This is a genomic window from Acidaminobacter hydrogenoformans DSM 2784, assembly GCF_900103005.1.
Taxonomy (GTDB): domain Bacteria; phylum Bacillota; class Clostridia; order Peptostreptococcales; family Acidaminobacteraceae; genus Acidaminobacter; species Acidaminobacter hydrogenoformans.
Window position 1 is genome coordinate 2951 of record NZ_FMWL01000021.1, and the last position, 45342, is coordinate 48292.

A 45342-nucleotide genomic window follows, 5' to 3' on the forward strand; every position below is an offset into this window, starting at 1 on the left:
GAGAAAGGGCCACACCTGTTCCCATCTCGAACACAGAAGTTAAGCCTTTCATCGCTGATGGTACTTGGGGGGCAGCCCCCTGGGAGAGTAAGTCGTCGCCGGGTACAATGGATACTCTGGTTGAAGGTTAAGGCCTTCAGCCAGAAGCTCCATGAATTAATTGCCGAGTTGTTGAAGCTGGCAAGTAACGTTCCAAGGTAGCTCAATGGTGGAGCAACCGGCTGTTAACCGGTAGGTTGTGGGTTCGAGCCCCACCCTTGGAGCCATTTTGTTATTTCGGCCCCTTGGTCAAGCGGTCAAGACACCGCCCTTTCACGGCGGTAACAGGGGTTCGATTCCCCTAGGGGTCACCAAAATTTCTAATAATATGGGAGCTTAGCTCAGCTGGTAGAGCACCTGCTTGACGTGCAGGTGGCCACAGGTTCGAGTCCTGTAGCCCCCACCACGGTAGCTATTTTAGAAAGCGGGGCACCAACCGCTTTCTAAAATAGCGGTTTTTCACCAAAGGTGAAAAAACCTTCCATAAGCACCAAATTGCCACCTCTCTCACCGAGAGAAAAACACCTTGCGGGTGTGGCGGAATTGGCAGACGCGCTAGACTTAGGATCTAGTGTCCAGTACGTGGGGGTTCAAGTCCCTCCACCCGCACCATTACTATTTTATGCGGAAGTGGCTCAGAGGTAGAGCATCGCCTTGCCAAGGCGAGGGTCGCGAGTTCGAATCTCGTCTTCCGCTCCATAATTCGCGTCCGTAGCTCAGTTGGATAGAGCAACGGCCTTCTAAGCCGTGGGTCAGGGGTTCGAATCCCTTCGGACGCGCCATTTTATATCTTGATGTATTTCTTCGTGAGATGCATAGATTGTGGGCCATTAGCTCAATTGGTTAGAGCATCCGGCTCATAACCGGCAGGTCCGGGGTTCGAGTCCCTGATGGCCCACCATACGCCCAGATAGCTCAGTCGGTAGAGCAGAGGACTGAAAATCCTCGTGTCGCTGGTTCGATTCCGGCTCTGGGCACCACAATTTTTTAAGACTGGGAATTTCCCAGTTTTTTTTATTTTCAAAGAAAGTCGGAGCCAACAGGTCATAAACTGTAATCGACTTTCTTTTTTTTAGTTCAATTTCGAAAAGAAAATTAAACGAGTTTCGAAGTGCATGGTGATTTGGTGCAAAACTATTGTATACTAAAAGTGATGCAAATTAAGCGAGGTGACTTTGAATATGGATTCAATTATAAATGTATTTAGCAGTATGCGTATTATGGATGTTATAGATATTGCCATAGTAGCCTATGTATTTTATAAAATATTCATGCTCATAAGAGAAACCAGAGCTGAACAATTAATCAAAGGATTGGTTGTGCTGCTTGTTATGATGAAGCTTTCTGAATGGGCTAAATTGTATGTTGTCCATTTCATATTGTTGAACACTATGACCCTTGGATTAATTGCATTGATTATTGTTTTTCAGCCTGAATTAAGGCGTGCACTTGAATATATTGGAAGGAACAAGATATTCTTTGCGAAAATGGCTGAAGAGCAGGAAGAAGCATTTAACCATACGGTTCATGAACTCGTCAGCTCGGTCGTCAGTTTGTCCAGGGAACAGATTGGGGCCTTGATTGTCATGGAGCGGCAAACAGGTCTTAATGAGATTGTGTCTACAGGGATAAAAATTGATGCTGAAATTTCCAGTGGACTTTTAATAAATATTTTCATACCGAATACGCCTTTGCATGATGGGTCTGTAATCATCAGAAAGGACAGGATTTTAGCCGCAGGGTGCTTCTTGCCTTTGTCTTCAAACCAGATGATCAGTAAGGAGCTGGGGACTCGCCACAGGGCGGCTTTGGGAATTGCGGAACAATCGGATGCGTTGGTTATTATTGTTTCGGAAGAGACGGGAACAATATCAGTCGCTTTGAATGGAAAGCTTTCAAGATATTTGGATGCCAACACTTTAACAAGTGTCATTAAAAAAGCTTATTCCGAAGAAGAACAGCCAGCTATTATGAAGCGGCGCTGGAGGTTGAATCATGAACTTATTAAAAAGAATTAATTCTTGGAAGCAAAGCCCAAAGTACGCAAAATTTCAAAGGAACATAGCCCCCAAAATACTTTCCATTCTGTTTGCTGTCGTATTTTGGCTATATGTCATGGATCAGGTTAATCCCGAAATGGTGAAAACTATACCGGATGTCAAGGTTGAAATGTTGAACTTAGAAAGCGTTCAAAATGAAGGTATGGTCATCATGGGGGATAAGGAATTTTACGTGGATGTCAAATTGAAAGGCAGGCGCAGTGAAGTCATAAAAGTGACGGCGAATGACCTGTTGATTACAGCTGATCTCGAAGGTTTTCAAAAAGGCACAAACAACATCATGCTGAATTCAAAAATATTTGTATCCAATGTTGCTATAGAAAGCTTATCAATGAATTCAATAAAGATATCTTTGGACCGAATTGTTGAGGTCGCAAAATCTGTCAAAATCGAATATGTGGGGACACTCGCTGAGAATTACACCACAGGCGACTTATCCGTGACACCGCAAGAAATAACTGTGAAAGGGCCTGAAAGTCTCGTCAATAACATATCGTCAATCCGTGGTCAGCTGGATCTAACAGAGGTTTCCAATCAGCTGGCTAAAGAGATCCCGGTTACGCCGGTCGATTTGGATGGCAATGTTGTGAATGGTGTCGAGCTTGGAAAGAATTATGTTACTGTACAGATAGGTATTTATAAATTGTCGAACATTCCAGTTGGAATTTTGACTTCTAACGAGGTTGCGGAAGGTTATAAGCTGGTCAAAATGGAAGTGCTCCCTGCCGTGATAACGATTCGTGGTAATGAAGAAATTGTTTCGAATGTCGAGAGTATTATGACTGAAGAGATTAATTTGATGGATTTGACAGAAACCACCGAGCTGGAGGTTGCGTTGTCGCTGCCGGAAGGTATTTCTGTGCCATTCGCTGAGCAAACAGCAACAGTTAAAATATATGTTGAACCTCTGATGATGGGGACGCTTGAGTATAATTCAGCAGAAATTGCTATTGAAAATATGAATCCAGAGCTTAATTATGAAGTGTTGACGCCTGAAAGCACTTTGTTTATCGCTTACGTACAGGATAGCCAGAGTGTCGTCAGCGAATTGGAAAAGGGCGATATGAAGCTGTCTGTGGATGTGGGGACGCTTGAGGAAGGTGACCGGCGGCTGGAACTTAAATATTTTTCTGAGACACCGTACACTTCAGTGCGGCTATCGCCGGAAACACTTTTAATCAGAATCACCCGGAGGTGATTGGGCAAGCATGGAGCGGGAAATCGAAATGATCTTGGACTCAACCCATGATGCTATGATTGCGGTTGACATTGAGGGCAGAATTACAATTTTCAACAAAGCTGCGGGCATTCTGACTCAAAAAAATCCTGTCAGCGCAATTGGACAGCCTGTTGACAGCGTCATTGAAAATACGCGTTTGCCATGGGTCCTCAAAACGGGGATTAGCGAATTAAACCAAAAGCAGCCTCTTGGAGACATCACCATTATAACCAACCGTATGCCGGTGCTGAACGAATTGGGAGATGTCGTTGGAGCTATCGCGGTATTCAGAGATATTACCGAGGTGCAAGAGCTGGCTGAAGAGATCACAAACCTAAAAGAAATCAGAGGAATGCTCGAAGCAATCTTCAATTCTACGCAAGACGCGATTTCAGTCGTTGATCAAAATGGGATTGGCGTCATGATCAATCCAGCTTATACACACATTACAGGCTATACAAGCAAAGATGTCATAGGTAAAATGTGTACCGTTGATTTCAGCGAAGGGGAAAGTGTTCATTTAAAGGTACTGGCAACAGGGCATCCAGTAAAAGGCGCGCGTTTAAAAGTGGGTGTAAATCGAAAAGAAGTCTTGGTCGAGGCAGCGCCAATCATGGTCGGGGATATCCTGCGCGGAAGTGTCGCTGTCATTCATGACTTATCTGAAATCAATAGACTCATATCTGAACTCGATCAGGCAAAGCAGCTGATTCGAAACTTGGAAGCGAAGTACACTTTTTCTGATATAAAAGGTCAACACAGTGTCATTTTAAACGCAATCGAAAAGGCAAAACTGGCCGCGGCAACGCCTGCGACGGTTGTGCTAAGAGGTGAAAGTGGCACGGGCAAGGAGTTGTTTGCCCATGCGATCCATAATGCAAGTGAGCGAAAATATTCGCAGTTCGTCCGAGTGAATTGTGCTGCAATCAGTGAAACTATTCTCGAAAGCGAGCTTTTTGGTTATGAAGAAGGGGCGTTTACCGGGGCAAGCAAAGGCGGCAAAAAGGGTCTTTTTGAACGGGCGCATGGTGGCACGCTCTTTCTGGATGAAATTGGTGAAATTAGCCTGAATATGCAAACCAAGCTGCTGCGCGTTCTACAGGAAAAAGAGATTGTCAGAGTTGGGGGAACCAAAGCCATTCCAATAGATGTACGCGTGATCTCGGCAACAAATTTGGATTTGGAGAAAGCTGTTGAGCAAGGTCGTTTCAGAAAGGATTTGTACTACAGAATTCACGTTTTTCCAATAGCCATCCCACCGCTCAGAGAACACAAAGAGGATGTGCGGGCGCTTGCCGAATTCTTCATCGTAAAATACAACCAAGAGTTTGGGAGAAATGTCAGTGACCTTTCAGAAGAGGCTCTTGAAGAAATGCTCGCCTATGACTGGCCTGGAAATGTGCGGGAGCTCGAAAACTTTATTGGGCGATCACTAATAAACATGAAAATCACAGACACAATAATTCTCAAAAAACATCTTCCGAATTTGGAGTTAGTCTCTGTCCACATGGAGCGCCAATTTAATGAGCGGGACGAAAAAGATGTTAATAAACCGGTTAAGCTTTTGTCAACTTATATTGAAGATGCAGAGAAGCGTGCGATTTCACATGCCTTGTCAGCATCTGCCGGCAACAGGGAAATCACTGCGAAGGCACTGGGAATTTCTTTAAGAACGCTGTATTATAAGATTCAGAAGTATGAAATTCAGGAAAAATAGAGTTTGTTGCATGCAAAAATTTGCAGAAAAAACACAGTAGTGCAAAATTTTGCATGCAATGGAATGCAAAAAAATATGTTTAAGGTACTATGACACAGGATTTTTTTGTTACGGTTTATTAATGCGCAATGCCAGGTGTTCCAATGCCTTTAATGGGGCTGGACCACCTGGTTTTTTCATTTTTTTGGCACGTGAATTGCATATATTATTGTTGATGAAACTAAAGGAGGTACATGTTTGGATAAACTGCTGGTTCTTGTTATAAATCCAGGCTCGACATCTACGAAGGTTGCCATTTTTGAAGGGGAATCCTTGATAATTCAGGAGAATTTAACTCATTCAGCAGAAGACTTGTCAAAATATGATCATATTACAGATCAGTTTGATTTCAGGTCAGAGATGATTTTATCCTGGTACCACGACTTAGGTTACAGCCTTGAGTCGCTCAGGGCTGTCATAGGGCGGGGAGGGTTGCTTAAGCCTATGCCCAGCGGTATTTATGAAGTATCTGAAGGTATGATGGAGGATTTGAGAATTGGAGTTCAAGGTCAGCACGCGTCAAATCTCGGTGGTCTGATCGCGGACATGATTTCCCGAAAAGCAGGGGTCAAGGCGTATATCGCTGATCCTGTCGCTGTAGATGAATTTGATGAAGTTGCTAGAATTTCAGGTATTCCAGAGATCAAGAGAAGATCTCTTGTCCATGCATTAAATATAAAAGCGATCGCGCACCGGTTTGCTGATGAACATAAGAAATCACTCCATGATATGAATTTAATTGTTGCCCATCTTGGCGGAGGAATTTCTATCGCGCCTATGGTTAAGGGAAAAATCAAGGATGTCAATAACGCCAATGAAATGGGGCCTTTTTCTCCTGAGCGGGCGGGCAGCTTGCCGGTTGGGGATATTGTGAAAATGTGTTTTTCTGGTCAATACACGCAGAAGGACATGAAAACTAAAATTAACAACAGAGGCGGATTAGTTGCGTATTTGGGAACAAATGACGCCCGTGATGTTCTTAAAATGATTGATGCGGGTGATGTCCGGGCAAAGTTGATTTTTGATGCCATGGGTTATCAGATTGCTAAAGAAATTGGTGCTATGGCAACCGTCATGGAGGGACAAGTGGATGCGGTGTTGCTGACTGGCGGAGTCGCATATTCTCAGTATCTGACCGACCTGATCAGTGATCATGTGAAATTTATTGCTCCGGTGACAGTCATGCCGGGTGAAGATGAAATGACGGCGCTGAACGAAAGTGCGTTAAGGGTATTGAATAAGGTCGAGGCGGCAAAAATATATGAGAATGAGGTGAATTAAATGATTAAAAACTTTGATGAGGTCATCCAGGCAGCTAAGCTGCGTGGTCCCAAGACTTTAGCCGTTGCCTGTGCTCAGGACGAGGATGTGCTCGTGGCAGTTGAGAACGCGAGAAAAGCGGGCATAGCGGAAGCGATTCTCGTTGGAAACAAGTCAGAAATTGCTGAAATTGCAAGGCGCCAAAACATTGATTTAGGCAATTATGAAATTGAGGATATCGCGGATTTGGCCGAAGCGTCCCTTCGTGCGGTAGAGCTTGTTTCGAGCGGGAGAGCACAGCTGGTCATGAAAGGCTTGGTCGATACGGCGATCATTCTCAAGGCGGTGCTGAACAAGGAAGTTGGGCTCAGAACCGGAAATGCTTTGAGTCATGTAGCTGTGTTTGATGTCCCGAATTATCCAAGACTGCTTTTCGTGACGGATGCAGCAATGAACATAGCGCCGGACGTTGAAACAAAGCGGATGATCATAGAAAACTCCCTGAACGTTGCAAAAGCTTTGGACAATGACATGCCAAATGTGGGTGTGATCTGCGCTAAAGAAAAAGTAAACGACAAGATGCCAGCGACAGTGGATGCCGCAGAGCTTGTTAAGATGAATGAAGATGGCCGTATCAAGGGTTGTAAGGTCGGAGGACCGTTTGCGCTTGACAATGCGGTTTCAGAAGAGGCTGCTAAAATTAAGGGTATCAAGGACCCCATGGGTGGAAAAGTGGATATCTTACTTTGTCCTACAATTGAAGCCGGCAACGTATTGTATAAGGCACTGACATTTTTGGCAGGCGCAAGAAGCGCGGGGATTATTGTAGGCGCAAAGGCACCAGTGGTCCTGACGTCCCGTGCGGATGACGACGATTCAAAGCTGAATTCCATTGCACTCGGCGTGCTGATGGCAGCTTTAAAGTAGAGGTGGTTTAATGTCTTCACAAAGAATTTTGGCGATTAATCCTGGATCGACATCTACAAAAATTGCAATTTATGAAAATGAAAAATGTTTGTTTGAAACGACACTTCGACATTCCACTGAGGAGATTTCAAAGTATAAACATATCTTTGACCAATATGAGTTCAGAAAAAATGTCATCCTGAATGTGCTGAATGAGAAGGAAATCAATTTGACGAAGCTGAGTGCCGTCGTCGGCCGTGGCGGCCTTTTAAAGCCCATAGAAGGCGGCACTTACCTTGTTTCAGAATTGATGCTTGAAGATCTCAAGCGTGGCGTTTTGGGCGAACACGCCTCCAATCTGGGCGGTGTACTGGCATTTGAAATTGCGTCCAAGCTGAACATCCCATCTTATATAGTGGATCCGGTTGTGGTTGACGAGCTTGAGGATATTGCCCGTATTTCCGGAATCCCGGAGATTGAAAGAATTTCAATTTTTCACGCGCTCAATCAGAAGGCGGTTGCACGCAGGGCAGCAAAAGAAATGGGACGCGATTACACAGAGTTGAATTTGATAGTGGCGCACTTAGGTGGCGGTATTTCAGTGGGTGCCCATAAAAAAGGCCGTGTTGTCGACGTCAATAACGCACTTGACGGCGAGGGGCCATTTTCGCCTGAGAGATCTGGCGGTCTCCCGGTTGGGGATTTGATCAAATTGTGCTTTTCCGGAACCATGACGCAAGGTGAAATTAAAAAAAGAATAACCGGAAACGGTGGACTGGTCGCGTATCTTGGAACGAATAATGCAAAAGAGGTATCAGAACGCATCGCTTCTGGCGACAGTGAAGCGGCGCTGGTTTATAAGGCTATGGCTTATCAGGTGGCAAAGGAAATTGGCAGCTGCGCGGCAGTGTTAAAAGGTGAGGTAGACGCCATACTGCTCACGGGCGGTATTGCTTATGACAAACAGTTTATAGAGTGGATTGAAAAACGAGTCCAGTTTATTGCGCCCGTCAAAAAATACCCGGGTGAAGATGAAATGACAGCGCTGGCTGAAGGCGCTCAGAGGATTTTGAATGGAGAAGAAGAAGCCAGGCAATACATTTAGTGAGAAGGATGTGACCCTATTGCATGAAGCGCTTAAATCAGACCGACACATCCGGATCATTATTGGTCATTACGGCAGTGGCAAGACGGAATTCTCGGTAAATTACGCGTTGGCAATGGCAAATGCCGGACTACAGACCGCCCTTGCGGATTTGGATGTAGTGAATCCATATTTCAGGTCCAGAGAAAAGGCGGTTATGCTGGAGCAGCACGGTGTTCATGTCATCAGCAGCTCGAGGGGCCATAATGCCAATATTGATATTCCCATGATTTCCGCAGAAATTTTCTCGCCCCTTCAAGAGGAGAAAACACAAGTCGTTCTGGATGTGGGTGGGGATGCAATTGGTGCTAAGGCAGCCGCGCAGTTCAGACATTATTTTATCCCAGGGCATTACGACATGTTCTGTGTTGTGAATCGCTACAGGGAACAGACGCAGAGTCTTGAGGGTGTTATGGAACACATACGTTCCATAGAGGCGACCATCGGCACAAAAGTCACTGGGTTGATCAATAATACGCACCTTCTGAGGGAAACAACTGTGGAGGACGTCTTATACGGTCAGGCACTGGTGCGGGAGGTCTCGGCGTTTACGGGGCTGCCCATCCGCTACGTCAGCGCGATTAAAGAAGTGGCGGCGCAATTGCCAAAATCTGTTGAAGGGACAGTCTTGCCCCTGGAATTATATATGCGGGAAGCATGGATGTAGTCAAATAAATTGATTGGAATTATGAGGAGGAATAAGCGTGGCAAAAGCCAAAGGACACGTGGCGTTCAACGAAGATATCTGCAAAGGCTGTGGATTGTGTGTTGAGGTCTGTCCCGTAAAAATCATTGCACTGGATCGAAGCAGAATTAATGTCAAAGGCTATTATCCAGCGTCTGTGTCGGAAATGGACAAATGTATAGGGTGTGCCAACTGCGCCACAATTTGTCCGGACTTGGTCATCACCGTTCATAGGGATATGGTCTAAACTACCGAGGAGGTATCTTCCATGGCAAAGAAATTGATGAAGGGCAACGAAGCAATTGGCGCTGCCGCTATTAACGCAGGCTGTAAGTTTTTCTTTGGGTATCCAATTACTCCACAAAATGAGATTCCGGAATATATGTCGAGGGAATTGCCAAAGGCTGGCGGCTCTTTTGTTCAAGCTGAAAGCGAAGTGGCTGCAATCAATATGGTCTATGGTGCCGCAGGTGCTGGGGCCAGGGTTATGACGTCTTCTTCCTCTCCGGGAATCGCGCTGAAGCAGGAAGGGATTACATATATTGCCGGCGCTGAGCTCCCTTGTGTTATTGTCAACATTTCTCGCGGTGGCCCAGGTCTGGGAGGCATACAGCCAGCCCAGTCGGACTATAACCAATCTACGAGAGGCGGCGGTAACGGGGATTACAAGCTTCTGGTTTATGCGCCGGCCAACCTTCAGGAAATGGTGGATATGGTTCAAGAGGCCTTTGACGCGGCGGATTATTATAGGAATCCGGTATTGGTTGTAGGTGATGGTATGATTGGACAGATGATGGAGCCTGTTGAATTCAAGCCGTTTGTTTCAAAACGTCAGCTGTCGGAGAAAACTTGGGCGACGGATGGTACAAAAGGAAAACGGAAGCCCAACATCATCAATTCGCTGTTCCTCGATCCAGCTAAGCTGGAGGAACATAATGTCCATCTGCAGAAAAAGTATAGAACCATTAAGGAAAACGAAGCTCGGGCAGAGCTCTATAATTTGGAAAAGGCCCAGGTTGTCATTGTGGCTTATGGGACGACTTCCCGGATCGCGAAAAATGCTATTGAGTCTCTCAAACAGGAAGGTATTGAAGTGGGCCTGATTCGTCTTCAAACGCTTTGGCCGTTCCCTGATGAAGCCTTCAAGGCCCTGCCTGAAACGTGCAAGAGTATGCTTGTTGTAGAAATGTCCATGGGTCAAATGATCGAGGATGTTAAGCTCGCGGTGGCATGCCGGCTGCCAGTTGAATTTTATGGCAGAGCGGGCGGCATGATTCCTGAACCAGACGCTATTGCAGCTAAAATCAAGGAAATGCTTGGAGGTGTCAAGTAATGGCGGTTGTATTTCAGAAGACGCGTGGACTTACGGATGTTCAGACGCATTACTGTCCAGGCTGTACCCATGGGATTATTCACAGGCTCGTCGCTGAGGCGCTGGAGGAGCTTGGTGTTCTGGATGATTCTATAGGCGTTTGCCCGGTTGGGTGCTCGGCGCTTGCTTATGATTATTTCAATTGTGATATGCACCAGGCTTCCCATGGCAGGGCGCCAGCGGTTGCGACCGGTGTTAAGCGTGTCCATCCCAACAATGTCGTATGGACTTATCAAGGGGATGGGGATCTGGCTTCCATAGGTACGGCAGAAATTATTCATGCGGCGCATCGCGGCGAAAAGATCACGACCATTTTTGTAAATAACGCCATCTATGGCATGACAGGTGGCCAAATGGCGCCAACGACACTCGTTGGGCAAAAAACCACGACTTCTCCTTATGGCAGGGACCCAGAGACCTGCGGGTTCCCGCTCAAGATCGCTGAAATGATGGCTACTATCCCTGGCGCCGCTTTTGTGGAGCGGGTTTCAGTGGATACGCCAGCAAACGTCAGAAAAGCAAAAAAAGCAATTCTTGAAGCCTTCAAATGTCAGATTGAAGGTAAAGGTTTTGCTATTGTGGAAGTCCTTTCGACCTGTCCTACGAACTGGGGCATGACGCCAGTGGATGCCCTCGAATGGCTCAGGGTGAATATGATTCCGTATTATCCGCTTGGCAACTTCAGAAAACCAGGGGAGGCAGAGTAGGATGGTCAATGAAAAAGTAATCTGTGCAGGTTTCGGCGGTCAGGGCGTCATGTCTATGGGCCAGCTCATGACTTACGCAGGTATGATTGAAAATAAAGAGGTTTCCTGGCTTCCGTCCTATGGACCGGAAATGCGGGGCGGGACGGCAAACTGCAATGTCATTGTTTCTGACCATTTGATTGGTTCCCCAGTCATCACCAACGACGCCACGGCGGCAATTGTCATGAATTTGCCGTCTTTGGACAAGTTTGAAAACCATGTTAAGGCTGGCGGGATGATTTTGGTCAACAGCTCGTTGATCGTAAAAAAAGTTGCGAGAGATGATGTGAACGCTTACTATATCCCTGCGAATGAAATCGCCAATGAGCTGGGGAATCCAAGAATCGCGAATATGGTTATGCTGGGCGCTTATTTGGAGCTGGCTCATCCGGTGAAGACAGACAGCGTTCTTGAGGCTTTTAAGAAAGTCTTCGGTGAAAGCAAAGCGCACTTGCTGCCGCTTAATGAAGCAGCGCTGAGAGCTGGGTCTGAATTCATTCAAAAACAGAGGGCTTAGGCGCCAGTTGAACTTGTTGGAGTATTGAAAACTCAGGATTTTTGAGCAAAGCCCGGGCAAACCCCGGGCTTTGCTTTTGCGCTGCGTATCACAGAATATTTCGCTGATCTCATAAGGAATGGAAACCTTCAACTGGTATCTTCTTCCTAAGATGCTTTTGTGGTATAATCTATTGGATATACCCTTAGTCGCCTCAACCAGGTGAAGAGATGAGTGTTTCTTCGTTTCTTAACTGTCGTTTGGCGAAGAAAAGTTGGAGGCGTTTTACTTGTTCGCAGAGTATTTTCAGGCACTGGCGCTGATTTTCATAGCAGAAATGGGCGACAAAACGCAGATCTTGTCTATGGCGTTCGCGACAAAATTCAAAATCCGTCAGATTTTAATTGGCGTCGCCCTTGGCGCTGCGCTTAACCACGGGCTGGCCATAGCTTTTGGAACTCTTCTGAGCCGTTATGTGCCACTCGAGCTGCTTCAGCTGGTCGCCGGAGTGCTTTTCCTCTTTTTTGCTTTTTGGTCCCTGCAGGCACAGGAGGCTGAGGAAGAGGATGTCAAGTCAGCTTATGGGCCTGTGCTGACCGTTGCGCTGGCGTTTTTTCTGGGCGAGCTGGGTGATAAGACTCAGTTGACGGCGCTGACACTATCGGCAGGAGCGAAGAGCCCGGTGATGGTACTGGCAGGGACGGTTTCCGGCATGGTCTTGACCAGCCTGATTGGGATCCTCGTAGGGATTAAGCTTGGAGATAAAATCAAGGAGCTTCACCTGAAGCTCGGCGCTTTTTCGGTATTTATGTTTTTTGGTCTTCAGAAAATTTTTACAAGCCCTTTGACCGGGTCGTGGTCGTGGCTTGTTTGGATTCCCCTGCTGGCAGCGCTCGCAGTGCTATCTTATTTCAGGATCACGGGCTTCAGGCGAGCGCTCTCCATGATCGAGAAGACTCAATTTCAAGCGCGTCTTGAGGATCTCAGGGCTTTCGCGGGAACGCTCAGAAACGAGGTCGAAATGCTTTGCAAAGGTGAGGTGTCCTGCAGTACCTGCATTGGTGAAGCGTGCCTGGTAGGGTACATGAAAAAGATCCTGGATCAGGCTGCCCATCATGTCGAAATTGATAAGTCTGGTCTCCGTAATGTCGAGCAGCTTCTTGACCGTTCCTATGACAAACAAAAAGCTCGTGGCATTTTGAATATGATCAACAGATTTTACGCGGAGTATCCGGAGTCATTCGGAGGTCATGGACACGACGCTTTCGAAAGTGTGCGGCTAAGCATTGAGCGGATTGTCTTTGGAGCGCCGCTTGGAGAATTTGATAAATATCAGGATTATAAGCATGCTATAGAAGCAAAGGACAGCAGCTTTGGACTAAAAAAATTGTAAGGAGCGACATATGGGAAAACTATTTGGTACAGACGGGGTCAGGGGCATAGCAAACGTGGAGCTGACCAACGAATTGGCTTACAAGCTGGGAAGAGTGGGCGCTTTTGTGCTGACCAAGCAAGATCATCACACGAAGTCAAGGCTGATCATAGGCAAAGACCCCCGTGTTTCTGGGGATATGCTTGAGTCCGCCTTAATCGCTGGCATTTTGTCTGCAGGCTGCGACGTTATCAAGGTGGGGGTCGTTCCAACGCCGGCGATCGCATATCTGGTCAGGCATTTGAAGCTCGATGCCGGGGTCATGATTTCAGCCTCTCACAATCCCGCTGAGTATAATGGCATCAAATTCTTCAATGCTGAGGGATTCAAGCTTTCGGACGAAATTGAGGAAGAGATTGAGCGCTATATTCTTGGAGACCTTGATATTGAGATTGAGCCAAGCGGTATAAAAATTGGCAGAAAGACAGAGGTCTACAAGGCTAATGACTTATATGCGGAGTTTGTGGCGTCCACGATTGATACAGACCTGGAAGGACTTCATGTCGCGATAGACTGTGCCAATGGCGCGTCGTCAGAGGTCGCGGTCACGACTTTAAGGGCTTTGGGCGCAAAGGTAGACGCCTTCCATCACATTCCTGACGGCATCAACATCAATTTGAATTGTGGATCAACCCATACGGAAGTCATTGGGGAAATTGTCACAAAAGGCGGGTATGATATAGGCCTGGCATTTGATGGCGACGCGGACCGGTGCCTGGCTGTGGACGAGAATGGCAGCCTGGTAGATGGGGATAAGATTATGGCGATTTGCGCCATTGAGCTTCAGAAAGCCAATATGCTCAAGGATCAAACTGTGGTCAGTACGGTAATGAGCAATATTGGCTTTGAGGAAGCGCTGGAAAAGCGCGGGATGAAGGCGCTGCGCACTAAGGTTGGTGACCGCTATGTGCTCGAGGCAATGCGTGAAAACGGTTATGTGCTGGGTGGTGAACAGTCGGGCCATATTATTTTTTTGAATCACAACACGACCGGAGATGGTCTGATGACAGCGGTGAAGCTGCTGGCGGCGCTTAAGAAAAGTGGTCAGCGGATGTCTGAACTGGCTGGCGTCATGCAAGTCTATCCTCAGATCCTAAAAAACGCCAGGATTAAAAATGAATTCAAGCATACTTATATGTTGGATGAGGTCATTGCGGCGCGCATTAAAGCTGTTGAGGCAGCATTTCAAGGCAAAGGCCGCGTATTAATCCGGCCGTCCGGGACTGAGCCTTTGGTACGGGTCATGATTGAAGGGGACGATCAGTCGCTGCTCGAGTCCTATGCTGCTGAGCTGGTTGAGCTCATTGAAGCTCGGCTGGGCAAGGTGTAGGTCACGAGACCATCGGCAAAAACATAGCTTGGCATTTGGGGGCGCTCTGGTGACGGAGCGCCCTGCTTTGCATTTGCAGGGAAAATTTGCTATTTTTCTAAAATGTTACACATCCTTAAGGTCAATAATGGTATAATGGAAAAGGTATTCGTCACAAAGAGAGCAACTGGAAGGAGGAACAGGGTTTAGGAAGGACAAAAGCTGCGACGCGGCAATTATAGCGCCTGAGCTGCCATGATTCAGGAATGGCAGTTGACGAGGACGGGGTTTATCGAATTTTCGGCGGATGCCCCGCGGTCAGCCGTGACCGTAGACATACTCAAAGCTCTGGAGCGATCCGGAGGACAAATGGTATGGGACGGCATAAATAAATGATTAAAAGACTCTGTCGCGGTGTCCTGTTTCTTTTTGTGCGATGCCAAAACATAAAAAAGGAGACTGTCTATTATGTGTGGTATCGTAGGTTATATTGGAAGTCAAGAGGCTGTGCCTTTTTTGCTGGACGGATTGGAGCGCCTGGAATACAGGGGTTATGACTCTGCGGGCCTCTCTGTCATTGACGGGGAAGGACTCAAGGTCAGGAAGATCAAAGGACGACTTGAGGGTTTAAAGAATTTAATGCTGGAAGAGCCCATTTCAGCCCATGTTGGCATTGGACATACACGCTGGGCGACTCATGGGGCCCCAACAGTTCCAAATGCCCATCCGCATTTGAATCAAAATGGGACAATCTCAGTTATACACAATGGAATTATTGAAAATTACATGAAAATAAAAGAGTGGCTGATACAAGAAAAAGGTTATGAGTTCAAGTCTGAAACGGACACTGAGGTCATAGCGCATTTGATCGACTTTTATTATGATGGGGATATTCTGAAGGCCGTGAATCGTGCCGTAGAGATTATGGAAGGCACTTATGCCTTGGGCGTAATCTGTCAGTTTGAGCCGGATAAAATTGTTGCGGTTCGAAAGGACAGCCCTTTGATTGTGGGCCTGGGTGAGGACGCAAACTTTATCGCCTCTGATATACCGGCGCTTTTGAAATACACGAGAAATATTTATCTGATTGAAAACGGAGAGACCGTGCTGCTTACAAAAGACAAAGTGACCATATGGGATGAGAAGGGTGCGGAAGTTAAGCGCGACGTCTATCAGGTCACTTGGGACATTGATTCTGCTGAAAAAGAGGGCTTTGAGCATTTTACGCTCAAGGAAATCTTTGAACAGCCCAAAGCGATTCGAAATACATTATTTCCAAGGTTGGATAAGAACAATGACATTATCCTTGACGGCATCAAACTGACAAAAGAGGATATTGAAGTCTTTGACCGTGTCTATATTGTGGCATGCGGTACGGCTTATCACGCAGGTTTGGTGGGCAGGTTCGCCATTGAACGCTTCGCGGGGATCCCAGTCAGTGTAGAGGTCGCCTCAGAGTTCAGATACAGAGACCCTTTCATTGATGACAAAACTTTATTCATCGCGGTTTCGCAGTCCGGTGAGACGCTGGATACCCTTGCCGCTCTGAGGGAAGCAAAGAGAAAAGGCGCCAGGATTCTCAGCATTGTCAACGTCGTTGGCAGCTCTGTGACCCGGGAAAGTCATGATGTGCTCTATACCTGGGCAGGCCCGGAGATAGGCGTTGCGTCAACAAAGGCTTATACGACCCAGTTGATCGCGTTTTATCTGATTGCCCTCTATATGGCAAGGCTGACGGGCAAAATGCCGGAGAACCAGTACCATCAGATCTTGGACGAACTGAAGGGCATAGATAAGAAAGTTGAAGCCGTCCTTAAGAAAGCGGATGTATGTAAAGCTATGGCTATGCTTCAAAAAGACAATACCTCTGTCTTCTTCATGGGGCGTGGTGTCGACGTGGAGACGTCCTTTGAAGGTTCGTTGAAATATAAAGAGATTTCCTACATCAATTCCGTCGCAATTGCGGCGGGTGAACTGAAACACGGGACAATTGCGCTGATTGAAGAGGGCACATTGGTTATGGCCCTCGCGACTCAAGAGCGGCTCTTTGACAAAATGTGTTCCAATATGCTTGAAGTAAAGGCCCGTGGCGCTCGTGTCGTGGCCATTGCGCAAGAGGGCAGAACGGAAATAGAGAAATACGCCAGCGAGGTCTTCTATATTCCACGCACCATGGATGAGCTGGCGCCAATATTATCGATTATCCCGCTGCAGTTGCTGGCCTATTATGTTTCCGCGGCCAGGGGCAATGACGTGGATAAGCCACGAAACCTCGCAAAGAGCGTCACCGTGGAGTAGCGTGATTGAAACAGGAAGAGGCTTTAGTTTGCAGTGAGGGCGAGAATACGCAAGGTGGACTGCAATGATTAAGGGAGGCTTGGCAAATGATCGTAACGACGACACCAAGTATTGAAGGCAAGAAGATTACGGCATACAAAGGCGTTGTATTTGGAGAAGTGATTTCTGGGGTGGACTTTATTAAGGACTTTGCGGCGGGGTTGACCAATTTTTTCGGCGGCCGGTCCGGCTCCTATGAAGGAGAGCTGATCGAAGCGAGAAACCAAGCTATGTACGAGCTTGAACGCAGGGCCGGTGCCCTTGGGGCGAATGCCATTGTAGGCGTGGACATTGATTACGAGGTCCTCGGTCAGGCTGGCAATATGCTGATGGTGACCGCCTCCGGCACTGCAGTCGTTGCGGAGTAAAACGCTTGCCCAAATATTGAAGCACATTCCATAATAAAAGATCCGTCAATCAGGCACGGTTGTGCCCTTGAAAGACGGATCTTTTTTTGTTAAGACTGTTAAGAACCCACTGCGCCGGAAAATCATCAACGGATGACAATGACCGGAATCTCGGAATGGTGCACAACCTTGTTGGTGACGGAACCAATCAGGAGACGCTTTGCGGCGCCCATGCCATGAGTACACATCATGATGAGGTGGAAGCCGTCAGTTTCAGCGGTGCGCACAATCATTTGAGCGGGATCGCCAGTAACATGGAGCTTCTGGATATTAGTGATACCAGCCCCACGGAGGGTAGCCTCCACAACGTTGAGCATATCCGCAGCAGTTTCTTCAAACTTTTCGCGGTTCAGATCATAAACGCCAATCAGGTCACCATGAACCAGATTGCGGTCCAGAGGGATGACGTTGAGTAGCGTCACTTCATAGTCAAGGGCAGGAACGAACTCTTTCAGGTATTCTACGAGTCGATCAGGGACGGATGAGGAATCAATGGGAAGCAACAATTTTCTCATGATCGAGACCTCCTTGATAAGGCATTATGCGTAACGCGGGCTAAAACGGCCTGCAATTCCGGAGGATATTGCAGATGCTGCGTTTCAAGCCGCGGTGTCGTCAGGTTCATAACGATTGAAATCAGATCAGCGAACATGCTACTGGATGACAAGGACTGGGACATAGCAATTGTGAACGACCTTATTAGTGACACTGCCAATCATCAAGCGCTTCGTGGCGTCGAAGCCATGCGTATTCATCAGAACCATGTGGAACTCTTCACCTTCAGCAATAGCCACGATCTCTGCTGCGGGATTACCTTTTTTGACTTTGGTCGCGACGTTTTCAATGCCAGCTTCTGTGAGCTGCTGCGCGACTTTTGTGACCATTTCTTCAGCGACATGCTCGAAGGTTGAATTATGGAGTCCGAATACTGTCGCGAGATGAGGATGAGACAGGGCCTCTTCATAAGGAATCACGTGCAGGACAGTTACTTCATACCCTTGAACGATGCCGAGCTCTTTAACATACTCGAGTGTTCTTTCGCTGAGTTTCTCGCCATCAATTGGAAGCAACAGTTTTTTCATGGTGACACCTCCTTGGTTTCCTCCGGTTGTTCCATTTATACCCCCGAAAAGCAGGTTTAAAAGCTTAAAAGAGCGAATTGTATCGATACATGTCCCGGCGTATAGGCGATTAAAAGCAAAAAAAACCGATCCAAAGCGCTGCCGATGGTTTCAGCACGCCATTTGAATCGGTTCATTTATTGTTTTACGCGGCGCTCTTCGCGCTTTCTCTCGGTGTGCCGGCACGCTTTTTCTGAGCGGCAACCTTGAGGAACAGCATCAGGAAACCAGCGGCGACTATAATCCCTGCAGGATAGGCAATGGCAGGTGACAGCTTGAAGCCTTCAGGCGCAACGAGAATGTAAGTGATGGAGACTGCGCTCATAAAGGTCGCTGGTACTGTCGCAATCCAGTGTGTCTGATCTTTGAGATAAAGGTACATTGCGGCAGCCCAGAGGACAATCATGGCCAAAGTCTGGTTGGACCATGCAAAGTAACGCCATACAATGTTAAAATCAATCGTGGTAAGCGCAAAGCCAATAACGAAAAGCGGAAGGGAAATCATTAGTCGGTTTCGAATAGGACCTTGCTTAAAATTGAGGATATCCGCAACGGTAAGGCGCGCGCTTCTGAAAGCGGTATCGCCGGAAGTCACCGGACAGGCGACAACGCCCAGAATGGCCATGACGCCGCCAATTTTGCCGAGAAGCGTATTCGAGATCGTGTTGACGACCCAAGCCTGACCGCCATTTGCAGTCATTTGCGCACCCAGTTCACCGGTGCTTCCAAAGAATGCCATAGCAGCAGCAGCCCAGATCAAGGCGACAATGCCTTCAGCAATCATGGCGCCATAAAATACTTTGCGGCCTTGGCGTTCATTGGTGATGCATCTTGCCATCATTGGAGATTGTGTGGAGTGGAAGCCGCTGATCGCGCCACAGGCAATGGTGATAAACATCAGGGGCCAAATAGGAAGGTTGCTTGGGTGAAGGTTGGCAAGCTGAATTTCCGGAATTTGATAACCGCCGAAAAAGATGCCGCCAGTGACACCCACCGCCATAATCAGCAGGGTAGCGCCGAACAAAGGATAGACTTTTGCGATCAGCTTATCAATAGGGAGCATGGTCGCGACGACATAATAAGCAAAGATGGCATAAATCCAAAACATTTTATTGAAGGTGGGCGGCGTTATTCCGGACAGGAGCGCAGCCGGGCCAGTGATAAAGACGACGCCGACCAAAACAAGGACGAGGATTGAGAAGCCCCTCATGAAATTCTTAAGTCCAGGGCCAAGATAATGTCCGACGACCTCCGGGATGCTGGCGCCGTTATGTCTGACGGAGAGCATGCCTGAAAAATAATCATGGACACCGCCGGCGAAGATTGAACCAAGCACGATCCAAAGGAAAGCAACCGGTCCCCATAAAGCGCCAGCGATAGCACCAAAGATTGGCCCCAAGCCCGCAATATTGAGGAACTGAATCATGAATATTTTCCAACCGGGAAGTGGAACGTAGTCGACGCCATCATTCATGGCGACAGCTGGTGTTGTGAGCTGCTCATCCGCGCCAAATTTCGACTCGACAAATTTACCGTAGATGAAATAACCTGCTACCAGCGCCACAATGGACAAGAGAAATGAAATCATTTAACAACCTCCTAATTCCTATGTAAGTGTATACGTTGTCTAAGCAGGATCATCTTATAATAAAAAAAAACGCCGGAGGCGTTTTTTGACATAAGACGTCGGTAATCCTGCACAAGCTGTCAGAATGTCCCCATAATTTGCTTGAAATCAGACAGGTAATGCCTGCTGACGGGGATGGGGTTTTCAATGCCCCTGAGCTTCAACTGATAGGTGTGATTAAACCATGGAATGATCTCTTCAATTTTATCAAGGTTGACCACGAAGGAACGATGACACCTGAAAAAGAATTTGGGGTCCAATTTTTTCTGAAAGCTGCTGATGCTCGAGACGACTACAAAGGCTTCATCCTTGGTAAAAATGTGGACCTCGCGTTCCTTGACTTCGAGGTAGCAAAGCTCTGAAACCGGAACGACTCTCAGTTTTTCTGACTTCCAGAGAGTGAGCTTCTCAGGATATGAGACTTCAGCAGGTTCGAGGGTTTTCAACTTGTTGAGGAGAAGGCCCAGTCGCGCTTCTGAAAAGGGCTTCAGCAGGTAATCATAGGCTTCCAGCTCAAAAGCCTCCACGGCAAATTCTCTGTGGGCTGTGACAAAGATGATTCGCGAGGCAAGATCCAATTGCTGGAGCTGTCTCGCGAAGCTTATACCGTCGAGCTGTGGCATGCTGATGTCCAGAAAGATGAGGTCAGGGCTGTTCTGACGCGCGAATTCAAAGGCGGCCGGCGCGTCATCAAAGTCTCTCAGGATTTCAATGTCGCTGTTGTTTTCAATCAGATAGGCGAGCTCTTTGCGCGCCGGCATTTCATCATCTACGATTATGCAGTTCAAGCTACCACACCCTTCGACAAACTTGGCACTTCAAAGGAAATTCGGGTTCCGTTTTCGAGACGCTCGATCGATAGTCCCGTGCCGTAAATCAATCTCAAGCGGTTTTGTACATTGGACAGCCCAATATGATGGTTAGGCAGCGTTCCGTTTGCAATGTGTTCAACAATAACAGGATCGATGCCAACGCCGTCATCCTCAACGGTGATCTTCGCCATGCCTTCGCCAGCTCTCTGGATCTTCAGTAAAATGCGCCCTCTGCCGCTGCCCTTCATGATGCCGTGCCGCACGGCATTTTCAACGAGGGGCTGGATGATCAGAGATGGGATGGACAGCTCCAGAGTATCGTCAATGATATATTCGACATTCAATTTGTCACCAAAGCGCGCGCGCTCAATATCAACATAAGCCTTGACCTGTTGGATTTCCCGGCTGATGCTCACCAGCCGGTCAGTACACTCTATGTTGTATCTTAAATAAGTAGAAAGGTCCACGATCAGCTGCCGCGCCTTTTCGGGCTCGGCCCGCGTGAAGGCGGTAATGGTGTTAAGGGCGTTAAAGAGAAAGTGAGGGTTAATTTGTGACTGCAGGGCCTTGATCTCCGACTGAGTTGCCAGCTCCTCGAGCTTGTGAATCTTGCTGATTTCCAGCTGCGTAGAGATGATTTGCGACAGGCCAATGGCAAGCTGCGCTGTGCTTTCAGAAATCATACCTTCTTTGCCGTAATAGATTTTCAAAGTACCCGTCACCTGATCACCTTCAAAGATGGGGACGAGCACTGCGGATTTGAGAGGACAGTCTTCGTGGTCACACTGTATTTGGGATTTTTTATTGAGAAACAGGATTTCCCCGGTGTCAATGACCTTTCTTGAGGCGCCGGTGCCAAGTGGGCTGCCGCTCATATGATGATCCGCCCCAAGCCCCACATGCGCGAGCACAGTACTGTGATCCGTGATCGAAACCGCGTCTGCCTGAATGGCAGCTTGAATGATCTGGCAGATCTTTTCAATGGATTCCGGCGTGATGTCCCTGAAATAAGGCAGTGTCTGATTGGCAATATCCATAGCGGTCTTGGCCTGACGCGCCGCAATATTTTCTTTTTCGTCAAAAAGATTTTGAATAATCAGGATTAAAATGCTGATTCCTATCCCGTTGGTCATACTCATGGGAAGATAGATGCTTTTAACGATTGCCAGCGCGGCGGGAAAGGGCTTTGAGATCAGCAAAATGAGCAGCATCTCAAAGGTTTCCATGACGAAGCCGCCCACGAGGCCATACAGCCATTTGTTTTTCCGCGTGGACTTGTGATAGATCAAAGACGCCGCAAGCCCTGCGCCGATAGTCGCCAGCGCGCATGGCACCGCTGTCAAAGAGCCAATGGGCATGGTCAGTCTGTGGAGACCCGCGATAACCCCTGCGGCAATCCCCACAAACGGACCCGCCAGGATCCCGCCTGCCATAACCCCAATGAGTCGGGTGTTGGCAATAGCGCCCTGGATCTCCGTACCAATATAGGTTCCCAAAATGCCAAAGGCCCCAAAGATTATGGCGAGGATCAGCTTTTCTCTCAAGAGAAATTTTTCTTTGAGCATGATCTTTTTAAAGATGGACAGCCGTGACAGCCAAAAGGCGAGCAGGACGACGTACCCCAGATTATTCGTCAAATTGCGAAGCAGAACCATGCGCAAGCCTCCATTGCAAAACCGTTCAATCGATTTTTTGTTGTCTTATTATACCTTGTTTTTGAGGCTTTGTAAAAATGGGGAAGACTTAAAAAGGAAGACTTGCTGTGGTGGCTGCTGTTTGCTGCTGGTGCGAACTTCGGGGTAAAATTATTTGTCTTTTTTCTTTCCCCTGAAGAGTGAAAAGCCGCCAAAACCGCCAATGATGGCGATATAGAAGCCAAGGTCATAAAGGAGGCCTGTGTTATTGACCTCGTAAATTCTGTAGCCGCCCCGAATAAACCCCAGGAGCATGGACAAAGGCGCCAGCCAGCCGTGCCAAATGCCTGAAAAGAAACCCGCGGGTGTTGACGCCGTATAGCTGCCGTCACCCGGCAGACAGGCTGTCAGTGTGAGCATAAAAAGCAGAATCAGAACCGATAAAGTGAGCTTTTTCATGATGGACCTCCTCGTCATAGAAAAACAAAGGCAGGAATTGGGTTTTTCATTGGATAAACGTTATAATGATTTTAGTGGCTTAGTGTTCTTTTACACATTACAAATCAGCTTCAAACACATTTTACGAGTTGTTTTCAAACCTGCCTTATTGTATGATTCAATAAGCGATACAGGCTTCGCTTAAACTGCAAGACAAAAAGAAACGAAAGCAGGTTGAATACCTTGAATATAACAGCCTTTACGAAAACCCCAAGAGGCAAAGCGATTTTTTATCTGATCATTGCCTCGGTTCTATGGAGCACAGGCGGCATGCTGATCAAGCTGGTAGACTGGAATCCAGTGGCCATAGCCGGCACAAGAAGCGGAGTCGCGGCGCTTGTTATGCTCCTCTACGTCAAAAAACCAAAATTTACGAGATCGAGAGCCCAAATCGCAGGCGCTTTTTTCTATATGCTGATGGTCATCTTGTTTGTTGTCGCCAACAAGCTCACCACTGCTGCCAATGTCATTCTTCTTCAATACACGGCCCCTATTTGGGTGGCCTTGCTGGGGGCGTGGGTACTAAAAGAAAAAACCCGCAGGGTGGATTGGCTGGCGATTGCTGCCGTCATGGGCGGCATGGTGCTGTTTTTCCTTGGGGACCTTGGGAGCGGTGCGCTTCTTGGAAATCTGATCTCCGTTGTTTCGGGGGTGTTTTTAGCGTTGACCGTCATTTTTCTGAGGCTTCAAAAGGATGGTTCCCAAATCGAAATGACCTTGCTTGGCAATTTGCTTACCTTTTTAGTGAGTATTCCCTTTATCCTTCAGTCCGTTCCGGATACCAGAAGCATAGTGGGGATCCTTCTCCTGGGTGTCTTCCAGCTTGGTATTTCCTACACGCTGTTTTCAATCGCGGTACGTCATGTAACGGCCCTCGAAGCCATACTGATTCCCGTGATTGAACCTATACTCAACCCCGTCTGGGTGTTTCTTGCAACCGGTGAGAGGCCGGGAGGCCTGGCTCTGGTGGGCGGACTCATTGTCGTTTTAGCGGTGACGCTGCGCAGTTACTATATCAGCACCCTTGGCAAAGTCAAAGAAATTGAAGCGGTCCAATAAATTAAGAAGGAAGTGGAGGCGATTTTATTGAAATGCGCCTGCCACTTCCTTTTTGGTTGCTCTTTCCCCTTATTCATCAATAAAAATTGCGTCAATCTGCCAAGTGTCATTTTGCTTTAAGTATAGGACATTTAAAGTGTTGAGCCGCTCATCCGGCGTGTCATACCCTGAATTGTAAATCTCGTAAATGGCATTGTAGGTATTGCCGTCCTGCCAGAATGCACGTTGTCTCAGGTTCATAGGCTGTTCAGGAATGATAAATTCCACGGTGCCTTTACCGTAAAGGCTGGTAATGACACCATCCTCAATTTCCACAGAGGGTGTAAATGCCTCGGTGACGGCGCTGTTTTCCCCGCGGATCAAAGCATTTAGTGTGCCGTATAAATTGCTGTCCAAGGTGTTCCTGAGCTCGAGGAGACTCTCTGGATCTTCGGTTTCGATGGCGGCCAGTTCGGCTTTCAAAGCTTCATTTTCATCTGTGAGTTCGACGACTTGTGCTTTCAACATGTCGATTTCACCCTGCAGGTCAACAGGGGGTTCTGAATTTTGACATCCAGCGGCGACGAGGACAGCGACGAGGATCAGAAATGTCAGCAGACTTTTTTTGATCATTTGGCAAACCTCCTGTCAATTTCAATAAGTTCTATGTTACTATTATCTCAAATGTTTCTTATTGAATGATTAAAGAAGTATGAAATTTCGAGAAGTCTTTGTCTGGGCACTCTTTGCTTGAGGAGGAACATGTGCTGATGTATGTCGCTTGTGCGGTTGTGAAAATAGTTATTCCCGGGTCGTACAGCCTAAAAGATCGCAGGCGGGTGATGCTGGGTTTGACTTCGACCATCGGCAAAGGGCCTCACATTGCGGCGGTGGATCTCAGCCCGGACGGCACTCACAATCTGGGGATCTTAGGCGTGACAACGATTTCGAATGCGCTGCACCACGCGGTTGAACTCAGGGAATCCGCGCTGAGGACATTGGACCGGGATGGGCGTTTCGAGGTCGTGGACATTGAAACAGAGGAAATTAGGATGGAAGGCGGAAGGCCTGGGTTTAATATGCCTGGTCGAGAGGAACCGCAGATGTAAGGATAAGGGGGATGTTGTTATGTACAAAGTCGACATTGTAGGGCTGGGCGCTATTGGTGCAGCTTATGGCGCGGTTGCATTAAAAAAAGGTGGCAGCGAGATCCGGGTGCTTGTGGACGATTCCAGGTATTCGGTATATAAGGATAAAATAATCGAGGTCAACGGAGAACCGTTCAAATTTGCTGCCGCGTCGCCGGCCTACCGTCAAGGGGCGTTTGAAGGCCCGGCGGACCTGATGATTGTAGCCTGTAAGTATCCTGCCCTGGAGGAAGCCCTTGAGGTAGCCAAACAATTTGCGGGAGAGAATACACTGGTCATGACGGTGCTGAACGGTCTTTTAAGTGAAATTGTGGCTGTTGAGAAGCTGGGTGAGGACCGCGTGCTGCATTCTTTCTGCATGGGCATAGATACGGTGAAGCACGGTGACCGTGTGGATTACAGAAATATAGGCCGGATTGTCTTTGGTGCTGTACCTCAGGGGCCTGAAGATCCCCGGGTTCTGAAAGCGCGGGAGATTCTCGAAGAAGCAGGCATACCCTACGAAGTGCCGCAGGACATTCTCGCCATGATGTGGAAAAAATTTATGATCAACGTTTCGGGGAACCAGCTTTCTGCCGTCCTGGAGCTGAATTACAGCTATTTTCAGGAGGATGAGGACCTTCAGGCGCTCCTGAGAGCTGTCATGATGGAAGTCGTGGGGCTTGCCCAGCTCAAAGGGGTCAACCTCTCTGAAAACGCCATTGACGAGTACCTGAACAGCGTCAAGAAGCACGACCCCCTGGGAAAGACCTCCATGCACCAGGATATTGAGGCGGGAAGGCTTACGGAGGTCGAGCTGTTTGCTGGACATATGCTCGAAATGGGTGAAGAACTCGGCGTCGACCTGCCCTACAACCGGATGCTTTATCATTTGATCCGGATCAAGGAGCGTCAGGCAGGGGCCAGGCAAAAGGCTTAGAGTTAAAAGTAACTATAAAGAAGGGAAAAAGCACGGTGGCTGTTTTTTTAGGTCCGCTGGCTCTATTTCCCTTCTTTTTTTATGAGCGTAACCTGGGTTACTGAATTGGTGCTGAGCTATGTGTTAGGATAGCTATAGTAAATACGACTAAATTAGTAGGATATAAATGGAGGATGAGATTAGATGAGTTTATTTTTAGGAAAAGTACACTTTTGGCTCTACAACAAAATTCTGTGGTTCGAACATCTTGAAGACGCTATAGCCGCATATGCCGATGGTCGCGGGATCCCCGCCCAGAGCTGGAAGCAGGAATTCGAAGCAGCCTACGGCGAAGCCACTGGCGGCCGTCCGCTGGAGGAAATCATAGACCAGAGCAATATCCACGGATGGCTCCAGGAACGCATCACCCGCGCAGAATCCAGACAAGCCGCCTTCCTGACGCGCTTGACTGCTCAAGAGCCCGGCAAGATCGAAGACCTGAAGACTTTATTCCATGAGCATGGCTTAACAGCAGGCCGTAGCTATGAAGGCAATACCGGGACACCGGAAAGCCTTTTCAATGGCCTCAATGACTACATTCTTGACGGCATGCCTTGCGACAGGGTCAATCAGATTGTTTCCAGCGAGCCAGACAAATTTGAATGGAAAATGATGCAATGTGTTCATAAGCCGGTTTGGGACGCGGTGGACGGTGACGTCAGCCTGTTCTACGACCTGCGCCATGAATGGATCAGAGGTTTTGTCACTGGCGCATCCGACCAGTATGCTTATGGTGCGGATAATGATAACATGAGATGGATTGAAAGGAAGCGTGCCTGATATGATGCCTTCAGTATTGTTGATGAACGAAGAGCACCGCTATATCAAGAGAATGCTGGGCGTCATGCGGGGCTATTGCCAAAAGGTCTTGAAAGGTGAGACGGTAGAGCTTTCAGATTTTCGCAGCATGATCGATTTTGTCAGAAACTACGCGGATCAGCACCACCATGGCAAGGAAGAGGAGATCTTCTTTGGTTTCATGCTGGAAGAGCTTGGTGTTCTGGCTGAAAAGCTCGTTAAAATGGGCATGCTTGTAGAGCATGACCTTGGAAGACTGCTGATTGCTGATATGGAAGCCGCGCTGAAAAAAGTCGAGGCAGGAGATGAGGACGCCAAACTGGATCTGGTTTCCAATGCCATGGGGTATACCTATCTTTTGCACCGCCACATTGACAAAGAGGACGGGGTGGTGTTCACTTTCGCGGACCGTGAGCTCTCTGACAGCGCCAAGGCAGCTATTGAAGCCCGCTACGAAGCCTTTGAGGCTTCGGAAGAGGCGGTAAACGCACGAAGCAAATATGTCGAGCTCCTGGAAAGTCTGGAAGCGAAGCTGTAGGTCACAGCTTGTCATATAGATAATTATTAAAGCCTGTTCCCGGTTCTGAAGTGAGCATATCACTTCGGACTGGGGACAGGCTTTTTTGATTTCGCTCATAATAATGCTCAAAGTAAGGCGCGTAGTGATGCAGGCAGTTGTATGCTAAGGCTTTAGGAGGGTGATGGTGGCGCGGTCGTAGTCAATAATCCCGGATGCCTTCATTTCCCTAAGCGCCCTCGACAAAGAGGTTCTCGAGACATCGAGATATTCTGCCAGGGCCTTCTTCGAGTGAGGGAGCTTAAGCCGCGTCTCTCCTTTGGGCAGGTTTTGTTTGAGATAGATCAGCACCTTATCCTCAATACTTCTGCCAGTTAAATAATCAATACCTTGAGACAAGGCAAAGGATTTGATGGAAATTGCTTTAAGCAGCGATAAAAGCACCGCGCGATCCTGCATAGTGAGCTTGATCAAGGCATCCGGCTCAACCCGGAGCAGCTTTGAGGGCTTTAAGGCTGTGACGCCAAAAGGAAAGTGCTTTAGGCCTGAGAAGATCAGATTCGCTCCAAAGACTTCTCCTTTTCCAAATTGGCTGATTCTTGTGAGACGTCCTTCCTCATCCAGCTTTTCTACGGCTATTTCGCCCTCCACGACGAGGTCGACGGCAGTGCATGGATCGCCTGCAAGGTACACAAGGGCCTCGGCTTCAAAGGTATGGTAGCGGGCCTCGCCGGTATGGAGCCATTCCGTCAGCACGGCCTCCGGCAGGACGTGGAGCAGGGACTGAATTAGGGGTGAGGTGACAGCTTCAGAGCGCGACATGGTCATGCCTCCTTGCGGCAACAAGTTTATTTTGAGGGGGTCTCCTAAGATTATAGCATAGCCTGGGAAGCCTTATATAAGATTTGTTGTATAAGAAGGGCTTGGTGGCATAATTAGTATAATTTGGTGATGTGGTTAATTAAACGAAAACTGATCCCCTGCCCCACCCGGGGGAATTATTTTTTCATTTTGCAGAAGGGGCTGTTCAATTTCAATAAAATGGGGCATAATTAAATGAGAATGTATCTCAAACAAGGTCATTCGTTCCAACTTATAAGGAGTGAATCGTATGAAACGGTTATTTGAACCTCTTGAGCTCAAAAAACTCAAGCTGAAAAATAGAATAGTCATGCCGCCAATGTGCATGTACAGTGCAGAAGAAGGTTTGGCGAATGCTTTTCATGAAACGCACTATACCACAAGGGCTATGGGGGGGACGGGTCTGATTATTGTCGAGGCCACAGGGGTTCTTCCCCAGGGGCGGATTTCGGACCACTGCTTAGGTCTCTGGAATGATGCCCAAGGAGAAGCGCTCTCCAGGGTAGTTGAACGCGTCCATGCTGCAGGGGCTAAGATTGGGATCCAGCTGATTCATGCCGGGCGAAAATCGACAGTGACCGGCAGACCACTTCAGGCGCCATCTGCAGTTCGCTTCAGCGAAGATTTTCCCGTTCCTGAGGAAATGTCGAAAACCGAGATTGAAGAGGTTGTCGAGGCTTACCGGAGCGCGGCCCTGCGGGCGCTGAACGCTGGCTTTGACCTGGTGGAAATTCACGCGGCCCATGGTTATCTGATCAATCAGTTTCTTTCTCCTCTCGTCAATTATAGAAGTGACGCTTACGGCGAAAATCAATTCCTGCTCTTGACCGAAGTGGTTCAGTCTGTACGGTCTGTTTGGCCGGTGGAAATGCCTTTAAGTGTTAGAATTTCTGCGGAAGAGTATGACAAAGGCGGTCTTCACCCTGAAGATCTCGCCAGTGGGATTTTGGGTGCCAACCTTCAAGCGCTCGGTGTGGACCTTCTTCACGTCAGCTCCGGTGGGGTTGTGTCTGCGCCTGTCCGTGACTTTCCAGGCTATCAATTGGAATTTGCCAGAGTGATAGGCACGACAACTGGCATTCCCACGATCACAGGAGGACGCATGACAGATCCTGTCCATGTGGAGGATGTTCTCGCGCTGCCTGGAATAGATTTGGTTTTCCTCGGGCGAGAGCTTCTCAGAAACCCATACTGGCCGCTGGCTGCGGCTCAGAGGCTTGGCGTTGAAATCGAATGGCCAAAACAGTATGAACGCGCGAGGTATAAATAGGAGGTGGCAGAGTGCTTAATTTAGCTCAGGATGTTTCCTATGGCGTCGCGTTTTTAGCAGGTCTCCTTTCGTTCTTCTCACCTTGTATCATCCCTATGATCCCGGCGTACCTGATGTATATAACGGGGAGTCAGCTCGACGCTTCCAATCAAGTGACCAGAAGGCATGCTTTTCTGAAGACGCTTGTTTTTGTCGCAGGTTTTACGGTTGTTTTCTTGATCATGGGTACCAGCGCAAGCTTTCTGGGCACATTTTTTTCCAGAAACCGCGTCTGGATCCAAAGGCTCAGTGGTCTTGTGATCATTGTCTTTGGGCTTAACTTATTGGGCATTCTAAAGTTTTCGGGCCTATCAAAGGTCACGCGTTTCAGAGCAACTGCCAAGGAAAACTCTTATTCGGGGGCATTCGTCCTGGGTCTCGCTTTTGCGGCAGGATGGACGCCTTGCTTTGGCCCTGTGTTGGCCTCAATACTTTTGTATGCTGGCGCAAGCGCTACTGTGGCGAAGGGCTTCATGCTGCTCCTCGTATATTCACTGGGTATGGCAATTCCATTTTTGGTCTCGGCGGTTTTTCTGACTGAAATTAGCGGTTGGATTTCAAAATTTGAACGGGGCGCTGAAAAAGTCACAAAAATGGCAGGCCTCGTATTGATAATTTTTGGAATTCTCGTGGCGACAGGTTATATTGTCAGACTTGGCGGACTGCTTGTTTAGCTGAGTAAAACAAAGCGAACTATTTTGAAGTGATGTGACAGCCGTGAGAAAGTACAGCACGGCCAGGACAACAGGAGGGTAAGGTTATGGATAAAAAAATGAAAAGCATTGGTAAACCAGTCCTTTTTCTGATCGCGCTGCTGGCTTTGATGCTGGCGATTGGAGGCTGCTCGCCTCAAGCGCCTGCTTCAGAAGTCCCGGCAAGCGAAACGCCAAACGCTGAGTCACCGGGTTCGGAGGCGCAGGCGGAAGACCCCTACAATAAGGTTATCCCTTTTGAACTTCCGGACTTAGACGGCAATATAGTCTCCATTTCAGATTTCGAAGAAAAATATGTATTGATTAATTTCTGGGCGACCTGGTGTACTTATTGTGATCAGGAGATGCCCGACCTGCAGAAGCTGCAGGATAACTACGGGGATGAACTCGTCGTTATTCTGGTCAACGTTCAGGAAAAAGAAGAGGAGGTCGGAGCCTATCTTGAAAAGAGAGGACTCAGCATGCTGACGGTTCTGGACCAAAAGGGTGAGGTCTCGGGCATGTACGGCGTGACGGGCATGCCGTCCTCCTATTTTGTAACGCCTGATCAAAGGGTTATTGGCTATGTAGCCGGAATGATGTCCTATGAGACAATGGAGCAGTCTCTGGAGTATGTCAAAGAGCAATACGAAGCAACTAAATAAGCTGTCCCAAGATCCTTCAGGGTTTTGTGCAGAAGTATGGAGATGCATTGAAATGCAACTCCATATTTTTTTGTTGCAAATTTCTTTTTGGAATTACCTTAAAATGCAAGTTGTATTTTTGAAGATTCAAAATCGAAAAGTTACAAAAGGATTTCGTGTATCGAAAAAACTTATGACTTACTTAAAAAACTATTAAGAAAAATTTAATATTCAGCCTGAGACAAGGCGTTTGCAGCATTTATTATAATGGGTATAAGAATTTCAGATGCAGTAGGTGACAGGGATACAGAGGATAACCAGCCTGAAATAATACAAGAAGATTACAACGGTGAATAATTTTATGCCGTTGACTGAATATTGACAAGTAAAATGAATCCGTGATAAAATTCATTAAACCTTCTTCCAGCCTAAATGAAATGTCGGCTTTTTCGTGTGCTTGGCGCTTCCAAAGGCTGGTTTTTAATCCTAAAGGTTATCTGATAATTGAAATAAATAAAAATAAGCTTTTATATCGATAAAGGATGGTGAAAATCGTGAAGTTAATCGATTTCGGAAAGCTCGTCTCAAGAGCGAATGGAGAAAAGAAAGAAAAAGAATTTGAAATGGTCATGCTGGATGACTCGAAACTTGACGACGTCATGAAGCTTCAGGATCTGATCTATTCGAATCTTCGTGACAAGGACATTTTCGCAACGGACACAAAGGAAGATTATCTCAAGGACATGGCGGATGGCGGCTTCGTTCTCGGTGTTTATGTTGACAAGGAACTGATTTCTTACAGATATGTCAGCTTCCCTGGCTTCAGTGAAAAAAACCTCGGACTTGATCTGGGCATGCACCCTGAAGCGCTGATGTATTCCGCCAATCTGGAGACAACCGTTGTACACCCGGATTTCCGTGGAAACAAGCTGCAAAAGCTGACCTTGGATCACGCCATTGAGCTCGTCAAGGAGAAAGGTTATTATCATTTGTTCTCAACAGTATCGCCTAAGAATATCTTCAGCCTTGCCAATATTATGTCTGGTGAATTAAAGGTCAAGGGTTTGAAGAAAAAATACGGCAAACTGCCAGATAACAGTGATGGCAAATGGAGGTTCATATTGCACCGCGATTTAAAAGAAGAAGTTTGCGCGGAATATGGCAATTTGTTGTCCCTCAGCCTGACGGACTTCAATTCTCAGGTTAAAGCCCTTAAAGGCGGATATATTGGTCATCAAGTGGACAGGTTCGATCAGAAAATTGTCTACGCGGACAACAACAGCTGCGGCTTGGTTGTCCCTGAACAAAGTATATTATTGTAAGAACAAATCCCCGTCGGAAACGGCGGGGGTTTATTTTTTCAGAAAAGCCGTTGACATACGGTACACGTTGTGTATATTTAGTATTAGTAAACCAAAAGGTTAATAGCTCTAATGAAGTGCGGTTGACCTAGTAAACGTTGCCACAAAGTTTGCTAATACTAAACTAATCGATAAGGACCTCGTGTTCTAAAGGGCTTGGCAATTTTGAGAAAAACTCAAAATGCTTTAAAAAGCTCATTTTTTATGCCGTCAATTCACATTTTTGGATCGTCTGCACCTGTTTTTTTACGCTTGTTGCCCAATTGGGCAAAGGGTATTCTATAAAAGTCCCGTTTTTGGGTAATGTCTTTACTGAGCGACAACGGAGTCAGCAATCCACTTAATGGCATCCCGTAAGGAGGTTCTCTATGGAACTTTGGTTTACTGAGGAACATACGCCTAATGTCAGATTCAGCCTGAAAGTCCAGGCCCATTTATATTCCGGTGAAAGTGAGTTTCAAAAGATTGATGTGATAGATACGCTTGAGTTTGGTAAGACGCTTTTGCTGGACGGACTGATCATGTGCAGTGAAAAAGAGGAGCACACCTATCATGAAATGATGGTTCATGTGCCCATGACCGTTTTTCCTGACGCAAAACGGGTGCTGGTCATTGGCGGCGGGGACGGCGGTACGGTTCGTGAGCTTACCCGTTATAAAACTATTGAAAAAATTGATATGGTAGAAATTGATGAGCTTGTTGTCGAAGTCTCAAGGCAGTATTTGCCTACCATGTCCTGTGAACTTGATGATCCGCGAGTCACCCTTTATTTTCAGGATGGCATTGAGTTTGTCAAGGGTAAGGAAGAGGCTTACGATCTCATACTGGTGGATTCAACAGATCCAATCGGTCCGGGTGAGGGGCTGTTTACAAAAGCGTTTTATACGGATTGTTATAAAGCCCTCACAAAGCAAGGCATTCTGATCAATCAAAATGAAAGCCCTTTTTATGAAGTTTACCGTCAGAATATGATGAAAGCGGCGGAAAAGACCAGGGAAATATTTGAGCTGTCCAAGGTTTATACCTTCTATATTGGGATCTATCCGTCCTCGCTTTGGTCCTTCGGGTTCTCTTCAAAGGGGCTGGATCCTGTGCTGGACATGAAGCCTGACCGATTCCATGAACTTGGGCTGGATATGCATTACTATAATACGGACCTGCATGCCGGCGCATTTATGCTTCCGACCTATGTCAAAAAACTTTTAGAGGAGTAAGAAATGGATAAATTTATTGGCTTTGAATCGACTTACGAAGAGGCGCAGCTGGTGCTGTTTGGCATTCCTTATGACGGCACCACTTCTTTTCGGCCTGGAACGCGATTCGGTCCGGCAGCGGTCCGTCAGGATTCCTTTGGCATAGAAACTTACAGCCCCTACTTTGATCAGGACTTGGAGGACTACAAGCTTTGTGACCTGGGAGATATTGAGTTGACGTTCGGCAATGCCGCCCGGGTTATGGACACCATTGAGGCGTTTGCCAGGCCAGTTGCTGAGGCGGGGAAGAAGATCTTTTCCATCGGCGGAGAGCACTTGGTGACGTATCCCGTATTCAAGGCGGTTTTTGAAAAATATCCTGATCTGGCGATCGTTCATTTGGATGCGCATACGGATTTAAGGGAAGATTATATGGGAGAGAAGCTGTCGCACGCTTCGGTCATCAAACGGATTTGGGACCACGTCGGAGATGCCTCCATTTACCAGTTTGGTATTCGTTCAGGACTGAAAGAAGAGTTTGAATGGGCCAAGTCCCATACGTATCTCGAGAAATTTACGGCGAATACGCTGCCGGAGATTGTCAAGCAGATTGGCCAGCGACCGGTTTATCTCACAGTGGATCTGGATGTCCTCGATCCGTCCATCTTTTCAGGGACCGGAACGCCTGAGCCGGGTGGTCTGACATTCAATGCGCTGATTGAAGCACTGAAAGCTATGAAGGGGTTGAATATTGTCGCGGCAGACGCGGTGGAGCTTGCGCCCCACTATGATCACAGCGGTGTTTCCACAGCTGTGGCCTGCAAGCTGGTCCGCGAAATGACGTTATTGATGTTGTAAAGGAGTGGAGCAGATGAACCAGAATGCAGTGCCGCTGTTTGAGGCTCTGAAAGATTATCATGACAGGCAGGTCATTCCGTTTGACGTGCCCGGACACAAACATGGTCGCGGGCTCCAGGCGTTTGGAGAATATTTTGGAGAAAGAGTCCTCGAGCTCGATGTGAATTCCATGAAGTGCCTCGACAACCTTTCCCATCCTTCCGGTGTTATTCGAGACGCGGAAGAGCTTCTGGCGGATGCCTATGGCGTCGACTATGGTTTCTTCATGGTCAATGGGACAAGCTCCGCGGTTCAGGCAATGGTCATGAGTATGTGCAGGCCTGGAGATAAGTTTCTGCTCCCCAGAAACGCTCATAAATCTGCCACAAATGCCATAATTCTCACCGGTGCGGTGCCGGTTTTTATTCAGCCTGAGATCAATGTCGAACTGGGGATCGCCATGGGTGTGACTTTGGAGACTGTCAAGGCAGGCTTCGAGCGCCACCCGGACGCCAAGGGCGTTTTTGTGATCAACCCTACTTATTTTGGCGCAGCTTCAGAGTTGAAAGCGATCATTGAATATGCTCACAGCCTGGATAAAATGGTTGTTGTTGATGAAGCCCACGGCGCGCATTTTCATTTCCATCCGGCGTTGCCGGCTTCCGCGGCAAGCCTTGGCGCGGATATGGCAGCCATCAGTGTGCACAAGACGGGCGGTTCCCTTACACAGAGCTCTGCCCTGCTGATCAATGAAGGCAGGATTGACCGTCAGACGGTGAGAAAGATGATCAATCTGACGCAAACCACCAGTGCGTCCTATCTGTTGATGACCAGCCTGGACATGGCGCGGCGCAATTTGGCTGTCAATGGAAAAGCCATCCTGGGCGACGTACTCGCTATGGCAAAGGATGCCAAGCGGCGAATCAACGAGATTGATGGCTGCTATGCTTTTGGTTCGGAGCTCATTGGGACACCTGGCGTCTTTGACTTTGACGACACTAAGCTGACCGTCAAGGTGACAGGTCTTGGTTTGACCGGCTTTGAAGTCTACGACCTTATGAGGGATGAGTATAATATTCAGATGGAACTGGGCGACGCCAACAATATCCTTGGCATCATGAGCCTTGGAGATACCCAGGAACACGTGGATGCCGTCGTGGAAGCCCTCAGAGACCTCAGCAGCCGTTTTTACACCGGAAACCCACTAAGCTTTGTCAACATTCCCATGTCTGTGCCTCAGACAGTTCTGACGCCAAGAGAAGCCTTCTACAGTCAGAAGGTATCAACGAAGCTGAGGGAAGCGGTTGGAAAAGTCAGCGGTGAGTCTTTAATGGCTTACCCTCCAGGAATTCCAATTGTTACGCCGGGCGAGCTGATCACGAATGAAATGGTCGATTACATTGAATTTCTTAAGGGTCAGAATACGCTCCTGACGGACCTTGCGGATGATACGATTGAGTATATACGCGTGATCGTCTGAAGATAGCGTTGCATTAAAGCATAGAGAAGGCCATGGAAAAGCGCATTAACGTCTCCAGGCCTTTTTTTCTATCTTTAATAGAAATTTAAGAATTTTTAAACACAACTTTAACAGAGAATCTGTAAGATGGAAGTGTCAAATGAATCCCCCTTTACTTGACAATCTTCACTCCCAACCCTTTTGGCCCGCAGAGCTTTTGCGGGCCGCATGTTTTTTTTGGAACCTTCAGGCACAGCGGATGGCTGGAAAGCGGCTTGACGCCAGGTCCTTCAAGAGATTAGAATGACAGAGAACGGGGGTGGACGCCATGAACAGAGAAGAAAAAGCCCGGAATGAGGAAGTTAAGATTGAAGAAGCTAAGAATGAGGAAGCGTTAAAAAGCCTTGAGCCGGATGCCTGGGCGCAGGAAGATGACGACCTGGCGGCACTGAAGGCTAAGCGTGCCCGGAAGCTTAGCGTTGTGGCCTTGTTGCTCGTGCTGGCGGTGGCGACTGCTGCTGTGGCCGGTGTCTTGTCAGGAGGCGGGTTTTTCCGCTGGTTCCGAGGCATCACTAAAGGTTCTGCCCTCGTCACCATTGAAAGCCCCTCACCTTCTTGGGACCTGACAGCCATTTTTGGAGATGCGGACGAGGCAGAGGATGTTCTGAACGCGCTTCTGAGCGAAGTTAATGAGGCCCTCAACCAAGGACGTATCCCGGATGAAGACTCACTTGATCAGATGCTCAGGACAGCTGAGCGGTTGCTGGTTTACGCAACATTAATTCGGGACTCGGATCTCGGCAATGCTCGTGCGAAGGCTTTTCAAACTTCTGTGGACGCGCTTATAAACAAAGTGACCCGCCTTTCTTACACGCCTCATTCAGCGGATGAAGGACCTTCCATAGTCGAGCTGTCTGGTATTTACGAGCGCATCTATCAGAGCTTTGACCATAGCTATGGCGCCGCTTTTGGTGAGGATCCGGCACTTTTCAGCGAGGATGTGTCGCGGCGCTATAAGGCATTTGAAAAGTGGACACGGGATCAGGCGGCAGCAGCTGAGGTTTATGCGGATATTTACGAGGGCAAGGTTATCTTTGACAATTATCTGGCCCTAATGTATGGCGAAACTGAGGCAGCAGATGCTTTTATAAGTCAGGATCGCTTTAGCACCGCGGCCTTTGCGCAGCTCAGCACCATGACGCATCAGAATCTGGCCCTGAATCACCGCTGGGTAGCCCTCAAAGCCGAGCTGCTGGGGATGGAAGGCCCGCTGAGGTTTTCAGATCTCTTTGTCGGAAGCTTTATAGGGGAAGAGCCGCTCAGTGTGTCTGAGGCGGAAGTGTTCATGAACCAGGCCTTACAGCCTTTGCCGGACACCGGCCGAGAGGTTGTAGGCAGGGCGTTCTCAGAAAAATGGATAGACTTTTATCCGAGAGAAGACAAATATGAAGGGGCTTATACCTACGGCGCCTATGAGTCCCATCCTTACCTGCTGCTGAACTACACGGGAACGCCGGATAGCCTTGCAGAGCTGGCCCATGAGCTGGGGCACGCGGTCCACATGACCATAAGTGCCCAGAACCAACCCTTTGATACCTATTATGCGGATGTGACAGCCTCTGAGTTTGCCGCATCTGTGACAGAGCTCCTTTTCCACGAGTACTGCCTGGCGCAAGCTGGCAATAAAGAAGAGAAGCTCACTGCTCTCGCTGGATACCTTGATTTTTTGTCAGCGACCTACTTTGACCAGATGATGGCTACCGAATTTGAGGTTGAAGCCCACCGGATGAGTTTGGCTGGAGAGGATCTCAGCGCGGCGTCTCTTCGAGCGCTTTGGAATGAACTGATGACCGCTTATATGGGGCCGGATTATGAAATAACTGAGCTTGACGGCTATGACTGGGTGTCTTATCCCCACCTCTATTGGGATTTTTATATGTACAACTACGCGACAGGCATTGTCGCGGCTTATCCAGTGGCCAGCGGCCTCCTTAGAGACGATCCCAAAGCCCGGGACCACTGGAACCGGATCATGGCCGCAGGAGGGTCCTTGACCGGGGCTGAGCTGATGGCGGAAGCTGGTTTCAATTATGAATCAGAAGACTTATACAAAAATTTTTTCGAGAGATGGACCGCGTTGATGGACGAATTGGAGTTTTTACTGGATGCATCCTGATGGGGAATGTGCTACACTGTGAAAAAATGAGGGAGGCGACAAGTGTGATTTTATATTCAGCTTACTTTAAAACCGTTAATGCCGTGCTCGACGAGGAGATTCGTCAGGCGCACCTTGATTACATCTACAAATTGATGGCTGACGGTGTCATAGTCGCGAAGGGACCGTTTACGGACCACAGCGGCGGTTTGATCATCTATAAGGCAGAGGGTTTTGAACAGGCTACAGAGTACGTTATGAACGACCCTGTTTGCGTCCACGGTTCGAGAACGGTAGAAATCAAAGAATGGAAATCCTCCCTCGAGGTATAGAGGCGACGGGATAAAATTATCTGGATCACCAGACAAAAGTGAATTTTTAAAACATAAAAGGGCTGAAGCAAAACTGTTGAACAAGTTTTGCTTCAGCCCTTTTTGGTTGGGGCCTGTCCCCAACCAAAAACTGGGACAGGCCTCCAAAAATCGTGAACGAAAATTATATTTGAAATGATACTCTGAAATTATAAGTCAAAGGCAGAGGCGATCATATGAACCGCCTTGTCCCGGTCGTAGGCGTTCAGTGTGTAGGAGATGCTGATTTCTGAGGTTGTGACCTGGTAAAAATCAATATCATGTTCAGCGAACAGGTTGAAAAGCGCTGAGGCGACACCAGACTGGCTGACCATGCCTATGCCTACAACGGAAAGTTTGATGACAGAATCGTCAATGACATAGTCGATGGTTGGAAATTCAGCTTTCAGCTTTTCAAGGATCGCTTTAATGTTGAAGCGATCTTCGATTTTCGACGTGAAGGTTAAATTGACAAAGCTGTTGTAAGGTGCGGTTTGGCTGATCATGTCAATCATAATATTTTCGCCTGAGATCGCAGCAAATATTTTGGCGATGTTCTTTGATTCGAAAGGAACCGTATTGACAGTGACCATGAGACAATCCTCATCTACTGAGATTCCTGTAACCACGCGCTTTTCCATGGTTTCATCCAACTCCTTTATCAGTGTGCCGGGATAATCCCCTGTGCTCAGGCCGACTATGACGGGCACTTTGTATTTGTGGGCGAATTCGACTGCCCGTGTCTCGATGACTTTGGCGCCACGGCTGGCCATCTCCAGCATTTCCTCGTAGGAGATGCTGTCGAGTTTTCGGGCTTCGGGCAAGATTTTTGGATCCACGGTGTAAATGCCATCCACGTCCGTAAAGAGCTCGCAGGTGCAGCCAAGTGCGGCTGCGAGTGAGACCGCGCTGGTATCCGAACCGCCGCGGCCAAGCGTCGTGATGTCACCGTTCTCGTTGACGCCCTGAAAGCCTGCGACAACAACGATTTCCCCAGCCTCAAGGTGCTGGCGGATCCTGTCGGTCTCTATGCGGGAGATGCGGGCTTTGGTATGGACATCATCTGTGAAAATGCCTGCCTGACGGCCTGTCAAGCCCACGGAGTTCACGCCCAGCGTTTTGAGGGCTATACTGAGAAGCGCGACAGAAACCTGCTCTCCGGTTGCCAGGAGCAGATCAACTTCCCGGCGGTCCGGGGTCTCGCTGATAGAGGCGGCCAGCTCCAGAAGCTGGTCTGTGGTCTGTCCCATTGCTGAAATGACGACGACAAGGTCCTGGCCAAGACTTTTTCTCTCGGCAAGCCGCTTGGCGACATCTTTGATCTGGTCGATTGATTCAACGGAAGTACCGCCATATTTCAATACATAAGGATTCATTTAGTCGACGCTCCTTATCATAAGTCATTTCTGAGGATGTCTTCATATGTCTCGCGCTTGACGACGACCTTTGACTTCCCATTTTCAACAAAGACGACTGCGGGCTTGCGAATTCTGTTATAATTGCTGGCCATACTGTAATTGTAAGCCCCTGTTGAAGCGACGGCTAAAATATCGTTCTGCTTCGGATACGGCAGCTGAATACTCTTGATCAGAATGTCCCCGGACTCGCAGCACTTTCCGCCAATAGTGAAGGTGGTATCCGTTTCGTCCTTCATCCTGTTCGCAAGTGCGGCTTCATAGATCGCGTCATAAAGGGCGGTTCGAGGGTTGTCGGTCATGCCGCCGTCTACAAAAATAAATTTGCGGCCGCCGTAAGTTTCCTTTGTGGCAGTCACTTTGTAGAGTGTCGTGCCAGCGTTGGCGACAATGCTGCGTCCTGGTTCAATGAGGAGCTTTGGAATTGGAAAGCGGCGGGTTTTACATTCGGTTTCGACGGCTTCAACCATGGCAGTCAAAGTCTGTTCGATATCGAGATCGTTGTCATGTTCGGAATAGTAGACGCCAAAGCCTCCGCCCATGTTGAGCTCTTTTGTCTCATAACCGCTGTCTGTACGGACTTTGTCAATAAATTCTACCATGGACTCGATCGCTTTGACAAAGCTGTTATGATCAAGGATTTGTGAGCCAATGTGATAGTGGAAGCCGCGCAGGTCGAGGTAATAGCTTTCGTGGATGGACTTGATAAGTTCGTAGATATTTTCTGAGAATATTGAAACACCAAATTTCGAGTCGTTGTTCGCGGTTTGGATATAGGCGTGGGTATGCGCTTCAATACCGGGGTTTACGCGAAGCAGCACTTTGACCCGCTTATCCAGCTCTGCGCACAGGTACTGCAGCATCTCAATCTCGAATTCATTGTCGACGACAATGGTACCGACATTATATTGAAGTGCGGTGATCAGTTCTTCGACGGTCTTGCCGTTGCCATGGAAATAGAGGCGCTCTGGTGGAAAATTCGCTTTCATGGCGGTAAAGAGCTCTCCACCTGACACCACATCCAGAGACAGTCCGGCCTCGTCGATCAGACGGCACATGGCTAAGGTCAGAAATGCCTTTGAAGCGTAAATGACCTCGGTTTCTGTCTTTGATGATTTAAAGGTCTTCGTGTAGGATGCACATCTTTCGCGGATCAGTGCTGTGTCGAAAACATACAGTGGCGTGCCGTATTTTTTCGCCAGGATGACGGCGTCACAGCCCCCGATTTCAAGATTGTCCATGTCGTTGATCCGCATGGTTCCAAGTAGTCTCATGATTGTCCTCCTCGCAGTGTGTTCTCAAAGCGCTGCGTAAGCATGAAGCGGATCCGGGTCGCTATGTAGGCGCCGTAGATCCGTTCATATACCAGACGTATTGGGAACGCGATACTCATTCAGGGTACAAAAAAACAGCCAGAGTAAAAGACTCGGCTGCGGATTCTGCGCATGACGACACTTTTACCCCGCCCGTGTCAGCGCGCCTGATGGAAGCCGGGTTGCTTCCGTCAGACAGTGTCATACTTGTTCAGCATGACCCCAGCGAGGGACGCTTCGGCGGTGTTCCCTTTCCGGACAAACAAACTTGACTGAATGTCCATACTAATGTTCACCGCGGCCTCTGACACGGGCTATCTGTTTAATCGATTGAAATTTTCATAATTATACAATGTTACTTTATCCTTTGTAAAGGTAATATGCCAAATAAATTGCAAAATTTGGAGATGTTTTTCACAAACTTCATTTGAAACTTGGCATTTTGAGTTCACAAGTGCGGAAAAATTGATATAATGATAGTCAAGACTGCAGCTTTGAGGAGTGAGACAAATGGTACAATCCATCAAAATTAATCTCGAAATGATCGAGAGTATGATCTATTATTGGAAAGCTACAACAGAGCGACAAAAGGTCGGTGAACCATTCATTTTCTCTATGGTGGACAATCCGCTCATGAGCCCTCTGTATGGTGAAGACTTTACGAAGGAAGGCGCAAGGAAAGTGCTCAGTGCTATTTCCAACCGTGAAATATTCAAGTCAGAGACCAAAGCAGAAGGGCGCTTCTGGAACAATCAGATGTGGATGATGGAGGATCTTGGTGTCATGGAAGCTATGACGTCGCCTCTAAAAACATTGAATCTTGACCATCTTGTACCAGCGCTGGAGACGGATCAAGACATTAAGCAGCTTGAAGTCGTCTTTTTGCCGGGACATATTGATACAGCCTATAAATCTGGACATCGTCTGTTCGTCAATTTTTTCAAAATCACAGGTGTCATAGAGGGAAGTGGCTTTCAAATTGAGGGCTTGCCAATAAAGGATTTCCTTTTCGTAAAGCTTAAGGAAATGCTTCAATAATAGTTTGCGCCACAAATTCATCTATAGAAAAGGAGATCAAAATGCAAAATCAAGTACTCGCAGTTGTCGCAGGTCGTGAAATCACCCGTCAGGACGTAGAGGACCTCAAAGCTCAGATTGGGCCTCAAGCCGCTAATTTTCAAGGCCCGGAGGGTGAAGCCAAACTACTGGACGAGCTGATTCATCAAGAGCTGTTTTATGCAGAGGCGTTGGATCAAAAAATGGACCAGTCTCAGGAATATCTGGAAGAGGTAGAGCGTGAAAAGGCAAATCTGCTGAAGCGCTTCGCTATCAAAAATCTTTTGGATGCCGTTCAAGTGAGTGATGAGGAGCTTCAGGCGTTTTACACAGAGAATCCCAAAGCGTTTGAAACTGAAGGCGGAGTGCGTGCGCGTCACATTCTCGTACCAGCTCTCGAAACTGCTGAAGAAATTGCAGCATCCATTAAAGCGGGTCAAGACTTTGGTGAAGCGGCTAAAGCGCACTCCATGTGTCCATCCAAAGAGCAAGGCGGCGACCTTGGAAAATTTGGAAAGGGCCAAATGGTTCCAGAGTTTGAAGAGGCAGCGTTTTCCCTTGCTATTGGCGAGCTGAGCCAACCGGTTCAAACACAGTTTGGCTATCACCTCATTGAGGTGACGGAGAAGGATGAGGTTGGCAGGATGTCCTTTGAAGAAGTCAGAGATGACCTTCACAGGGAGCTTGTCATGAGAAAGCAATCCAGTGTCTATATGAACCATGTCAATTCACTGAAGGATGCATATTCAATCGAGAGAAAATAGGACATTTGAGAACCCCTGTTGACAACAGGGGTTCTCAAATGTCTGGAAGTCGGCAAAGTCGTTTGCAGGCGGTGGATGGGTTGGGTGTTGTGAGACCATCGGCAGCTGTTTTTTAGAAGTCCGGGAGGCTATTATGTCGGAGAAAAACATTAAAAACTTTGAGGTTGGAGAGGAAATTCAAGGGTTTTTCCTGATCCGGAGTCTGAACCTGAAGACCTCAACAAACAACAAAAAGTATTTGGATTTTACCATTGCGGACAGCACTGGGGAGCTCAACTCGAAATTTTGGGACTTGCCGGACGACCTCGTGGGGCAGTTTAAAGCCGGGGATGTCGTGAAGCTTCGGGGAACGGTGACGAGCTGGCAGAATTCTCTGCAGATGAAGGTGACCAAGATGCGCCTGAGTGAGCCGAATGACAACGTGCGGGTGGAGACGCTGGTTCAGAGCGCGCCGGAAGACAGCACGGCTATGATGCAGGAGCTGCGGGGGTATGTTGCTGAAATTGGTATGGAAAAGCTTCGTGAGCTTGTCGAGCGGATTCTGGAGCTCTATGCCGAGAAATTTGAGATCTATCCCGCGGCTAAAAAGCATCACCACGCCATTCGGTCGGGGCTGCTCTATCACGTCCTAAGGATGCTCAGGAGCGCCAAGGTGCTTTGCGGCATATACGGGAATCTCAACAAGGACATGCTTTACGCGGGGGTGATCCTTCATGACATTGAGAAGATCAATGAGATGGAGGCGGACGCGCTGGGGATTGTCAGCACCTATTCCTTTGAAGGTCAGGTTCTGGGGCATATCATCATGGGTATCAAGAAAATTGATGCGGTGGCGGAGGAGATTGGACTTGACCGCGAGATTTCTCTGCTGCTGCAGCATCTAATCCTCACCCACCACTATGAGCCACAGTATGGAAGCCCTAAAAAGCCGAGTATACCTGAAGGTGAGCTGCTGCACTATCTCGATATGATCGATGCGAGAATGTATGATATGGAGAAAGCGATCGCCGGGATTGCGCCGGGGACGTTCAGCGACGGTGTTCAATCGATTGATTACAGAAGGATTTACAAGCCGTCTTACAGCAAGGGGGAGGAAGAATAGACGTGAGCGGAATAATGTCGTCTTTGGCCAGCGCTTTGAGTCTGGGATCAGTTCAAAGCTTTCATTTATGGAGCGGACTTATTGCTGTAGGCATAATCTTTGTTTTTATTGCCGGGCACAAGCTGTTTGAAAGAATATTGTTCAAGCTGCTTCGGGTTGCGGCAAAAAAACTTGAGAGCGAAGTCTTTGATTCCATTGTGAAGGCCTTCGAAAAGCCTTTGAAATACCTCTTTGTATTTTTAGGACTTTATCTGGCGTATAAATACCTGATGCTCCGCTACATTCCGCTTGCGGCGGCGTCCGGGTTTATGGACAAGCTCATGCGGGTGGTTGTGATTCTGACGCTGGCGACGGGGCTTTACAATCTTGAAACCGTCTATTCAAGTGTTCTGTTCAAACTGGATGACCGGCTGAATCTTGGGTCGACGGTCCTCGTTAAGCAGCTGACGGTCAAGGTGATCCGTGCGGTCATTATGGTCTTGGCCATTGGCATGGCGGCGAGCGAATTCTTTGATGTGAATGGCTTTATTGCAGGCCTTGGCATTGCGGGACTGGCATTTGCCATGGCGGCCAAGGATACGCTGGGCAACATGATTGCCGGAATGACCCTGATCATGGACAGACCCTATGACATAGGGGAATGGGTTTCCTGCAGCGGCGTCGAGGGCGAGGTTGAGGAGCTGTCTTTCAGGAGCACGAGAATCAGAACGGCAACCAAAGAGGTCGTGGTGGTGCCCAATTCCATTATGGCGAGCAATCCCATTTCAAACTTCACGCGGCGGGGCATCCGGCGCATTCGGTTTACCCTTGGGGTGACCTACGACGCTGGGCCGGAGGATCTCGAAAATTTGAGAGACCGGATTATGGCTTACTTGGATACCGAGAACATGATTCTGCCTGATGGCCGGATCGTACGCTTTGATCAGTTTGGCGCCAGCAGTCTTGACGTCCTCGTCAATTGCTACGTCAATACGAATGATCTGGCGTTATTCTTCGAAATCAGGGAGAGCGTTCAGCTTAATGTGATGAAAATCATGAAAGAGGTCGGGACGTCGCCGGCGTTTCCAAGTCTCAGTGTTTACATGGAGCCAGCGGAGGCGGCGAAGTCGTCCTAAACTTTATCTGCAGCGCTTAAATTTGAAAATTAATCCATACAAAACGGGAGGGCACAGGTGTCAATTGACACCTGCGCCCTCCCGTTTTTCAGGCTCTAAGTCAATAGTTGGGGTGGGGATTCTTTGAATCCCTGCTCCTTTAATGTTTAGAGGGTATTTTAGTAATCGATTGTCAACGAACGAATTATGGGCATGACAAAAAGGCCAGCAGTGTAAAACAGCCAGTTAAATCTACCTGCACATGTGAAGAATTCTGTTTCTGAATCTCATAAAGTTTCTCACGCCATAACTGATGCGTTTCAAGACTTTGATTTTATTGTTGAATCCTTCTGTACAGCCATTGGTATAGCCATACTTGAAGGCGTTGAGGATCTCCTTGCTCCAGTTCCTGAACGCT

The 45342-nt window shown here is 47.9% G+C and carries 44 protein-coding genes, 8 tRNA genes, 1 rRNA gene and 1 riboswitch; of the genes, 42 read left to right on the top strand and 11 right to left on the bottom strand.

Annotated elements, in window-relative coordinates; genetic code table 11:
* The 24 genes from rrf to BLP63_RS14410 all read left to right on the top strand — a co-directional run bounded on the left by rrf (position 1) and on the right by BLP63_RS14410 (position 17129).
* A 5S ribosomal RNA gene (rrf, locus tag BLP63_RS14295) occupies positions 1–94 on the top strand.
* A 97-nt stretch (positions 95–191) separates the two neighbouring features.
* Positions 192–266: transfer RNA gene (locus tag BLP63_RS14300), tRNA-Asn, on the top strand.
* Positions 267–278: 12 nt separating this feature from the next.
* A tRNA-Glu gene (locus BLP63_RS14305) sits at positions 279–353 on the top strand.
* A gap of 16 nt (positions 354–369) precedes the next feature.
* Positions 370–445: transfer RNA gene (locus BLP63_RS14310), tRNA-Val, on the top strand.
* Positions 446–567: 122 nt separating this feature from the next.
* Positions 568–651 (top strand) — tRNA-Leu (locus BLP63_RS14315).
* Between the two features lie 12 nt (positions 652–663).
* Positions 664–738: transfer RNA gene (locus tag BLP63_RS14320), tRNA-Gly, on the top strand.
* A 6-nt stretch (positions 739–744) separates the two neighbouring features.
* A tRNA-Arg gene (locus tag BLP63_RS14325) sits at positions 745–821 on the top strand.
* Positions 822–863: 42 nt separating this feature from the next.
* A tRNA-Ile gene (locus BLP63_RS14330) sits at positions 864–940 on the top strand.
* Positions 941–943: 3 nt separating this feature from the next.
* Positions 944–1019 (top strand) — tRNA-Phe (locus tag BLP63_RS14335).
* Positions 1020–1220: 201 nt separating this feature from the next.
* Positions 1221–2057: a diadenylate cyclase CdaA gene (gene cdaA / locus BLP63_RS14340; RefSeq protein ID WP_092592754.1), complete on the top strand. Its 837-nt coding sequence runs from the start codon at positions 1221–1223 to the stop codon at positions 2055–2057.
* Positions 2035–3297 (top strand): CdaR family protein, encoded by a 1263-nt coding sequence (locus tag BLP63_RS14345; RefSeq protein WP_092592756.1) that lies wholly within the window; start codon positions 2035–2037, stop codon positions 3295–3297. The genes cdaA and BLP63_RS14345 overlap by 23 nt, the downstream gene beginning before the upstream one ends.
* A 10-nt stretch (positions 3298–3307) precedes the next feature.
* A complete protein-coding gene (locus BLP63_RS14350; RefSeq protein WP_092592757.1) occupies positions 3308–5035 on the top strand; it encodes a sigma-54 interaction domain-containing protein in 1728 nt (575 codons plus the stop codon).
* Between the two features lie 237 nt (positions 5036–5272).
* Positions 5273–6355: a butyrate kinase gene (gene buk, locus BLP63_RS14355; RefSeq protein ID WP_092592759.1), complete on the top strand. Its 1083-nt coding sequence runs from the start codon at positions 5273–5275 to the stop codon at positions 6353–6355.
* Positions 6356–7261 (top strand): phosphate butyryltransferase, encoded by a 906-nt coding sequence (locus BLP63_RS14360; protein ID WP_092592761.1) that lies wholly within the window; start codon positions 6356–6358, stop codon positions 7259–7261.
* A gap of 10 nt (positions 7262–7271) precedes the next feature.
* Positions 7272–8345, top strand: a complete 1074-nt coding sequence (buk, locus tag BLP63_RS14365; RefSeq protein ID WP_092592763.1) for a butyrate kinase — start codon at positions 7272–7274, stop codon at positions 8343–8345.
* Positions 8314–9051 (top strand): nucleotide-binding protein, encoded by a 738-nt coding sequence (locus BLP63_RS14370; RefSeq protein ID WP_092592765.1) that lies wholly within the window; start codon positions 8314–8316, stop codon positions 9049–9051. The genes buk (BLP63_RS14365) and BLP63_RS14370 overlap by 32 nt, the downstream gene beginning before the upstream one ends.
* 37 nt (positions 9052–9088) lie before the next feature.
* A complete protein-coding gene (locus tag BLP63_RS14375; RefSeq protein WP_092592767.1) occupies positions 9089–9316 on the top strand; it encodes a 4Fe-4S dicluster domain-containing protein in 228 nt (75 codons plus the stop codon).
* A gap of 21 nt (positions 9317–9337) precedes the next feature.
* The gene (locus tag BLP63_RS14380; RefSeq protein ID WP_092592769.1) at positions 9338–10402 is read left to right on the top strand and encodes a 3-methyl-2-oxobutanoate dehydrogenase subunit VorB; all 1065 of its coding nucleotides are present in this window, start codon (positions 9338–9340) and stop codon (positions 10400–10402) included.
* Positions 10402–11148: a thiamine pyrophosphate-dependent enzyme gene (locus BLP63_RS14385; protein WP_092592771.1), complete on the top strand. Its 747-nt coding sequence runs from the start codon at positions 10402–10404 to the stop codon at positions 11146–11148. Before BLP63_RS14380 ends, BLP63_RS14385 begins: the two co-directional genes overlap by 1 nt.
* A 1-nt stretch (position 11149) precedes the next feature.
* Positions 11150–11704 (top strand): 2-oxoacid:acceptor oxidoreductase family protein, encoded by a 555-nt coding sequence (locus tag BLP63_RS14390; RefSeq protein WP_092592773.1) that lies wholly within the window; start codon positions 11150–11152, stop codon positions 11702–11704.
* A 268-nt stretch (positions 11705–11972) separates the two neighbouring features.
* Positions 11973–13076: a TMEM165/GDT1 family protein gene (locus BLP63_RS14395; protein WP_092592774.1), complete on the top strand. Its 1104-nt coding sequence runs from the start codon at positions 11973–11975 to the stop codon at positions 13074–13076.
* Between the two features lie 10 nt (positions 13077–13086).
* Positions 13087–14445, top strand: coding sequence for a phosphoglucosamine mutase (glmM, locus tag BLP63_RS14400; protein ID WP_092592776.1), 1359 nt, complete (start codon positions 13087–13089; stop codon positions 14443–14445).
* Between the two features lie 447 nt (positions 14446–14892).
* Positions 14893–16722: a glutamine--fructose-6-phosphate transaminase (isomerizing) gene (gene glmS, locus BLP63_RS14405; protein ID WP_092592778.1), complete on the top strand. Its 1830-nt coding sequence runs from the start codon at positions 14893–14895 to the stop codon at positions 16720–16722.
* 86 nt (positions 16723–16808) lie between these two features.
* Positions 16809–17129: a putative heavy metal-binding protein gene (locus BLP63_RS14410; RefSeq protein WP_092592780.1), complete on the top strand. Its 321-nt coding sequence runs from the start codon at positions 16809–16811 to the stop codon at positions 17127–17129.
* Between the two features lie 125 nt (positions 17130–17254).
* Here BLP63_RS14410 and BLP63_RS14415 read toward each other — a convergent pair whose 3' ends face one another.
* The 6 genes from BLP63_RS14415 to BLP63_RS14440 form a co-directional block, all read right to left on the bottom strand.
* Positions 17255–17683, bottom strand: a complete 429-nt coding sequence (locus tag BLP63_RS14415; RefSeq protein WP_092592782.1) for a universal stress protein — start codon at positions 17681–17683, stop codon at positions 17255–17257.
* A 138-nt stretch (positions 17684–17821) separates the two neighbouring features.
* Positions 17822–18250, bottom strand: coding sequence for a universal stress protein (locus BLP63_RS14420; protein WP_092592784.1), 429 nt, complete (start codon positions 18248–18250; stop codon positions 17822–17824).
* Positions 18251–18434: 184 nt separating this feature from the next.
* Positions 18435–19877 (bottom strand): carbon starvation CstA family protein, encoded by a 1443-nt coding sequence (locus BLP63_RS14425; RefSeq protein ID WP_092592786.1) that lies wholly within the window; start codon positions 19875–19877, stop codon positions 18435–18437.
* A gap of 119 nt (positions 19878–19996) precedes the next feature.
* Entirely contained in the window at positions 19997–20704 is a 708-nt protein-coding gene (locus BLP63_RS14430; RefSeq protein WP_092592788.1) for a LytR/AlgR family response regulator transcription factor, read from the bottom strand.
* Positions 20701–22383, bottom strand: a complete 1683-nt coding sequence (locus tag BLP63_RS14435; RefSeq protein ID WP_092592790.1) for a sensor histidine kinase — start codon at positions 22381–22383, stop codon at positions 20701–20703. The genes BLP63_RS14430 and BLP63_RS14435 overlap by 4 nt, the downstream gene beginning before the upstream one ends.
* Before the next feature lie 150 nt (positions 22384–22533).
* The gene (locus BLP63_RS14440; RefSeq protein ID WP_092592792.1) at positions 22534–22821 is read right to left on the bottom strand and encodes a hypothetical protein; all 288 of its coding nucleotides are present in this window, start codon (positions 22819–22821) and stop codon (positions 22534–22536) included.
* A 222-nt stretch (positions 22822–23043) separates the two neighbouring features.
* On the opposite strand from BLP63_RS14440, the gene BLP63_RS14450 reads away from it, so the two are divergent.
* Positions 23044–23919, top strand: coding sequence for a DMT family transporter (locus BLP63_RS14450; protein WP_242870930.1), 876 nt, complete (start codon positions 23044–23046; stop codon positions 23917–23919).
* A gap of 69 nt (positions 23920–23988) precedes the next feature.
* Here BLP63_RS14450 and BLP63_RS14455 read toward each other — a convergent pair whose 3' ends face one another.
* A complete protein-coding gene (locus tag BLP63_RS14455) occupies positions 23989–24531 on the bottom strand; it encodes a hypothetical protein (protein ID WP_092592796.1) in 543 nt (180 codons plus the stop codon).
* Positions 24532–24668: 137 nt separating this feature from the next.
* Between BLP63_RS14455 and BLP63_RS14460 the strand changes: the two genes are divergently transcribed.
* The 4 genes from BLP63_RS14460 to BLP63_RS14475 all read left to right on the top strand — a co-directional run bounded on the left by BLP63_RS14460 (position 24669) and on the right by BLP63_RS14475 (position 27340).
* The gene (locus tag BLP63_RS14460; protein ID WP_092592798.1) at positions 24669–25007 is read left to right on the top strand and encodes a DUF503 family protein; all 339 of its coding nucleotides are present in this window, start codon (positions 24669–24671) and stop codon (positions 25005–25007) included.
* A gap of 19 nt (positions 25008–25026) precedes the next feature.
* Positions 25027–25965, top strand: a complete 939-nt coding sequence (locus BLP63_RS14465; RefSeq protein ID WP_170829480.1) for a ketopantoate reductase family protein — start codon at positions 25027–25029, stop codon at positions 25963–25965.
* A 183-nt stretch (positions 25966–26148) separates the two neighbouring features.
* Positions 26149–26784, top strand: coding sequence for a hypothetical protein (locus BLP63_RS14470; RefSeq protein ID WP_092592802.1), 636 nt, complete (start codon positions 26149–26151; stop codon positions 26782–26784).
* Between the two features lies 1 nt (position 26785).
* Positions 26786–27340 (top strand): hemerythrin domain-containing protein, encoded by a 555-nt coding sequence (locus BLP63_RS14475; RefSeq protein WP_330387175.1) that lies wholly within the window; start codon positions 26786–26788, stop codon positions 27338–27340.
* Between the two features lie 144 nt (positions 27341–27484).
* On the opposite strand, the gene BLP63_RS14480 is transcribed toward BLP63_RS14475, so the two are convergent.
* The gene (locus BLP63_RS14480) at positions 27485–28141 is read right to left on the bottom strand and encodes a Crp/Fnr family transcriptional regulator (protein ID WP_170829481.1); all 657 of its coding nucleotides are present in this window, start codon (positions 28139–28141) and stop codon (positions 27485–27487) included.
* A 289-nt stretch (positions 28142–28430) separates the two neighbouring features.
* Between BLP63_RS14480 and BLP63_RS14485 the strand changes: the two genes are divergently transcribed.
* From BLP63_RS14485 to BLP63_RS14525, 9 genes are all read left to right on the top strand, one after another.
* Positions 28431–29450: an oxidoreductase gene (locus BLP63_RS14485; RefSeq protein WP_092592806.1), complete on the top strand. Its 1020-nt coding sequence runs from the start codon at positions 28431–28433 to the stop codon at positions 29448–29450.
* Between the two features lie 11 nt (positions 29451–29461).
* On the top strand, positions 29462–30163 hold the full coding sequence (locus BLP63_RS14490; RefSeq protein WP_092592808.1) for a cytochrome c biogenesis CcdA family protein: 702 nt from the start codon (positions 29462–29464) through the stop codon (positions 30161–30163).
* Between the two features lie 86 nt (positions 30164–30249).
* Positions 30250–30846 carry a TlpA family protein disulfide reductase gene (locus BLP63_RS14495; protein ID WP_092592810.1) on the top strand — a complete coding sequence of 199 codons (597 nt, stop codon included), beginning with the start codon at positions 30250–30252 and terminating at the stop codon, positions 30844–30846.
* A gap of 533 nt (positions 30847–31379) precedes the next feature.
* A complete protein-coding gene (locus tag BLP63_RS14500; protein WP_092592812.1) occupies positions 31380–32147 on the top strand; it encodes a GNAT family N-acetyltransferase in 768 nt (255 codons plus the stop codon).
* 407 nt (positions 32148–32554) lie between these two features.
* The gene (speE, locus tag BLP63_RS14505; protein ID WP_092592814.1) at positions 32555–33400 is read left to right on the top strand and encodes a polyamine aminopropyltransferase; all 846 of its coding nucleotides are present in this window, start codon (positions 32555–32557) and stop codon (positions 33398–33400) included.
* Positions 33401–33403: 3 nt separating this feature from the next.
* Positions 33404–34237 (top strand): agmatinase, encoded by an 834-nt coding sequence (speB, locus tag BLP63_RS14510; RefSeq protein ID WP_092592816.1) that lies wholly within the window; start codon positions 33404–33406, stop codon positions 34235–34237.
* 13 nt (positions 34238–34250) lie between these two features.
* Positions 34251–35696, top strand: a complete 1446-nt coding sequence (locus BLP63_RS14515) for an aminotransferase class I/II-fold pyridoxal phosphate-dependent enzyme (protein WP_092592818.1) — start codon at positions 34251–34253, stop codon at positions 35694–35696.
* Between the two features lie 307 nt (positions 35697–36003).
* Positions 36004–37851, top strand: a complete 1848-nt coding sequence (locus BLP63_RS14520) for a M3 family oligoendopeptidase (RefSeq protein ID WP_092592820.1) — start codon at positions 36004–36006, stop codon at positions 37849–37851.
* Positions 37852–37895: 44 nt separating this feature from the next.
* On the top strand, positions 37896–38162 hold the full coding sequence (locus tag BLP63_RS14525) for a YciI family protein (RefSeq protein ID WP_170829482.1): 267 nt from the start codon (positions 37896–37898) through the stop codon (positions 38160–38162).
* A 188-nt stretch (positions 38163–38350) separates the two neighbouring features.
* Here BLP63_RS14525 and BLP63_RS14530 read toward each other — a convergent pair whose 3' ends face one another.
* Entirely contained in the window at positions 38351–39556 is a 1206-nt protein-coding gene (locus tag BLP63_RS14530) for an aspartate kinase (protein WP_092592824.1), read from the bottom strand.
* 17 nt (positions 39557–39573) lie between these two features.
* Positions 39574–40869 carry a diaminopimelate decarboxylase gene (gene lysA / locus BLP63_RS14535; RefSeq protein WP_092592826.1) on the bottom strand — a complete coding sequence of 432 codons (1296 nt, stop codon included), beginning with the start codon at positions 40867–40869 and terminating at the stop codon, positions 39574–39576.
* Between the two features lie 190 nt (positions 40870–41059).
* Positions 41060–41223, bottom strand: a riboswitch (Lysine riboswitch).
* A 195-nt stretch (positions 41224–41418) separates the two neighbouring features.
* Between lysA and BLP63_RS14540 the strand changes: the two genes are divergently transcribed.
* From BLP63_RS14540 to BLP63_RS14555, 4 genes are all read left to right on the top strand, one after another.
* Entirely contained in the window at positions 41419–41946 is a 528-nt protein-coding gene (locus tag BLP63_RS14540) for a TDE2712 family protein (RefSeq protein ID WP_092592828.1), read from the top strand.
* A 41-nt stretch (positions 41947–41987) separates the two neighbouring features.
* Entirely contained in the window at positions 41988–42728 is a 741-nt protein-coding gene (locus tag BLP63_RS14545; protein ID WP_092592830.1) for a peptidylprolyl isomerase, read from the top strand.
* A gap of 133 nt (positions 42729–42861) precedes the next feature.
* Positions 42862–43830: a 3'-5' exoribonuclease YhaM family protein gene (locus tag BLP63_RS14550; protein ID WP_092592832.1), complete on the top strand. Its 969-nt coding sequence runs from the start codon at positions 42862–42864 to the stop codon at positions 43828–43830.
* 2 nt (positions 43831–43832) lie between these two features.
* Entirely contained in the window at positions 43833–44945 is a 1113-nt protein-coding gene (locus tag BLP63_RS14555) for a mechanosensitive ion channel family protein (protein ID WP_092592834.1), read from the top strand.
* Positions 44946–45176: 231 nt separating this feature from the next.
* Here BLP63_RS14555 and BLP63_RS14560 read toward each other — a convergent pair.
* Positions 45177–45342 (bottom strand): transposase (locus BLP63_RS14560; RefSeq protein WP_139159845.1); only part of this gene is annotated, 166 nt, incomplete at its 5' end.

What these genes read in the sequence shown, in the direction of transcription:
- cdaA (WP_092592754.1), top strand. Translation starts at nt 1,221, where the DNA reads ATGGATTCAATTATAAATGTATTTAGCAGTATGCGTATTATGGATGTT.
- BLP63_RS14345 (WP_092592756.1), top strand. Translation starts at nt 2,035, where the DNA reads ATGAACTTATTAAAAAGAATTAATTCTTGGAAGCAAAGCCCAAAGTAC.
- BLP63_RS14350 (WP_092592757.1), top strand. Translation starts at nt 3,308, where the DNA reads ATGGAGCGGGAAATCGAAATGATCTTGGACTCAACCCATGATGCTATG.
- BLP63_RS14360 (WP_092592761.1), top strand. Translation starts at nt 6,356, where the DNA reads ATGATTAAAAACTTTGATGAGGTCATCCAGGCAGCTAAGCTGCGTGGT.
- buk (WP_092592763.1), top strand. Translation starts at nt 7,272, where the DNA reads ATGTCTTCACAAAGAATTTTGGCGATTAATCCTGGATCGACATCTACA.
- BLP63_RS14370 (WP_092592765.1), top strand. Translation starts at nt 8,314, where the DNA reads ATGGAGAAGAAGAAGCCAGGCAATACATTTAGTGAGAAGGATGTGACC.
- BLP63_RS14380 (WP_092592769.1), top strand. Translation starts at nt 9,338, where the DNA reads ATGGCAAAGAAATTGATGAAGGGCAACGAAGCAATTGGCGCTGCCGCT.
- BLP63_RS14385 (WP_092592771.1), top strand. Translation starts at nt 10,402, where the DNA reads ATGGCGGTTGTATTTCAGAAGACGCGTGGACTTACGGATGTTCAGACG.
- BLP63_RS14390 (WP_092592773.1), top strand. Translation starts at nt 11,150, where the DNA reads ATGGTCAATGAAAAAGTAATCTGTGCAGGTTTCGGCGGTCAGGGCGTC.
- glmM (WP_092592776.1), top strand. Translation starts at nt 13,087, where the DNA reads ATGGGAAAACTATTTGGTACAGACGGGGTCAGGGGCATAGCAAACGTG.
- glmS (WP_092592778.1), top strand. Translation starts at nt 14,893, where the DNA reads ATGTGTGGTATCGTAGGTTATATTGGAAGTCAAGAGGCTGTGCCTTTT.
- BLP63_RS14410 (WP_092592780.1), top strand. Translation starts at nt 16,809, where the DNA reads ATGATCGTAACGACGACACCAAGTATTGAAGGCAAGAAGATTACGGCA.
- BLP63_RS14415 (WP_092592782.1), bottom strand. Translation starts at nt 17,683, where the DNA reads ATGAGAAAATTGTTGCTTCCCATTGATTCCTCATCCGTCCCTGATCGA.
- BLP63_RS14420 (WP_092592784.1), bottom strand. Translation starts at nt 18,250, where the DNA reads ATGAAAAAACTGTTGCTTCCAATTGATGGCGAGAAACTCAGCGAAAGA.
- BLP63_RS14425 (WP_092592786.1), bottom strand. Translation starts at nt 19,877, where the DNA reads ATGATTTCATTTCTCTTGTCCATTGTGGCGCTGGTAGCAGGTTATTTC.
- BLP63_RS14435 (WP_092592790.1), bottom strand. Translation starts at nt 22,383, where the DNA reads ATGGTTCTGCTTCGCAATTTGACGAATAATCTGGGGTACGTCGTCCTG.
- BLP63_RS14440 (WP_092592792.1), bottom strand. Translation starts at nt 22,821, where the DNA reads ATGAAAAAGCTCACTTTATCGGTTCTGATTCTGCTTTTTATGCTCACA.
- BLP63_RS14455 (WP_092592796.1), bottom strand. Translation starts at nt 24,531, where the DNA reads ATGATCAAAAAAAGTCTGCTGACATTTCTGATCCTCGTCGCTGTCCTC.
- BLP63_RS14460 (WP_092592798.1), top strand. Translation starts at nt 24,669, where the DNA reads ATGTATGTCGCTTGTGCGGTTGTGAAAATAGTTATTCCCGGGTCGTAC.
- BLP63_RS14465 (WP_170829480.1), top strand. Translation starts at nt 25,027, where the DNA reads ATGTACAAAGTCGACATTGTAGGGCTGGGCGCTATTGGTGCAGCTTAT.
- BLP63_RS14470 (WP_092592802.1), top strand. Translation starts at nt 26,149, where the DNA reads ATGAGTTTATTTTTAGGAAAAGTACACTTTTGGCTCTACAACAAAATT.
- BLP63_RS14475 (WP_330387175.1), top strand. Translation starts at nt 26,786, where the DNA reads ATGATGCCTTCAGTATTGTTGATGAACGAAGAGCACCGCTATATCAAG.
- BLP63_RS14480 (WP_170829481.1), bottom strand. Translation starts at nt 28,141, where the DNA reads ATGTCGCGCTCTGAAGCTGTCACCTCACCCCTAATTCAGTCCCTGCTC.
- BLP63_RS14485 (WP_092592806.1), top strand. Translation starts at nt 28,431, where the DNA reads ATGAAACGGTTATTTGAACCTCTTGAGCTCAAAAAACTCAAGCTGAAA.
- BLP63_RS14495 (WP_092592810.1), top strand. Translation starts at nt 30,250, where the DNA reads ATGGATAAAAAAATGAAAAGCATTGGTAAACCAGTCCTTTTTCTGATC.
- speE (WP_092592814.1), top strand. Translation starts at nt 32,555, where the DNA reads ATGGAACTTTGGTTTACTGAGGAACATACGCCTAATGTCAGATTCAGC.
- speB (WP_092592816.1), top strand. Translation starts at nt 33,404, where the DNA reads ATGGATAAATTTATTGGCTTTGAATCGACTTACGAAGAGGCGCAGCTG.
- BLP63_RS14515 (WP_092592818.1), top strand. Translation starts at nt 34,251, where the DNA reads ATGAACCAGAATGCAGTGCCGCTGTTTGAGGCTCTGAAAGATTATCAT.
- BLP63_RS14520 (WP_092592820.1), top strand. Translation starts at nt 36,004, where the DNA reads ATGAACAGAGAAGAAAAAGCCCGGAATGAGGAAGTTAAGATTGAAGAA.
- BLP63_RS14530 (WP_092592824.1), bottom strand. Translation starts at nt 39,556, where the DNA reads ATGAATCCTTATGTATTGAAATATGGCGGTACTTCCGTTGAATCAATC.
- lysA (WP_092592826.1), bottom strand. Translation starts at nt 40,869, where the DNA reads ATGAGACTACTTGGAACCATGCGGATCAACGACATGGACAATCTTGAA.
- BLP63_RS14540 (WP_092592828.1), top strand. Translation starts at nt 41,419, where the DNA reads ATGGTACAATCCATCAAAATTAATCTCGAAATGATCGAGAGTATGATC.
- BLP63_RS14545 (WP_092592830.1), top strand. Translation starts at nt 41,988, where the DNA reads ATGCAAAATCAAGTACTCGCAGTTGTCGCAGGTCGTGAAATCACCCGT.
- BLP63_RS14550 (WP_092592832.1), top strand. Translation starts at nt 42,862, where the DNA reads ATGTCGGAGAAAAACATTAAAAACTTTGAGGTTGGAGAGGAAATTCAA.